The 53,947-nt window shown below is 64.2% G+C and carries 62 protein-coding genes and 1 riboswitch (2 of these 63 cut by a window edge); of the genes, 20 read left to right on the top strand and 42 right to left on the bottom strand.

All coding sequences use genetic code 11. The features are described from left to right. The 6 genes from FHG09_RS12400 to FHG09_RS12375 form a co-directional block, all read right to left on the bottom strand. Positions 1-44, bottom strand: partial view of a diacylglycerol/lipid kinase family protein gene (locus FHG09_RS12400; RefSeq protein ID WP_152347958.1) — the beginning only. 961 nt of this gene lie to the left of the window's left edge; only the first 44 of its 1,005 coding nucleotides appear in the window; it begins with the start codon at positions 42-44; its stop codon lies off the left edge, out of view. Between the two features lie 19 nt (positions 45-63). Then, on the bottom strand, positions 64-1,173 hold the full coding sequence (locus FHG09_RS12395; protein ID WP_152347957.1) for a winged helix DNA-binding domain-containing protein: 1,110 nt from the start codon (positions 1,171-1,173) through the stop codon (positions 64-66). A 77-nt stretch (positions 1,174-1,250) separates the two neighbouring features. After that, complete coding sequence (locus FHG09_RS12390) at positions 1,251-2,552, bottom strand: carboxylesterase family protein (protein WP_152347956.1); 1,302 nt, start codon at positions 2,550-2,552, stop codon at positions 1,251-1,253. A 9-nt stretch (positions 2,553-2,561) separates the two neighbouring features. Further along, positions 2,562-3,065, bottom strand: coding sequence for a phosphoribosyltransferase (locus FHG09_RS12385; RefSeq protein ID WP_152347955.1), 504 nt, complete (start codon positions 3,063-3,065; stop codon positions 2,562-2,564). 59 nt (positions 3,066-3,124) lie between these two features. Beyond that, positions 3,125-3,604 carry a DUF2087 domain-containing protein gene (locus FHG09_RS12380; protein ID WP_152347954.1) on the bottom strand — a complete coding sequence of 160 codons (480 nt, stop codon included), beginning with the start codon at positions 3,602-3,604 and terminating at the stop codon, positions 3,125-3,127. Between the two features lie 198 nt (positions 3,605-3,802). After that, positions 3,803-4,186 (bottom strand): YchJ family protein, encoded by a 384-nt coding sequence (locus FHG09_RS12375; protein WP_227492740.1) that lies wholly within the window; start codon positions 4,184-4,186, stop codon positions 3,803-3,805. 51 nt (positions 4,187-4,237) lie between these two features. Between FHG09_RS12375 and FHG09_RS12370 the strand changes: the two genes are divergently transcribed. The 4 genes from FHG09_RS12370 (at position 4,238) to FHG09_RS12355 (ending at position 7,809) form a co-directional block, all read left to right on the top strand. After that, a complete protein-coding gene (locus tag FHG09_RS12370; RefSeq protein ID WP_152347953.1) occupies positions 4,238-4,825 on the top strand; it encodes an HhH-GPD-type base excision DNA repair protein in 588 nt (195 codons plus the stop codon). A gap of 159 nt (positions 4,826-4,984) precedes the next feature. Beyond that, positions 4,985-5,623 carry a hypothetical protein gene (locus FHG09_RS12365; RefSeq protein ID WP_152347952.1) on the top strand — a complete coding sequence of 213 codons (639 nt, stop codon included), beginning with the start codon at positions 4,985-4,987 and terminating at the stop codon, positions 5,621-5,623. A gap of 305 nt (positions 5,624-5,928) precedes the next feature. Further along, the gene (locus FHG09_RS12360) at positions 5,929-6,483 is read left to right on the top strand and encodes a hypothetical protein (protein WP_193627383.1); all 555 of its coding nucleotides are present in this window, start codon (positions 5,929-5,931) and stop codon (positions 6,481-6,483) included. A 90-nt stretch (positions 6,484-6,573) separates the two neighbouring features. Next, positions 6,574-7,809 carry an NAD(P)-binding domain-containing protein gene (locus tag FHG09_RS12355; protein ID WP_152347950.1) on the top strand — a complete coding sequence of 412 codons (1,236 nt, stop codon included), beginning with the start codon at positions 6,574-6,576 and terminating at the stop codon, positions 7,807-7,809. Here FHG09_RS12355 and FHG09_RS12350 read toward each other — a convergent pair. Beyond that, the gene (locus tag FHG09_RS12350; RefSeq protein ID WP_193627376.1) at positions 7,779-8,444 is read right to left on the bottom strand and encodes a hypothetical protein; all 666 of its coding nucleotides are present in this window, start codon (positions 8,442-8,444) and stop codon (positions 7,779-7,781) included. The genes FHG09_RS12355 and FHG09_RS12350 overlap by 31 nt on opposite strands. A 101-nt stretch (positions 8,445-8,545) precedes the next feature. On the opposite strand from FHG09_RS12350, the gene FHG09_RS12345 reads away from it, so the two are divergent. After that, positions 8,546-9,262, top strand: coding sequence for a PIG-L deacetylase family protein (locus FHG09_RS12345; protein WP_152347948.1), 717 nt, complete (start codon positions 8,546-8,548; stop codon positions 9,260-9,262). A gap of 145 nt (positions 9,263-9,407) precedes the next feature. Here FHG09_RS12345 and tpx read toward each other — a convergent pair whose 3' ends face one another. The 7 genes from tpx to FHG09_RS12310 form a co-directional block, all read right to left on the bottom strand. Continuing rightward, on the bottom strand, positions 9,408-9,908 hold the full coding sequence (gene tpx, locus FHG09_RS12340) for a thiol peroxidase (protein ID WP_152347947.1): 501 nt from the start codon (positions 9,906-9,908) through the stop codon (positions 9,408-9,410). 140 nt (positions 9,909-10,048) lie between these two features. Further along, positions 10,049-12,205, bottom strand: coding sequence for a bifunctional metallophosphatase/5'-nucleotidase (locus FHG09_RS12335; protein ID WP_152347946.1), 2,157 nt, complete (start codon positions 12,203-12,205; stop codon positions 10,049-10,051). A 115-nt stretch (positions 12,206-12,320) separates the two neighbouring features. Beyond that, positions 12,321-13,328 carry a DUF368 domain-containing protein gene (locus FHG09_RS12330; RefSeq protein ID WP_152347945.1) on the bottom strand — a complete coding sequence of 336 codons (1,008 nt, stop codon included), beginning with the start codon at positions 13,326-13,328 and terminating at the stop codon, positions 12,321-12,323. Between the two features lie 44 nt (positions 13,329-13,372). Beyond that, positions 13,373-13,891, bottom strand: a complete 519-nt coding sequence (locus FHG09_RS12325) for a DinB family protein (RefSeq protein WP_152347944.1) — start codon at positions 13,889-13,891, stop codon at positions 13,373-13,375. Positions 13,892-13,946: 55 nt separating this feature from the next. Continuing rightward, on the bottom strand, positions 13,947-14,315 hold the full coding sequence (locus FHG09_RS12320) for a VOC family protein (RefSeq protein WP_227492739.1): 369 nt from the start codon (positions 14,313-14,315) through the stop codon (positions 13,947-13,949). Positions 14,316-14,425: 110 nt separating this feature from the next. Continuing rightward, a complete protein-coding gene (locus FHG09_RS12315; RefSeq protein WP_152347942.1) occupies positions 14,426-15,244 on the bottom strand; it encodes a thioesterase family protein in 819 nt (272 codons plus the stop codon). A gap of 42 nt (positions 15,245-15,286) precedes the next feature. Next, positions 15,287-15,502, bottom strand: coding sequence for a hypothetical protein (locus FHG09_RS12310; protein WP_152347941.1), 216 nt, complete (start codon positions 15,500-15,502; stop codon positions 15,287-15,289). A gap of 84 nt (positions 15,503-15,586) precedes the next feature. On the opposite strand from FHG09_RS12310, the gene FHG09_RS12305 reads away from it, so the two are divergent. Together FHG09_RS12305 and FHG09_RS12300 are read left to right on the top strand one after the other, a co-directional pair. Further along, positions 15,587-16,057, top strand: a complete 471-nt coding sequence (locus tag FHG09_RS12305; protein WP_227492738.1) for a GNAT family N-acetyltransferase — start codon at positions 15,587-15,589, stop codon at positions 16,055-16,057. A 137-nt stretch (positions 16,058-16,194) separates the two neighbouring features. After that, a complete protein-coding gene (locus tag FHG09_RS12300; protein ID WP_152348055.1) occupies positions 16,195-16,518 on the top strand; it encodes a GNAT family N-acetyltransferase in 324 nt (107 codons plus the stop codon). A gap of 120 nt (positions 16,519-16,638) precedes the next feature. Here FHG09_RS12300 and FHG09_RS20040 read toward each other — a convergent pair whose 3' ends face one another. Beyond that, positions 16,639-19,062 carry an LPXTG cell wall anchor domain-containing protein gene (locus tag FHG09_RS20040; protein ID WP_227492737.1) on the bottom strand — a complete coding sequence of 808 codons (2,424 nt, stop codon included), beginning with the start codon at positions 19,060-19,062 and terminating at the stop codon, positions 16,639-16,641. A gap of 264 nt (positions 19,063-19,326) precedes the next feature. Continuing rightward, entirely contained in the window at positions 19,327-21,297 is a 1,971-nt protein-coding gene (locus FHG09_RS12290) for a S1 family peptidase (protein ID WP_152347940.1), read from the bottom strand. Between the two features lie 246 nt (positions 21,298-21,543). On the opposite strand from FHG09_RS12290, the gene FHG09_RS12285 reads away from it, so the two are divergent. From FHG09_RS12285 to FHG09_RS12275, 3 genes are read left to right on the top strand one after another with little or no spacing between them, the layout of a single operon-like run. Then, a complete protein-coding gene (locus FHG09_RS12285) occupies positions 21,544-22,023 on the top strand; it encodes an META domain-containing protein (protein WP_152347939.1) in 480 nt (159 codons plus the stop codon). After that, a complete protein-coding gene (locus FHG09_RS12280; RefSeq protein WP_152347938.1) occupies positions 22,020-22,340 on the top strand; it encodes an META domain-containing protein in 321 nt (106 codons plus the stop codon). The genes FHG09_RS12285 and FHG09_RS12280 overlap by 4 nt, the downstream gene beginning before the upstream one ends. Further along, a complete protein-coding gene (locus FHG09_RS12275; RefSeq protein ID WP_152347937.1) occupies positions 22,341-23,351 on the top strand; it encodes a DUF808 domain-containing protein in 1,011 nt (336 codons plus the stop codon). A gap of 19 nt (positions 23,352-23,370) precedes the next feature. Here FHG09_RS12275 and FHG09_RS12270 read toward each other — a convergent pair whose 3' ends face one another. The 6 genes from FHG09_RS12270 to FHG09_RS12245 form a co-directional block, all read right to left on the bottom strand. Further along, positions 23,371-24,198: an ABC transporter ATP-binding protein gene (locus FHG09_RS12270; RefSeq protein WP_152347936.1), complete on the bottom strand. Its 828-nt coding sequence runs from the start codon at positions 24,196-24,198 to the stop codon at positions 23,371-23,373. After that, a complete protein-coding gene (locus tag FHG09_RS12265) occupies positions 24,195-25,208 on the bottom strand; it encodes an iron chelate uptake ABC transporter family permease subunit (RefSeq protein ID WP_152348053.1) in 1,014 nt (337 codons plus the stop codon). Before FHG09_RS12265 ends, FHG09_RS12270 begins: the two co-directional genes overlap by 4 nt. Before the next feature lie 86 nt (positions 25,209-25,294). Beyond that, the gene (locus FHG09_RS12260; protein WP_152347935.1) at positions 25,295-26,362 is read right to left on the bottom strand and encodes an iron chelate uptake ABC transporter family permease subunit; all 1,068 of its coding nucleotides are present in this window, start codon (positions 26,360-26,362) and stop codon (positions 25,295-25,297) included. 96 nt (positions 26,363-26,458) lie between these two features. Further along, positions 26,459-26,944, bottom strand: coding sequence for a SufE family protein (locus FHG09_RS12255; RefSeq protein WP_152347934.1), 486 nt, complete (start codon positions 26,942-26,944; stop codon positions 26,459-26,461). Further along, positions 26,944-27,852 carry a sulfurtransferase gene (locus FHG09_RS12250; RefSeq protein ID WP_152347933.1) on the bottom strand — a complete coding sequence of 303 codons (909 nt, stop codon included), beginning with the start codon at positions 27,850-27,852 and terminating at the stop codon, positions 26,944-26,946. Before FHG09_RS12250 ends, FHG09_RS12255 begins: the two co-directional genes overlap by 1 nt. A 72-nt stretch (positions 27,853-27,924) precedes the next feature. Continuing rightward, positions 27,925-28,713 carry an alpha/beta fold hydrolase gene (locus tag FHG09_RS12245; RefSeq protein WP_152347932.1) on the bottom strand — a complete coding sequence of 263 codons (789 nt, stop codon included), beginning with the start codon at positions 28,711-28,713 and terminating at the stop codon, positions 27,925-27,927. Between the two features lie 91 nt (positions 28,714-28,804). Between FHG09_RS12245 and FHG09_RS12240 the strand changes: the two genes are divergently transcribed. Continuing rightward, a complete protein-coding gene (locus tag FHG09_RS12240; RefSeq protein ID WP_152347931.1) occupies positions 28,805-29,263 on the top strand; it encodes an NUDIX hydrolase in 459 nt (152 codons plus the stop codon). 36 nt (positions 29,264-29,299) lie between these two features. Here FHG09_RS12240 and FHG09_RS12235 read toward each other — a convergent pair whose 3' ends face one another. The 3 genes from FHG09_RS12235 to FHG09_RS12225 all read right to left on the bottom strand — a co-directional run bounded on the left by FHG09_RS12235 (position 29,300) and on the right by FHG09_RS12225 (position 33,246). Next, positions 29,300-30,256, bottom strand: a complete 957-nt coding sequence (locus FHG09_RS12235; protein ID WP_152347930.1) for an ABC transporter substrate-binding protein — start codon at positions 30,254-30,256, stop codon at positions 29,300-29,302. A 100-nt stretch (positions 30,257-30,356) separates the two neighbouring features. Further along, a complete protein-coding gene (locus FHG09_RS12230) occupies positions 30,357-31,835 on the bottom strand; it encodes an amino acid permease (protein WP_319803260.1) in 1,479 nt (492 codons plus the stop codon). Positions 31,836-31,941: 106 nt separating this feature from the next. Continuing rightward, entirely contained in the window at positions 31,942-33,246 is a 1,305-nt protein-coding gene (locus tag FHG09_RS12225) for an FAD-dependent oxidoreductase (RefSeq protein ID WP_152347929.1), read from the bottom strand. Between the two features lie 124 nt (positions 33,247-33,370). Between FHG09_RS12225 and FHG09_RS12220 the strand changes: the two genes are divergently transcribed. After that, on the top strand, positions 33,371-33,979 hold the full coding sequence (locus tag FHG09_RS12220) for a TetR/AcrR family transcriptional regulator (RefSeq protein ID WP_152347928.1): 609 nt from the start codon (positions 33,371-33,373) through the stop codon (positions 33,977-33,979). A 7-nt stretch (positions 33,980-33,986) separates the two neighbouring features. Here the strand turns inward: FHG09_RS12220 and FHG09_RS12215 are convergent, their stop codons facing one another. The 3 genes from FHG09_RS12215 to FHG09_RS12205 all read right to left on the bottom strand — a co-directional run bounded on the left by FHG09_RS12215 (position 33,987) and on the right by FHG09_RS12205 (position 37,290). Beyond that, positions 33,987-35,240 (bottom strand): alpha-hydroxy acid oxidase, encoded by a 1,254-nt coding sequence (locus FHG09_RS12215; protein WP_152347927.1) that lies wholly within the window; start codon positions 35,238-35,240, stop codon positions 33,987-33,989. A gap of 197 nt (positions 35,241-35,437) precedes the next feature. Beyond that, the gene (locus tag FHG09_RS12210) at positions 35,438-36,085 is read right to left on the bottom strand and encodes a response regulator (RefSeq protein WP_152348051.1); all 648 of its coding nucleotides are present in this window, start codon (positions 36,083-36,085) and stop codon (positions 35,438-35,440) included. Between the two features lie 26 nt (positions 36,086-36,111). Continuing rightward, complete coding sequence (locus FHG09_RS12205) at positions 36,112-37,290, bottom strand: sensor histidine kinase (protein WP_152347926.1); 1,179 nt, start codon at positions 37,288-37,290, stop codon at positions 36,112-36,114. Between the two features lie 152 nt (positions 37,291-37,442). Here FHG09_RS12205 and FHG09_RS12200 point away from each other — a divergent pair, with 152 nt between their 5' ends. Further along, positions 37,443-38,669: a DedA family protein gene (locus FHG09_RS12200; protein WP_193627375.1), complete on the top strand. Its 1,227-nt coding sequence runs from the start codon at positions 37,443-37,445 to the stop codon at positions 38,667-38,669. Here FHG09_RS12200 and FHG09_RS12195 read toward each other — a convergent pair. Together FHG09_RS12195 and thiE are read right to left on the bottom strand one after the other, a co-directional pair. Then, positions 38,620-39,588, bottom strand: coding sequence for a ketopantoate reductase family protein (locus FHG09_RS12195; RefSeq protein ID WP_193627374.1), 969 nt, complete (start codon positions 39,586-39,588; stop codon positions 38,620-38,622). The two genes, FHG09_RS12200 and FHG09_RS12195, sit on opposite strands and share 50 nt — an antisense overlap. Beyond that, complete coding sequence (gene thiE / locus FHG09_RS12190; RefSeq protein WP_227492735.1) at positions 39,585-40,268, bottom strand: thiamine phosphate synthase; 684 nt, start codon at positions 40,266-40,268, stop codon at positions 39,585-39,587. The genes FHG09_RS12195 and thiE overlap by 4 nt, the downstream gene beginning before the upstream one ends. A gap of 11 nt (positions 40,269-40,279) precedes the next feature. After that, positions 40,280-40,383: riboswitch (TPP riboswitch) on the top strand. Between thiE and thiO the strand changes: the two genes are divergently transcribed. From thiO to FHG09_RS12170, 4 genes are all read left to right on the top strand, one after another. Next, a complete protein-coding gene (thiO, locus tag FHG09_RS12185) occupies positions 40,373-41,530 on the top strand; it encodes a glycine oxidase ThiO (RefSeq protein ID WP_152347924.1) in 1,158 nt (385 codons plus the stop codon). (Overlaps the previous riboswitch by 11 nt.) Next, complete coding sequence (thiS, locus tag FHG09_RS12180; RefSeq protein WP_152347923.1) at positions 41,527-41,784, top strand: sulfur carrier protein ThiS; 258 nt, start codon at positions 41,527-41,529, stop codon at positions 41,782-41,784. The genes thiO and thiS overlap by 4 nt, the downstream gene beginning before the upstream one ends. A gap of 1 nt (position 41,785) precedes the next feature. Continuing rightward, positions 41,786-42,547: a thiazole synthase gene (locus FHG09_RS12175; protein WP_152347922.1), complete on the top strand. Its 762-nt coding sequence runs from the start codon at positions 41,786-41,788 to the stop codon at positions 42,545-42,547. Beyond that, positions 42,544-43,773 (top strand): ThiF family adenylyltransferase, encoded by a 1,230-nt coding sequence (locus FHG09_RS12170; RefSeq protein WP_152347921.1) that lies wholly within the window; start codon positions 42,544-42,546, stop codon positions 43,771-43,773. Before FHG09_RS12175 ends, FHG09_RS12170 begins: the two co-directional genes overlap by 4 nt. A gap of 12 nt (positions 43,774-43,785) precedes the next feature. On the opposite strand, the gene FHG09_RS12165 is transcribed toward FHG09_RS12170, so the two are convergent. Beyond that, the gene (locus FHG09_RS12165) at positions 43,786-44,298 is read right to left on the bottom strand and encodes an SRPBCC family protein (RefSeq protein ID WP_152347920.1); all 513 of its coding nucleotides are present in this window, start codon (positions 44,296-44,298) and stop codon (positions 43,786-43,788) included. 23 nt (positions 44,299-44,321) lie between these two features. Between FHG09_RS12165 and FHG09_RS12160 the strand changes: the two genes are divergently transcribed. After that, a complete protein-coding gene (locus FHG09_RS12160; RefSeq protein WP_152347919.1) occupies positions 44,322-44,966 on the top strand; it encodes a mismatch-specific DNA-glycosylase in 645 nt (214 codons plus the stop codon). Here the strand turns inward: FHG09_RS12160 and FHG09_RS12155 are convergent. The 5 genes from FHG09_RS12155 to FHG09_RS12135 all read right to left on the bottom strand — a co-directional run bounded on the left by FHG09_RS12155 (position 44,963) and on the right by FHG09_RS12135 (position 47,730). After that, positions 44,963-45,592, bottom strand: a complete 630-nt coding sequence (locus FHG09_RS12155) for a thymidine kinase (protein WP_152347918.1) — start codon at positions 45,590-45,592, stop codon at positions 44,963-44,965. The two genes, FHG09_RS12160 and FHG09_RS12155, sit on opposite strands and share 4 nt — an antisense overlap. Further along, positions 45,585-46,259: a PepSY domain-containing protein gene (locus tag FHG09_RS12150; RefSeq protein ID WP_152347917.1), complete on the bottom strand. Its 675-nt coding sequence runs from the start codon at positions 46,257-46,259 to the stop codon at positions 45,585-45,587. The genes FHG09_RS12155 and FHG09_RS12150 overlap by 8 nt, the downstream gene beginning before the upstream one ends. A gap of 81 nt (positions 46,260-46,340) precedes the next feature. Then, entirely contained in the window at positions 46,341-46,802 is a 462-nt protein-coding gene (locus FHG09_RS12145) for a VOC family protein (RefSeq protein WP_152347916.1), read from the bottom strand. 13 nt (positions 46,803-46,815) lie between these two features. Next, positions 46,816-47,028, bottom strand: a complete 213-nt coding sequence (locus FHG09_RS12140; RefSeq protein WP_227492733.1) for a DUF664 domain-containing protein — start codon at positions 47,026-47,028, stop codon at positions 46,816-46,818. A 60-nt stretch (positions 47,029-47,088) separates the two neighbouring features. After that, positions 47,089-47,730, bottom strand: coding sequence for a hypothetical protein (locus tag FHG09_RS12135; protein WP_152347914.1), 642 nt, complete (start codon positions 47,728-47,730; stop codon positions 47,089-47,091). Between the two features lie 141 nt (positions 47,731-47,871). Here FHG09_RS12135 and FHG09_RS12130 point away from each other — a divergent pair, with 141 nt between their 5' ends. Then, a complete protein-coding gene (locus tag FHG09_RS12130; protein WP_152347913.1) occupies positions 47,872-48,159 on the top strand; it encodes a YrhK family protein in 288 nt (95 codons plus the stop codon). Here FHG09_RS12130 and FHG09_RS12125 read toward each other — a convergent pair. The 6 genes from FHG09_RS12125 to FHG09_RS12100 are packed head-to-tail and all read right to left on the bottom strand — an operon-like array spanning position 48,092 to position 53,424. Beyond that, the gene (locus tag FHG09_RS12125) at positions 48,092-48,631 is read right to left on the bottom strand and encodes an HXXEE domain-containing protein (RefSeq protein ID WP_152347912.1); all 540 of its coding nucleotides are present in this window, start codon (positions 48,629-48,631) and stop codon (positions 48,092-48,094) included. The two genes, FHG09_RS12130 and FHG09_RS12125, sit on opposite strands and share 68 nt — an antisense overlap. A 41-nt stretch (positions 48,632-48,672) precedes the next feature. Next, entirely contained in the window at positions 48,673-50,079 is a 1,407-nt protein-coding gene (locus FHG09_RS12120) for an ATP-binding cassette domain-containing protein (RefSeq protein WP_152347911.1), read from the bottom strand. A gap of 1 nt (position 50,080) precedes the next feature. Beyond that, entirely contained in the window at positions 50,081-50,920 is an 840-nt protein-coding gene (locus FHG09_RS12115; RefSeq protein WP_152347910.1) for an energy-coupling factor transporter transmembrane component T family protein, read from the bottom strand. Then, positions 50,917-51,792, bottom strand: a complete 876-nt coding sequence (locus tag FHG09_RS12110; protein WP_152347909.1) for a histidine kinase — start codon at positions 51,790-51,792, stop codon at positions 50,917-50,919. Before FHG09_RS12110 ends, FHG09_RS12115 begins: the two co-directional genes overlap by 4 nt. Beyond that, positions 51,789-52,922, bottom strand: coding sequence for a nucleoside hydrolase (locus FHG09_RS12105; RefSeq protein WP_152347908.1), 1,134 nt, complete (start codon positions 52,920-52,922; stop codon positions 51,789-51,791). The genes FHG09_RS12110 and FHG09_RS12105 overlap by 4 nt, the downstream gene beginning before the upstream one ends. A gap of 28 nt (positions 52,923-52,950) precedes the next feature. After that, entirely contained in the window at positions 52,951-53,424 is a 474-nt protein-coding gene (locus FHG09_RS12100; RefSeq protein WP_152347907.1) for a DUF2695 domain-containing protein, read from the bottom strand. Between the two features lie 119 nt (positions 53,425-53,543). Here FHG09_RS12100 and FHG09_RS12095 point away from each other — a divergent pair, with 119 nt between their 5' ends. Further along, a protein-coding gene (locus FHG09_RS12095) for a carbohydrate kinase family protein (RefSeq protein WP_152347906.1) crosses the window boundary here: on the top strand, positions 53,544-53,947 show its 5' portion. 502 nt of this gene lie beyond the right edge of the window; only the first 404 of its 906 coding nucleotides appear in the window; it begins with the start codon at positions 53,544-53,546; the stop codon falls past the right edge of the window.

Below are 53,947 nucleotides of genomic sequence, written 5' to 3'. Positions count from 1 at the left end.
ACCGTCCCGCCCGCCGGTGTGCGTGTCCTCTGTGGTTCGTCCATTGTCGGTCGTGCCTGGGCCTCAGACGAAGGCCGGGTGGGTTTCGCTCACCGATTCGACAGCCTCACAGTCGACCGTTTCGCCGGGGAATGCTTCGACCAGGACTCGCGGACCGGTCTTCCGCGGTGACCGCTTCCATGTGGCGCGTGCACGGGTGCCGGTCACCACCGTGTTCTTGAACATTCCGTTGCCGCCGGGCACAACGAGTCTTTCGTTCGCGGGATCGAGCGTGGCGCTGCGGTCCTTGTATCCGAGGATGATCTCGTCGAATCCCGGCAGGAGCATGGTCTCCTGTGCCGCGGTCTCCCATTCGGACAATCGGTCCTCGAGGTCCGGGGCGTGCACATAGTCGGTGCCGTCGATATCCGCGCTCACGATCTCACCGGCCTCGATTCCGGCTTGGATGGCTTTTCTCATCCTCGTCTTCGGCAGTCCCGTCCACCGGGTCACGTCGTCGACCGTCACCGGTCCGTGGCTGGTGACGAAGCGTCTCACCCATTCGTGTTCGGCCGCCTCGGCGTCCAATTCTGTGGGAGCGGGCACCCAATCAGCGGTGAGCACATATCTCATGTCGTCCTTGCCCTCGATCATGGGAGCTTGGACGATGATGTTCTGCAGTGCCAGGGAGGTGATGAGGTATCGGGCGTGACCGTATTCGTCACCGGCGTCGATGGGTGCAAACGCGTCGAGCAGCTCTTCACGGGTCAGCGGTCCGCGGTCTCTCATGGCGGTCGCAGCCAGCCGAGCAGCGGTGTCGATCATCGCGTCGGTGATGCCGAAGTGCTTGCGCCGGTTGGCGGTGGATTTCATCGTCCGCGCCCCCGTCAGGCCGAGGATCCACCCAATGTCCTTGGCCGTGGTCAGATGGATGGTGCCGCGTTGCGTCCAGGACCGCACGATCTCTCCGGCATCGATGGCGGCGCGGACTGCGGCCACGCCTTCGCTGAGATCGCGGCCCGATCGCAGTGCCAGCGAGACCAATGCTCCGCCGAGGGCCTGCGCCTGGACGCAGCCGAGGTGCTCGACGACGGCACCGGCAGGTGAGAGGTCGGTGCCTGTCGGCGACGACGGCGGAGGTCCGACGAGGCCCTGAGCGATCAGACGGGCGGCCGAGATCTGATGTGCGTCCATGATCCAACGGTAGTGCACGCCGGTGACACGGCAATTGTGAAATACCGACAGCAGTCGGCACCACACAGTCGAATCGTTCAGCCCATGATGTCGATGAGGCCGGGCACACGCACTCGCGGCAGAGTGCCCGAGGTGGCGAAGGTGCCCCAGATCCGACGCAGTTCGGGACCGGCGATATCGGTGGTCGCGCCGTAGTCGAGAAAGGATCTGTGCCAGATCTCGCCGGGAAAGATCAGCGGCAGGTCTCCGGAGTGTGCTGCGTCGAAGAAGCTGCCGTCCCCGCGAGAGACGATGAGCAGACGGGCCCCTTGCCCGCCCGACATTCGGTGCCGGTCGTAGAATTCGCGTCCGGCCCGGGTGTACACCGCCGAGGTGATACCTGAGATGAGCGATTCGAGCATGGGCGAGGTCAGGCGCCGGTCGTGGAGGCGACGGAAGGTGGGCACGAATCCGGCGAAGAAGGCGATCTCGCGTTCTGTGCGGGTCATGAGCACTTCGTATTTCGGCGCGACTTCGGCCCAAGCGGTGGCCGCATCCGAACGTGATGGCAGCGGGTAGCGGCCGTAGCGGACTCCGAAGCACATTCCGGCATGCAGACCCCCGACGAGGGCGGCTCTGTGCACTTCCTCCTGGGCCCGGAGGATGTCGTCGACACTGGCCGCCGGGTCGATCTTCTGCGCGACCTTCCCCATCGCCCAGTTCATCGTGTCCGTCCCACCGGCCAGGCCCAAGGGGGCCGAGGCCATGAGCACCCGGTGGAAGAGCCCTTCGGTGCCTTCGGCGATCATGAGGTGTGCGCAGGCATCGGCTCCGGCGCTTTGGCCCGCGATCGTGACGTTGTCCGGATTGCCGCCGAAGGCAGAGATGTTGGACCGCACCCAGCGCAGGGCGGAGATCTGGTCGAGCACTCCGAGGTTGAGGTGGTCGTCTCGACCGGTTCCGAGGTAGCCGAGGACACCGAGGCGGTAGGTCACGGAGACGACGATGATGTTCTGCTCGGCGGCCAGGGCGTGCGGATCGTAGATCTCCGCATCCCCGGCCCCGGCGACATAGGCTCCGCCGTGGATCCAGACGAGGACGGGCAGCGCCGCCTCGGTGGTGGTGTCCTTCGGCATCGTCACGCTCACGCGCAGACAGTCTTCGCTGATGGGAAGCCCACCGAGCTGGTCGAAGGTCATTCCGGCGTTCGGGTCTCGGCGCAGCTGCGGGCTCGCCGGGCCGGGCTGAGCACCGTCGATGAATTCGACCGGGGGTTCGTCGACGGGAGGGAGGAAACGTCCTGCGCGGGCGTAGCGGATGCCGCGTGCGCGGATCACGTCGTCGGCGACATAGGCGCGGACGCGTCCGCACGGGGCGGCGATGTCCCGTGTCTCCTCCATATGGTCAGCTTACTTGCTGGGTTCGACCGGCGGTTCGGCCGACCAGGGGAAGACGATCCACTGATCGGTGCGCTTCCACACAAAGTTCGGGTCGATGATCGACGCGGACTTCGCGTAGATGACGGCAGACTGGGCTTCGGCACCGTGCTTGCGCAGCAGCTCGAGCACGAGGGCCAGAGTGCGACCGGAGTCGGCGACGTCGTCGACGACGAGCAGCTTCTTGCCCTTGATCGCTTCGATGTCGAGCATCGGGGCGAGCAGGATGGGGTCGGGCAGGGTCTCGTGGACGTCGGTGTAGAACTCGACGTTGATGGCGTCGGAGAGCTTGAGCCCGAGGGCGTAGGCCAGTGCTCCGGCGGGCAGCAGTCCACCGCGGGCCACGGCGATGACGATCTCGGGATCGTAGTCGGAATCCGCAATGGTCTGCGCCATCTCACGCGCCGATCGGCCGAACTTGTCCCAGCTGAGAATCTCTTTGTCGTCGAGATCGGTCGAATCGGCGTGGTAGGCCATGGATGCTCCTCGTGTCTGCCCGGTTGTGGTTCGAGCTTCAAGGATACGCCGTCGCCGGTTCAGCGCAGAAACACCTCGAGCCCGGCCATCTCCTGCGCCTGTGAGCCGGTGTGGATCGGCGGATTCGGGTTCACCCAGTACTCCCCCGTGTGGGCATTGCGTTCGAGCAGTCGGTAGTCGATGAGTTCGCGACGCAGCAGGGCGAAGTCCGGGTGGAATTCGCCGAGGATGCCGTTGAGCTGCTTCTCGTCGTAGACCCGGTCCGGGTCGAGGGAGGCGAGGACCTCGATGAGGATGAGGACGAGGGCGCGACGTTTCGTCGGAATGGCCGTGATGCGACCATTCGGCATGAACGTTCTCAGTGTCTTCGCCCGAAACCGATCGATCTGCGGGTCGATGGTGGATTCGCTGGTGGCTTCCGCACTCTGGCTCGCGTTCTGATTCGCGGCGAGCAGTGCGGTGCGCGCAGTGGTGAAGTTCTCACCGGTTTCGGTCATCCGCGTGCGAACGAGCCTCTTGAAATCCTTGTCCTTGGTCATGGTGTCTCTTCCTCAAGCGACCAAGTCTCCCCCAGCACGAAACCTGGTCAGGAAATCACCGTGCCGGTTTCGTCCGAGGATTCTCTCCCCTTCGCCATGCGGTCGGTGTGCTGGGATCACGACCTCGGCTGGGCGTTGGATGCGCCAGCCAACAGTATAGACGTCATCGTCATAGCTTCTCGAAGTCGGTCCTGGAAGTCAGTTCTCCAGAGCTTCGAGGTACATCCACCGTCCGGCTCTGCGGACGAAGGAGGAGTTCTCTTCGAGGATATGATCGCCGAGGTGGTCCCGGAATCTCGCCCGGAAGTGCACCGTTCCGGTGGCATCGTCTGGTCCCCCGTCGGTGGTGGACAGGATCTCGAGGCCGAGCCAGGTGGTGGCGTCATCGACTCCGACGTCGTCGGGGCGGGTCCTGGCATGCCACGTGCGGAAGAGGTGGTCTTCGTCGCCGCGGACGAAGGCGGTGTAGCGGGAGCGCATGAGCGCCTCGGCGGTGGTGGGCCAGGTTTCACCGTCGAGGGCAGGTCGGCAGCAGTCGTCGAAGTCGGTGCCTGGGGGCATTCCGGAGCAGGGGCAGATCATTCCCCGATGATATCGGGGCAGGAACTGCAGGCGGCATGCGAAGATAGAGCCATGACTTCACTGTTCCTGTCTGGAGATCCGAAGGCCGATGCACTGTTGGCCGAAGACCGCTTCGCTCTGCTCGTCGGGATGCTGCTCGATCAGCAGGTGACCATGGAGAGTGCCTTCGCGGGGCCCGCCAAGTTGGCCGAACGACTGGGCAAGCTCGATGTCGACGAGATCGCAGAGATGAATCCGGATGATTTCCTCGACACATTCGCCCAATCTCCTGCAGTTCACCGGTTCCCGAAGTCGATGGCCGGACGGGTGCAGAAGCTGGCGGCGGCCGTCGTCGACGAATACGACGGGAAAGTTGAAGCGATCTGGACTGATGGTGACCCCAGCGGTGCTGAGGTCCTCAAACGGCTCAAGAAGCTGCCCGGATTCGGTGATCAGAAGGCCAAGATCTTCCTGGCGCTGCTCGGTAAGCAGTTCGGACTTCAGGCCGAAGGCTGGCAGGAGGCCGCCGGTGACTATGGTGACGAGGACGCCCGCCGTTCGATCGCCGATGTCGTCGACGACGCCACTCTGCAAGAGGTGCGCGCCTTCAAGAAACAGCAGAAGGCTGCGGCCAAGGCGGCAAAGGCAGCGAACAACTAGAGACAATCGCCGAGGCAAATTTGCGTCCGCGCACTCGGGCGTGAGTTATCCACAGATTCGACTTCGCCTGTTCTAAAAAGCGTTCCTGTCGAATAATGTAGGGAATCCGGGTGTCGGCCGACGGGGCCGCGCCGCAGTTGCAGACCACAGAGGCGTGGAATGAGAACTGGATCGTCCCGACCGTATCGTCGACCCGCCCAAATATTCGTTGCCGTTTTCGCCGCACTGAGTTTGGTCTCGGTCGTCGGCTGTGCCGACAATTCACCAGTAGCTGCGCCGACGTCGACCATTCCCGAAGGACAGCCCGACGATGGTTCCACAGATGATTCCGCCGAGGTGGCCATCCCCGATTACGAAACCGACCTTGACCTCGGTCAAGAGGAAAAGGAGGCCGTCGAGGGAGCGCTGGTGGCTTTCGATGATTTCATCCAAACCATCAATGAAGCATATTCAGGGAAGACCAAAGCAGCGAGCGATTTCCCCCAGTTCGCGTCTGGCGATGCACTTAAGTCGATTCAGACAGAAGCCAAATCTATAGCTTCCGACGAAGCGACGTTTGAAGGCCAAATCCAACCGTTAAAGGTCGAAGTTTTTGATGTCACGAAGCAGGAGGACTCAGCAGAACCCGCATCGGTCCTAGTGAATTTCTGTGTTGACACTACAGAGTGGACGATGACCCCGGCGGGGCAATCGCCGACTTTGAACCCTGATGGAAAAGTTACTATGCAACACACGATTCAGCAGGATGACGGTAGCTGGAAAGTTGACCAGCAAACTCTCTGGGAACGACGTTGCTAGCCAAAAGGGCTTCCCACACCATTCTTTCTTTCGCGATTGTCGCCATTTGCTTGTTCGTGGCTCCGATACCGGCATCGGCAGCACCGGGTTGCACCATCGGCGACACAAGCGGGTGCGAAGCAGTGAAGCCTCCGGCACCCAAGCCTCCTCCTGGCGGGGGCGGCTCTGGAGGGGGTGGTGGCACCGGAGGCGGCGGCTCTGGCGGCGGAAACGACGGCGGAGGTTCCGGTGGCGGAGGCGGCGCCGGCGGTGGGGGCGGTGGCGGACTTCCCGACTGCCCAACGGAGGACGTCGGCCATCTGTGCGTGAGCGAGCCCGGACCGGGTGGTGGAGGCGGCGGAGGCGGCGGGGCTCCGGCCCGACCGGATCCTCCGACGCGCATCCCGGAATCGCAGTTCCAGAACTTCGACATTCCAGCTCCCACAATCTACGCCTGGCCTAAAGATTGGGCTGTCGTCGGCAAGCCGGCAGCCTTCTGGACCGACACCGACGTCAGCTATATCGACATGACCTTGCTGACCTACGCAGTCAAAGTCAAAGTCACGCCGGAGCGTTTCAACTGGGACTTCGGAGACGGCTCGGGCACAACAACCACTGCGAAAGGCGCGAAACCACTGCCCGGCGGCACCCCGCAGATCGGACATGAATACCAAGCATCAGGCAATGTGTCGGCATCGATGACAGCGACATTCAGCGGAGAATTCTCCGTCGATGGCGGCCCCTGGCTTCCTATCGACGGCTTCGCCCACGTCGCCAGCAACAATATCGGCATCGACGTCTACCGCTATCACCGCTACCTCGTCGACGACGATTGCTACGCCAATCCCCGCGGACCCGACTGCGCCCAATCCGCCCGATGACAGCTTGCATCTATCTGCCAGAACGTGACAGCATAACGCCTCGGCGCAGACACTAGGACCTTGATTTCAGAAACCTGAAACAATGTCACCATGGTGTGCCGAATCAACGAGCTCCTGATCGATTCTCACTGGCCTATCGTCATCATCGGCGCAGGCCAAGCCGGACTGTCCGCAGCACACTACCTGTGGCGCGACGGACTCGCACCGGGTAAGGATTTCATTATCCTCGATGCCGGAGACGGACCTGGTGGAGCCTGGCGAGAACGGTGGGACTCCTTGACCCTGGGTTCCACGAACCATATCTCCGACTTGCCCGGATTCCCCCTTGGCCGTCCCGACCCGACCGTGCCCGCCTCGCAGATCGTCTCCGACTACTACTCCCGGTTCGAACGCGAGCTCGAACTCTGCGTCATCCGCCCGGCTGAAGTGAGCACCGTCCGCTCCGAAGAACCCGGACGTGGTCGCTTCACCATCACCGCCACAATCGACGGTGAACATGTGTCGCTCTCCAGTGACTTCCTCATCAATGCAACCGGCACCTGGACTCAGCCCTACGTCCCTTTCATCCCCGGCATCGCCGAGTTCGAAGGCCACCAGCTGCATACCGTGAACTTCCGTGACGTCGAGGACTTCCGCGGACTGCGCACGCTCGTCGTCGGCGGCGGAATCTCCGCCACGCAGTTTCTCCTCGAACTCGCCGAGGTGACCGACACGCTGTGGTCCACACGCCGTCCCCCGAATTTCACGTCCAGAGAATTCGACGGCCAATGGGGCCTCGAAGTCGAGCGAGCCGTCCGCGAACGAACTCTGTCCGGGCTGGCCCCGGCCAGCGTCGTGCGAACCACGGGACTGCCGATCCGTCGAGAATTCCGCGAAGGGATCGATTCCGGAGTTCTGGTCTCCCGAGGCATGTTCGACCGCATCCTTCCCCACGCGGTCCACTTCCCCGGGCTCGGCGACACCCAACAGCCGACCACCTCGGAGGGCCTGGGGCCATCAGCCAGCGACCACCTGGCAGTGCCCGAGTCATGGGCACCGTTCGACGAATCCCGTGTCGAAGAGGTCGACGTGATCTTCTGGAACACCGGGTTCCGGGCGGCGCTCAAACACCTTGCGCCTCTGCACCTGCGCACACCGGACGGTGGGATCGCTATGGAAACTGAGGTCGCCGTCAAAGACGACCCCCGGCTCTTCCTCGTCGGCTACGGATCGGCCAGTTCCACCGTCGGTGCCACCAGGGCGGGAAGGATTGCAGCCAGGGAACTGCTCAAACGCATGTCAGGGGACCGACAGCCTCAGCGCAGGTCTGGGGCCTTGAGCACCTGATCGCCGAAGCGAACCGTCGGCAGCATCTGACGGAACTGGACCTGAGCCTCGGTGTCATCGGCTTGAGCGAGCATGTCGACGCTGACCTTGAACAGTCGGCCGTCGACGGACACACCAGCAACGGCGCCGAAGATCACGGAATCTTCCTGATCGACTGCGCGCATATCGTCGGGGGCCAGCGAGCCGTGGAAGACCCAGTACTCTCCCCCGGTGACTGGTCCCGTGGTTTCACTGCCCAACGACGACCCCGAGGTGCTGAACATTCTCTCCCGCGCCTTCTCCACCAAGTCCTGAGGTGAAGAGTCATCGTCTTGGAAGCAGTTGACAGTGATGATCGCCCCGGACTCGGCGGTATAGAGCCGGTATCCGTCGTATCCGGACCCATCGGCAAAGTCCGCGCTCAGTGCCAGGCTGACCTCGACGGGACATTCTCCGCCCAGGTCAACGGTTGTCTCACTCATGCCGTGGGGAATCGTCGGACCGGTTGCTGTCGGCGAAGGTGACTGCCCGTCACCGATGCCCACGTTTGCCGGCTTCGAGCCGGCCTCATCGGAGCTGCTGACCCGGAACGCCGAACATCCGCTGAGGGTCAGCCCCAGAGCCAGCGTCACCGCTACGAGTGATCTCTTCATCATTGTCTGCCTTCACTCGATCGGTAGGTCATCCATATCGTACCCAAGGCCGGATTCGTCCCCGCTCTCTGGCGCAACTGAAGACCGCCGCCTAGCCTGGAGTCATGACTGAGATCCCGCTTTTCGATGACTCTGATATCAACCGTGTGCTCTGCGTGGTCGCCCATCCCGACGATATGGAATACGGAGGGTCGGCCGCAGTGTCGAAGTGGACCGATGAGGGCAAGGAGGTCGCGTATCTCCTGCTCACCCGGGGGGAGGCAGGGATCCGTGACTTGAGCCCGGAGGAAGTGGCACCGTTGCGCGCCGAGGAGCAGCGTCGGGCATGCAATATCGTCGGCGTCGACGATCTGGAGATCCTCGACTTCCCGGATGGTCTGCTGGAACCCACTCTCGAGCTGCGTCGGGCGATTGCGCGGAAGATCCGCGAGTTCCGTCCGAATGCGGTTGTGGTGACGGCCTTCGATCTTCAGGTGCAGTGGGGGCTCAATCATGTCGATCATCGCCATGCTGGAGTCGCCACGGTCGATGCCATCCGCGATGCGGACAATCCCTGGGTCTTCACCGACCTCAAGGACGAAGGGCTCGAAGCATGGAAAGCCGATCGGCTGCTCGTCAACGGTGCCCAGCCCACACATGCCGTGGCCCTCACCGCCGAGCACGTCGACCGTGGTGTGCGATCGCTCGAGGCGCACAAGGTCTATTTGGACGCACTCAGTGACCATCCGGCACCGAAGGACGTGATCCCCGGCATCACCACAAGCGGTGGAGAACTCGCCGGCATCGACTATGCTCTGCCGATCACCGTCGTCGATATGTGAGAGCTTCGCTACGAGCTGTTTATCGGCTGCCGTTGTGCCTGTCGCAATCGCCACTCATTCTCGACAGAGAGAACCGGGTGGGACGCACACGCGTCCCACCCGGTTCGTTCTTCGCGGATCGAGGCTTCGGCCCGCGGAGAGGAGATCAGGCTCCCACAGCTGCGATCGCTGAGTCGTAGTCTGGTTCGGTGGTGATCTCGTCGACGAGCTGAGTGTAGGTCACGGTGCCCTTCTCATCGAGGACGACGACGGACCGTGCGAGGAGACCGGCGAGCGGACCATCGACCATGGTCACACCGAAGTCCTTGCCGAACGAGCTGCGGAATCCCGAGGCCGTTACGACGTTCTCGATGCCTTCGGCACCGCAGAAGCGGGCCTGGGCGAACGGAAGGTCGTTGGACACACAGAGAACGGTGGTGTTCTCCAGGCCGGCGGCGAGTTCGTTGAACTTGCGCACCGAGGCGGCGCACACACCCGTGTCGAGGCTGGGGAAGATGTTGAGTACGACGCGCTTGCCCGAGTAGTCCTGTGAGTTCACATCACCGAGGTCGCCACCGACGAGGCTGAAGGCCGGAGCCTGCTCGCCCTTGGCGGGCAGTTCGCCGACGGTCTTGACCGGAGATCCCTGAAATGCTGTGTTGGCCATGCTTGACTCTCTCCTTCTTCAGAGCTGACTGCTGTCTCTCTCACTCTACGTGAGTCGGCGCCGAGGGATACCTGTTGCACGCAGACCGGTCATCTGGTCGACCTTCAAGTCGCTGCGTCCCGCGGGTTGCCGACAGTCACTCAGCTGCGACGGCGACGTGTGAAGAGCACCAATGCCGTACCGAGTGCGATGATCGCGGCAGCGATGCCGATGCTTGTGGCGAGTTCGGTACCGGTCCGCGGCAGATCGGCCCTGCCGCCAGCGCCGGTTGACGCATCGTCGGCGTCACCGCTGGCGCCGGTTGCCGAGTCGTCGGCTTCACCGCCGTCAGCGTTGCCATCCGATGCATCACTGTCAGAGGCGCCATTCGTCGAACCGTCGTCCTCGGCTGTGGCTTCGCCGGCGTTGTCGTCCGCGTCCGAACTTCCGGCGCTTCCGGAGCCCGAGGCATCCGAGGACCCACTGGCATCGGACTCGTCGTCATCGCCTCCGCCCGGTGCGCGACTGCTCGTGACGACTTGCCAGTTCGCGTCGAAGAAATCGGCGGGGTCGACGATCTGTTTCTCCTCAGCCCAGTCGATGAGGGCCTGGCGCACCTCGACCTGTTCGTTGTAGACCTCATTGAGTCCGTTGACCGGGTAGCCGCCTCCACCGGACTGGCGGTAGTTGTTGATGGCGAGAATGAACCGGTCACCGTCTCCGATTTCGCTGCCGTCGGCCTGTTTGAGGTTCTCGATCCTCTCACCGGTCGGTTTGGAGACGTTGATGTCATAGTCGATTCCGGCCAGAGCGTCATAGTTGTAGTCCGGGATCGGGGCGTCAGAGGCGTCATCGATCGCGTTGGTGCCGTCGACCGGGTCGAACTCAGCACCTTCCTCAGTCTGTTTGAAATAGCGTGCCGAGTATTCGAGGTAGTCACGAAGTTGGGCACCGTTGATCTCGACTCCGGCCAAAGTGTTGTCGTAGACGTAGAGGCCTGCGACGTCGCGGATCGTGATGTCACCGGCCGGGAATTCTGCAGTGCGGCTGAAGGGCGAGGCCTGAGAGATCACGGGGAGATCGTCATAGTCTGTTCCCTCCAGTCCCTCTTGCACCGTCTCCGTCTGAACGTGGGAGATGAAGTCGAGGATCGCGGTGTCCTCGTAATAGGAGGTCTTCGCCGACAGGGTTTCGGTCACCGATCCGATCTTCGTATTCACGTAGTCGATCGTGGTCCGGTGCTGCTCATCGACGAGGTCCTTGATCTCCTGGTCCTCCGCGATGTCGCCCTGGGTGGCCAGCGCCTCCGCGTGCGGCTCGGTCTCGCCCCAGTCGACGTGGTGGGTGTCGAGATTGATCGGCAGCCCCACCTCGGAGACCGAACGGGCCCAGTAGTTCGGCTGGGTGATGAGCACTTGGCTGCCGTCGTCGCGGGACACGACCTGGCTGGGCTCGTTCTGGTGGGTATGCCCGGCGACGAGGACATCGACACCGGGAACCTTCGCTACGGAGGTGCTGACGTTCTCCTGCAGTTCGTCCGGATCCCAGCTCTGCCCCTTCGGATCCTTACCCGAGTGGGAGAGCACGACGACGACGTCAGCTCCCTTCTGCCTCATCTCGGGAACATACTTCTGAGCAGTTTCGACGGGATCGTCGAAGTGCACCTTCCCTGACAGGTTGTTATTGTCCCAGATTCGGCTGCCGGGGGTGGTTACGCCGAGGACACCGACGGTGATCGTCTGACCATCGACCTGTTTGTCGACCATCGCGTACGGGTCCAAATGCGTCTGGCCGTCTGCGTCGTCGATGACATTGGCGCCGAGCAGCGGGAAGTCGACCTGATCGTCGTATGTGGAGAGCAGATCGAGGCCATAGTTGAATTCGTGGTTGCCGACGACCTGTGCGTCGTATCCCAGATGGTTGTAGGTCTTGGCCAGTGGGTGCGTTTGGCCGCCTGTCGTGATCGGCTTCTGTTTGGCGAAGTAGTAGGCCAAGGGGTTGCCCTGGATGGTGTCGCCGTTGTCGACGAGGAGCACGGATTCTGCGCCTTTGTCCTCCCGTACTCCCTTGATGAGCGTCGAGGCTCGGGACATGCCCAATTCTTCCCCTTCCGGGTAGGGCTTGTTCGCGAAGTAGTCCCAGTTGAGTACGTTGCCGTGGACGTCGGTCGTCGCCAGCAGGGTCAGCTCCCCGGTCTTCGCCGCATTGGCATCGACGGGAGCCTCGGCGGCACCGAGGCCGGTCGCCGAGGCCGCTGCGGGCCCGGTTACGATAAGAGCAAGGGCGAGTGTGGACGAAGTCAGGGTGTGCAGACGCATGTGTCTCCAGAAATCCGGTCAGAGATGATGAAAGTGATTCAGCTCTCTCACCCTAGTGTGCGCTGACCGTTTTCTGAATGGATCTTGAGAGAAATTTGCACAAACTCTGTTGCGCTCACGCCACGGTGGAGTCGGCTCCATCAGTCTTATCCTTCGAGGACGCGAACCTCGCTTCGACGACGATGAGGATGACGACTACGGCCGCGCCGAGGACTGCGAGAAGGATGGGGCCGAGCACCGGGTCGACGGGAGCCAGCAGGCCACCTGCTCCGTGTTCTTCGCCGTCAGCTCCCACCTCGGCGGCCGACTGCCAGGGCCAGAGTGCGCGCAGAGACCCGAACATCAGTCCTGCCATGACGATGAGTGTCCACCACCGATGGTTGTGCAGGAAGTATTTGAGGATGTTGACGAAGACGGCCAGGCCGAGGATCGCGCCGAGCAGGAAGATGCCGAGATACCCGAAGTCGCGGGAGTCGACGGCGCGCAATGTGGTCGAGTACATGCCGACTGCCAAGAGGAAGAATGATCCGGACACTCCGGGAACGACGAGTGCGCAGATGGCGATCGAGGCGACGAAGAAGACGGCTATGAGCGGCGGGTTCTCCACATCGGCCCCGCCGGCCAGACTCGTCATCCAGAATGCGAGAGCGGCTGCGGCGATGAAAGCCAGCACACCGAGGAGGGCAGGCTGACGCGTGGTTCGTGTCGGCAGCATCCGCAGCGGCACGGCGATGCTGGCGGCGACGAGGCCGAAGAACAGTCCGCGGGAGAGTTCGGGGTTGCCGGTGACGAAAGATTCCATGACACCGGCGATGGTGAACACCGCGGCGGCCATTCCCAGCAGAACGGGGATGACGAGGAACCAGTCAGTGCGCCGCAGTTCAGCAATCGCACCTGCCACCCGGTTCGGTCCTGCCACCAGGGTCTTTGCTGCCGAGACGACGTGGGCGGCGGAGTCGATGAGTTGGTCGTAGACTCCGGTGACCAGGGCGATGGTTCCGCCGGAGACTCCGGGGACGAGTTCGGCGCTGCCGATGAGGAAACCGCGGATCAGGTCGAGGGGGATGAGCGCTTTGGGTCGCTTCGGCGCAGTTTCGGTGCCGGTCGGCGGAGTGTTCGTCATACCTCCCAGCCTATTTGATCGAGCTGCTGTTGCAGGCCCGCGACTCAGTCGCCGATCTCACCATCGATGTCTTCGCGGAGAAGGTCGGCGTGGCCCGCATGCCGGGCATACTCTTCGATGAGGTGGATGAGGACCCACCGGACGTTGAACTTCTCTTCGTCGCTGTCACCCCGTTCGGTGAGCGTGTCCAGATCGGCCACCTCGGCGAGGATTCCACGGGAGACCTCACATGACTGCTCGTGGGCGGCTAGGAGTTCTTCCGCAGTCATCCCAGCGGCGGACTCGAAATCCCAATCGCGATCGGTGTTCCAATCGACGCTCGACCACGGTTCGCCCAGCTCTTTGCCCTGCAGCACTTCGACGAACCAGCTCTCTTCGACAAGTGTGAGATGTCGGAGGATGCCGCCGATCGTCAGTGATGATGAGGCCACGGTGTGGTTCAGCTGGTCAGGCGTGAGCCCATCGGCCTTGCGTCTGACCACCTGTCGAAAGTAGTCGAGGAACTCTTCCAGTCCATGGCGTTCGCTCGGAGCGTTGCTCGGGTCGGTCAATGGCAGGGTCATACTGAGCCTCTCTGATCAAGCAGACGGCCTGTTGGTCAGACCACGTGCGTGAGGTTCAGTCTAGTTTTCGCCGGCCGATGTCGAAGAGGTTTCCTTCGGGATCTTTCAAGGTCGTCCATTCGATCCCGTATTCATCGAAGGACGCGAGCTTCTGCGCACCCAAGGAGACGGCACGGTCGACATCTGCGGGATAGTGCGGGTCGTCGAGGTCGATATGCAGTGGGTTCTTTCCCTCCGCCCGTTCGTCGACCTTGAGGAAGAGCATCCCCGGGGTCACTGATTCTGCGTTGTGGACTCCCCCGATGCTTGCGACGAATTCGTTGGCGCCGGGATCGATTTCGGCGCCGAGAAGTTCCGCCCAGAAGATCGATTGTGCTTCCACATCGAGGCAGTCGAAGGTGATGCTCAGAGAAGACAGAGACATTATGAGCGTGGTCCTTTCACAGACGGACAGGTATTGCTCTGACTCTAGAGCAGCCCGCTGACATGACGCTCAATGGGCGTCATCGTCGGTTATCCGCCGTCATCGTCGCTTCAGCCGCGAGGCTGGCGCGCCAACTGACGTGACTGAGCCACGAGGCGACCGTCCGAGTCCCACAGTTCGCAGTCCTCTTCGAACATTCCGCCGGCGATGTTCCGCGTGGACAGTCGTGCGCCGATCCAACCGGGCGCGGGCAGGGCGCGAACATGCGCTGTCAGTTCCATCGTCGGTGCCCAATTGAAACGACCGAGGTCGAACATCACCGGCGGGAAGGAATCCAGGAACGTCAACAGGGACAGCGGATCCGGGTCCGTCCCGTCGATGAACCGAATCCAGCCCTGCAGCACTCCGCGCCCGCTGGGTTTGCCGACAGCGAAGCCTGCGGTGGCCGGATCCAGGCGCATATCGAAACGTTCGATCAGCGGTGCCGCCTTCTTGAAGTCCTCGCTGGCTTCGGCGACGCTGACGCATTCCTCCGGTGGTGGCAGCTGGGGCTGAGTAGCTGTGGTGCCGACATCATCAGGAAGCTCGCCGAGGTTGCCCATCGTGGCCATCGCCGAGATCGTCGGTGCCCCGTTCTGGAAGAGTTCGATGCCGTAGCTCGCCGTTGATCGACCTTCGCGCAGTGTACGCGTGGTGATGTCCACGGGTCCTTCGGTGCTGGGTCCGAGATAGAAGGTGGAGACCACGAGCGGATCCGGAGTATTCGGGTTGACGGCACGAAGAGCCTGACCGGCCACTCCGAGGAGGTAGCCACCGTTGACGGCGCCGGCGACTTTCCAGCCGGCGTCGAGCTCGGCGGTGAAACTGTGGTCGCTTTGTCGGGTGACTGCGGTGGCGCGGGAGAATTCACTGGCGGTCGTTTGACTCATATCACATACATTACCAACAACTGAACGAACGTCCAGCCAGCTTCAGTGCTGTCCGGACCGCCGTTCGTTGCCGTGCCGGTAGTTTCCCGTTGCCCGGGCCAATAGTTGCTGATCGGTGTCGTCATTGCGACCGAGTTTGGGGATGAGCGCGGCAGCCTTCTTCCCGCCGAGTTCCATGATGGTACGGCCGCCTCGGCGGATGAGGAGGACCCCAGATTTGGTGATCTGGTAGTCAAACGGATCATCTTCAAGGCTCACGGTTGGACTCCTTCGTCGGGCATGCCATGGTCATCGCGTATCTGCTCTGAATCGCGGTGAGCGCACTCCGATTAGTCTAAGCGCATGAGTATGAAACTGACTCGAGTCGATCCAGAGGGCCTCGATATTGATGAGCTCATTGAGTTCTACCCTACGGAAGAGTTTCCTTTTCACGCAGCGACATCCGGCTGGTCAGAAGAATCGGTCCGCGAACGAATTGCGACCGGGTACTTCCTCGACGAGACGAACGAGACCTTCTGGCTCGATCACGGTGAGCATGGGCGGATCGGTATCGTCCGGCTGGAGGATCTTCGCGACGAGACTCCGATGTTCGACCTCCGATTGGCCGCACGGTTCCGGGGCCTGGGGCTCGGTGCTGTGGCATTGAACGCCATTTCCGATCACATATTCTCCAATACGCGAGCGATACGAGTGGAAGGCCAGACCCGGGCTGACAACTACGCCATGAGGTCGGTCTTCGAACGAGCGGGCTGGACGAAGGAAGCTCACTACCGACGAGCGTGGCCCGTTGCCGGTGGTGACCCTCTGGATTAATCGCCTACGCGATCCTGCGCCAGGAATGGGAGACAGGGATCCGTGAAGGGCTTCATTGGCACGATCGTCGACATTTCCCAGAGCGGACTCGAGACGGGATCACGTATTCGTCGAACACTCCACCTTGGCCCAGTGAGATGCTAGCGCTCTACGACTCCGTCGGGTGGTCGGCGTATACAAACGATCCGGAGCGGCTGGTCCGCAGTGTGCTCAACTCTGCGCACATCGTCTGTTCTCGCCAGGCAGAAACGCTCGTGGGATTGGCCCGGGTGGTCAGTGATTTCGGGACACTTGTCTACCTTCAGGACGTCCTTGTCGATCCCAGAATGCAGCGGTGCGGCACCGGGGCCGAACTCGTCGCCCGCGTTCTCGAGCCTTTTGCCGATGTCCGGCAGACCGTTGTGCTCACCGATGCCGATCCCGGACTTGCTGCGTTCTACACGTCGCTCGGCTTCAGCTAGGCCGCCCCGTCTGCAGGGGCGACGGTGTGTGCTTTCGTCCGATAATGTGAAAGTGCCCCTGGCCTTCGGGCCAGGGGCACTTTCGTTCAGTCGGTCAGCATCTGACCGTCAGAGGTGTTTTCAGTTGTTCTTCTTGCGGCGCATGGTCAGAACAACAGCGGCTCCACCGACGAGGAGCAGTCCGGCTCCGGCGGCCAGGCCGGTCAGCTCGGCACCGGTGCGAGGCAGATCAGATCCGCCGCCGTCACCGTTTCCATCATCGTTGCCGTTGTCGTCACCATCGTCGCCGCCACCGTTGCCGTCTTCGTCGGCAACGACCTCGAAGGAGCCGGTGAGGGCCTCTTCGTCTTCGGTGTCATTGGCTCCGGTGACCTCGAGGTCGTACTTACCGAGGTAAGCCTCGGGGCTCGAAGCGCTGGTGCCGTAGATCGAGAATCCGACGACTCCGTCAGCGTTGGCGGTCTCCTCGAGAGTGATGCCCTCGACGTTGTCCGGACCGGCAACGACTTCGAGGGAGACCTGCTCGCCCTCTTCGAAGCCTTCAGCGGTGATCTGCACGCCCTTGTCTTCCTTCACGAAGTCCGAAGCGGAGATTTCCTTCGGGTCGACCGTCAGGCTGCGCTCGACAGGGGCTTCCTCAGCCTCGACGGTCACGACGAACTGGGTTGCAGCAGAAGTCTGACCATTCGCATTGACGACTGCGGTGTAGTTGTAGTCGCCGGCTTCGGCAGGAGCCTCAGCGGAGAAGTTGCCGTCAGCGTCGGTCTCGACAGTCACGGTGCCCTCGGCCGGTGCGGCCTGAGCAGAACCGGCGTTGGCGCCGGCGGGCTTCCAGGTCAGCTTCACTTCAGCGTTCGGAGCAGCCTTGCCGGTGATCTTTCCACCTTCAACGACCGTCTGATCTCCGACCTTGGGAGCTTCGGGCTTCTCGTCACCGTCAGCGTCGGAATCGGCTTCGTCATCCTTGCCGTCTGCTGCAGCCGAAGCGTCGGCGTCGTCACCATCGGCCTTCGATGTGCCATCATTACCGTCGTTACCGTCTGCCCGTGCACCACCGTCGTTACCGTCAGCCTCCGTGCTGCCGTCAGCGCCATCAGCCTGTGAGCCCCCGTCGGAATCATCTGCAGCCTTGACTGTCACCTTGAAGGAGGCAGCTTCCGAGGACTGTCCGTCAACAGTCGCCACGGCCTTGGCGTCGTAATCCCCCTCAGTACCGGGCCCTTCGAGGGTGAAGTTTCCGCTGTCATCTGCCTTAGCAGTGGCTTCGCCGCCTGCAGCGCCGGTCCAGGTGACCTTCACATCTGCGCCGGCAACGGCCTTGCCAGTGATCTCACCCTTAGGTTCGATGGTCTGGTCTGAGACAGTCGGAGCGGCGGGTGCTTCCGGCTCTTCGTTAGGATCCTCAAACGTAATGTCTACATTAGCTTGCGTCAGCGAGTGATCGAGATCAGCCACCCAGCCCAACGCAAAGGGATCGCCAACCGGATTGCCGTCCTCGTCAACAAAAGTGGTGCTTGGAACTCCACCCGAGATAACCCCAACTGCGGTATCCCCCTGGAACACACCACCGCCGGAATCGCCCGGCTCAGAGAACGGATCGGCGACCGGAGACTTAACTGCAAATCCATGAACCCAACGCCCGCTCACAGTCATGTACTCGAGGTTGGCCTGTGCCTTCGGAATAACTTCGCCGTCAGTTAGACCCGTCGTCCGGCCCGATTTCTGGATTGCGCCCTCGGTGTGAGATCCGACCGATGTGACCGGCTTAACTGAGGCGGAAAGATCGTCGTCTGAGGCAGTGGTCCAGTCAGTGGCACCCGGCTTCACATCGTACTTCGATGAATCCAGGCTCACCACGGACAGGTCAATGTCACCCGCTGCGCCTTCTGTCTCACCAGGCTCAGCGAGTGTGCCGAACTTCTTATACTTCCAGTCGCCAAGAGAACCAATACCCTGGTCCTTGAAACCCTGTCCTTCTCCGCCGGCACCAGGTGCTGTGGACGGAGTCTCTGCGTCACGAATAGAAGTCCAGCCAAGGTGTTTGCCAGTATCCGGGTGATCCGCGTCATCTTCATCCTGGAAGATCTCTTCGGCACAATGACCTGCGCTCAGGACGATGGGTTCCTTAGTGGCCTTGTCCCAGCCCGCAAAACCGGTCGAACATGCGCCCGCGAGTGCGCCTTCTTCGTTGTTGACCAGGTAGCCCATGCCACCAACCGCTTTGTGTCCAGCATAAGCCTGAACCTCGGGAACTCCCGCCGTCACTTCGACGGCGTCGGCACCATACTTCGCCTTCAGCTCTTCAATCTGCTTTGCATCAACGTCCTTCCCGGACTCCACGCCAAGGCTGAGTGTCTTCGTCGACTCGTCAAAGCCGAATGCATTGACGACATCGATCTTCTTAGCTGCCTGAGTGGCCGCTTGCGCGTTCATCTCCGGCTTGATCTGATCGGCAGCCGCCGGGCCCGCGACGAATGCGCTCCCCAGGCCGAGTGCTGTCGCTGCTGCCAGCGCCAGCGAACTCTGCACGAGTTTCTTCTGCATAAGTTGTTGTCTCTCTTTTCGGAGGGATCTATGTCACAAGTAGATGACCTAAGTCACGATAAGGTTACGGGCCGCACTCAGGTACTACCAAAAAAGTACGTCGAAAACTGTGAACTTAATGTACGAAACTTCACCAGATGTACAAAGACCCTTGCTGCTATCCCACGTCACCGTCGTCACGAATTGACGAAGCCCCCGGCCAGAGGACCGGGGGCTTCGTCAGTAGGCGTTCAGCAGACCGTCAGACGGTCAACATCACTGCACTCAGTTGCTGTTCTTGCGACGCATAGTCAGAACGACTGCGGTTCCGCCCACGAGGAGCAGTCCGGCTCCGGCAGCCAGGCCGGTCAGCTCGGCACCGGTGCGAGGCAGGTCAGACCCACCGTCACCGTTGCCGTCATCGTCATTTCCGTCGCCGGCTCCGCCATCGGCATTGCCGTCGTCGTTGTTGCCGTCATCGTCGCCGCCGGTTCCGCCACCGGAGCCGTCTTCGTCAGCGACAACCTCGAACGAACCGGTCAGTGCCGACTCATCCTCGGTGTCGTTGGCGCCCGCGACCTCGACTTCGTACTTACCGAGGTAGGCCTCGGCGTTCTCGGCACTGGTGCCGTAGATCGCGAAGGCGGCAGCACCGTTCTCATTCGCGGTCTCTTCCAGCTCGATGCCTTCGACGCCCTCAGGTCCGTTGGCGACTTCGAGGGTCACCTTCTCACCCTCGTCGAAGCCCTTGACCGTGATCGTCACGCCCTTGTCTTCCTTCACGAAGTCAGAAGCCGCGATCTCCTTGGGGTCGACGCTGATCTCACGCTCGGCGGGAGCGGGGGTCTCGGACTCGTCCTTCTCAACCGTCACGTCGAACTCGGCCGGCTCGGACTCCTGCCCATCGACGGTCGCAGTCGCAGTGAAGTTGTAGTCGCCCTCTTCCTTGGGCCCTTCGACGGAGAAGTTTCCGTCCTCGTCGGCCTTGACCGTCTCGGATCCGTCTTCAGCAGCCTGTGCTTCGGACTGGGTGCCCTTTTCGCCGTCAGCAGCGGAAGCGGCTTCCCACTTCACCTCGACCTCGGCGCCGGCCTCAGCCTTGCCCTTGATCTTGCCTTCGGGCTCGATGGTCTGGTCTTCGGCCTTCGGAGCCGCAGGAGCCTCAGGGGTCTCCTCGCCCGGCTTCTCGAGGTTGAAGTCCGTGCCGGACTCCTCGAGCGAGTGATCGAGGTCGGCAACCCAGGTGAACGACGTGTTCGCGTCGAGGTCGCCGCCGCCGGAGATGACACCGACAGCGGTGCTGCCCTGGTACACGCCGCCGCCGGAGTCTCCCGGCTGCGAGAAGGGCTTGTCGATCGGAGTAGTCACACCGAATCCGTGAACCCAGCGACCGCCGACGTTCTGGTAGTCGAAGTCGTATTCCGAGCGCGGCAGAACCTCGCCCTCGGTCTTACCGGTGGTACGACCGGACTTGCTGATCGCGCCTTCCTTGTGTTCACCGACGTCGGTGATCTCGGTGGTCGACTTGGCCAGGTCGTCCTCATCGGCGGTGGACCAGTCGGTGATGCCGTTCTTGACGTTGTACTTCGACTCGTCGACATTGATCACTGCGAAGTCGATGTCGGACTCGCTGGGCTCAGGCCACTTGTTCTGGTCGGCACCTTCGAGCAGGTCGCCGCCGAAGTTGTGGAAGCCCCACTTGCCGATGACGCCGTCGCCGGAGGCCTGGAAGCCTTCTCCGCCGTTGGCCTCGGAGGTCGAAGGCTTTTCGGTCTGGTCGACGGTGGTGTCACCGTCGAAGTCATTGGTCTGTTCGTTGATGATCTTCGAGCAGTGTCCGGCGGTGAGGACGACGGGCTTGCCGTCTCCGTCCCAGCCGGAGAAACCGGTCGAGCAGGCTCCGCCGCTCTCGCCGGCCTTGACGAGGTAGCCGGCACCGCCGACGAGGTCGTTCTTCGCGTAGGGCTTCAGTTCCTTGACGCCCTCGGTGACCTTGATGTTCTGGTACTGCTTTTCGAGCTTCTTGATGTCGTCGGTCTTCTTGGCAACGCCGATGCTGAGCTCGCCGCCTTCGGTGCCGTAGGCGTTGACGCCTTCGATACCGGACAGTGCCTTCTGGACGTGAGCTTCACTCTGGAGGTCCAGCTTCTGCGGAGCGTTGTCGGCCATCGCCGGTGAGGCGACGAGCGCGCCGCTCAGGCCCAGCGCCGCTGCGGCACTGATTGCCAGCGAACTCTGCACGAGTTTCTTCTGCATAAGGTTGATTCCCTTGATCGTTGTCGATGCTTCGATTGCCCGACCCCTGCAACACGCTTCGCCGCAACGGGACGGTCCATGTCTTCGGTGTCAGTTTTCCAACCGTGTGAAAGATTACGGTTTGGTCACGACGCATTGCAAGAACCATCAGAGTCGCAGGTGAACACAACTTACAGAAGTCGAGGCTCACAAGCCGTCCTGTGTTCTTCCAGGGGCCTTGGAAATGGTGCCGTTATGATCAGGGACATGCCGAACCACACAACGCTTCGCACCCTGGCCGCAGCGAGACCTGCCTCGAGACTCGCGCTCGGACTCGCCGCCCTCGCACTCACGCTGCCGTTGGCGGCCTGCGACACCGGCGTCGACCCACGGAACCCCAGTTCCCCCGCTCCCACCGAATCCACCGAAACTGCGTCCCCCAGCGAAGACGCCTCCGAGCCGGACCCCACCGGCAGATGGACCTCGCCGGAAAAGGGCGACCCGTTCCTGGAATTCGCTGACGACGGCTCCCTCGAAGGTTCTGACGGCTGCAATGCGATCGTCACCAGCTGGAAAGCCGAAGGCGATGAGATCGTCATCGATTCATTCATGTCGACGCAGAAGGCCTGTGCAGGTGTCGACACTTGGCTGAGCAAGGCGTCGACAGCCACCATCGACGGCGATGTCATGAAGGTCAAGGACAGCAATGGGAAAGTCATCGGCGGACTGGAGAAGGAAGACAAATGACACAGGAACTCATCGGCCGCTGGGTGGCCGAGACGAACGAACGAGCCTTCCTCGAATTCTCCGAGGACGGCTCACTGCGCGGCAGCGACGGCGCCAACAACCTCGTGACCTCATGGTCGACCGAGCCCGAGGGCGTGATGATCAGATCCTCGCTCATGACGCTCAAAGCCGCCCCCGGAATGCTCACCTGGGTTCCCAAGGCCAGGCGAGTCGAAGCCGACGGCGACCGTCTGCATCTCTTCGACGCAGGCGAGAACCACCTCGGCGATCTTCATCGTCAGCCGCCGGGCACCACCCACAAGCTCGGCGGTCGGTAGATGGCCGGGGGTCTGATCGCACTCCTTGACGACGTCGCCGCGATCGTCAAACTCTCAGCTGCCAGCCTCGACGATGTCGCCGCCGGTGCCTCACGCGCCGGCGCCAAGGCTGCGGGCGTCGTCATCGACGATGCGGCAGTGACGCCGAAGTTCGTCGAAGGAGTCAACCCGAAACGCGAGCTGCCGATCATCCAGCGCATCGCGTTGGGCTCGCTCTTCAACAAGCTCGTCATCATCCTGCCGGTCATCCTGCTGCTCAGCCAGTTCCTGCCCTGGCTCCTCACACCCCTGCTCATGATCGGCGGCACCTATCTGTGTTTCGAGGGTGCAGAGAAGGTCGGTGAGAAGCTCGGGTGGATCGCTCACCACGAGAAGGAGACCCCCGCCGCTGAGAAGACGACCGATGGCGCAGCAGCGGAGAAGAAGGTCGTCCGGTCGGCCATCACCACCGACTTCGTCCTCAGCTGCGAGATCATGGTCATCGCCCTCAACGAGGTGGCCGGTGAGTCACTGACGAGCCGTGCCGTCATCCTCGCCGTCGTCGGCATTGCGATCACCGTCGGCGTCTACGGTGTCGTCGCGCTCATCGTGAAGATGGATGACATCGGTCTGCACATGGCGAAGAAGGACTCCCCCGGACAGCAGAAGTTCGGTCGGTTCCTCGTCGGAGCCATGCCGAAGCTGCTCGCGCTGCTCTCCGTCGTCGGCACCTTCGCCATGCTGTGGGTCGGCGGCCACATCATCCTCGTCGGCACCGATGAACTCGGCTTCCACGCACTCTACGGCTTCGTCCACCACCTCGAAGGACCCGTCGCCGCTATCGCGGCCATCGGCGGATTCCTCGGTTGGCTGGTCAATACGTTCTTCTCCCTCATCCTCGGCGCGATCTGGGGAGGGACCGTCGTCGCCGTCGTCATCGGAGCCAGAGCACTGTTCACCGGCCATAAGACCTCGGGCGAGTCGAACGCCGTCGCCGAGGCGGCACCGCATCCGGATCAGACTCAGTCGTAGTCGTCCGGTCCTCTTCGGCTCACCGCTGGGCGAAGGTCTTCTTCGGTGCTCCTGCCACGATCATCGGAGCATCCGTGACCGGGTCGTCGATGACCGTGCATTCGATGCCGAACACCTCTTGGACGAGTTCCGAGGTGATGATCGTCTCCGGCGGTCCCTGAGCGACGATTGCGCCGTTCTTCATCGCAATGATCTCATCGGCGTACCGGCATGCTTGGTTGAGGTCGTGGAGGACGGCGACGAGCGTGTGCCCGTATTCGTGGTTGAGCTGCGAGAACAGGTCGAGCAGCTCGATCTGGTAAGCGACGTCGAGGAAGGTCGTCGGTTCGTCGAGCAGCAGGAGTGAGGTCTCCTGGGCGAGCACCATGGCTACCCAGACGCGTTGGCGCTGACCACCGGAGAGCTCATCGACGAGTCGCGAGGACAGCTCTTCGGTGTTCGTCGCCCGCAGCGCCGACAGCACCGCGGTTTCATCAGCGTCGGTCCACTGGCGCAGGAACGACTGGTGGGGATGGCGCCCGCGGGAGACGAGCTCGGCGACCGTGATCCCTTCCGGGGCGATGGACGACTGCGGGAGAAGGCCCAGCCGTTGGGCGATCTTCTTAGTCTTCATCTTCGCGATGTTGTTTCCGTCGAGCAGCACTGTGCCCTTCGCCGGCGGCAGCAGCCGGGCGAGGGCTCGCAGAAGGGTCGACTTGCCGCAGGCATTGGGACCGACGATGATGGAGAACTTTCCGTCCGGAATGCTCACATCGAGATCGTTGACGATCTGGCGCTGGTCATAGGCCAGATCGAGGTTCTCGGCGATCAGCGGTGAGGATGCGCCGGCGGTGGTGGGAGTGCTCATGATGCCTTCCGAGCTTCTTGGATGAGGAGCCAGATGAGGTAGATGCCGCCGATGCTCACGGTGATCACGCCCACGGGCAGCTGGATGTCACCGAAAGCATGCTGGGCGATGAGATCAGCGCCGACGAGGAGCAGCGCTCCGACCGCCGCAGAGGTCAGCAGGCTGGTGCCCTGCGCCCGGGCGATCCGCCGTCCGATCTGCGGGGCGGCCAGGGCGACGAAGGCGATCGGCCCTGCGGCGGCTGTGACCACGGCGACGAGAGCGACGGCGATGACGATGAGCACGGCTCGGATGGGTTCATTGCGTACGCCCAGGGCCTTCGCCGTGTCATCGCCGAGTTCTAAGGTTCCCAGGTCTCTGGCGAAGAGACCGCAGGCGAGGCCGAGGACGATCGTGGCCACAGCTGCCGGGGCGATGGTCGACCAGCCCATTCCATTGAGGGTGCCGGCGCCCCAGGTGGCAGCCGCCATCGCGAGCTCAAGGTCGGCGCGCATGATCAGCCAGGTGTTGAAGGCATTGAGCATGGCCGTCAGAGCGATTCCCACGATGATGAGCCGGAACCCCTGGACACCGCCCTTCCACGTGAGCAGGTAGACGACCACTGCCGTGAGGAGCCCGCCGATGATCGCTCCTGCCGCAGTGGAGACGAAGCTCGTGCCGAAGACGATGATCGTGACGATGCCGCCGGTGTAGGCACCGGTGGAGAAACCGATGATGTCGGGAGAGCCGAGAGGGTTGCGCGTCAGCGATTGGAACACGGCTCCGGAGACTCCGAGTCCGGCCCCGAGGACGATTCCGGCGATGATGCGCGGTGCCCGCCACTCCCCGACTACGGTGTTGACGATGCGCTTCTCCGCGGCACCGAACAGTCCCTGGAAGACTTCGGTGGGAGTCAGCGAGAACTTGCCGAGCATAAGACCGGCGAACCCGCAGGCCAATGCCAGAAGAGTGATGATTCCTGCGGTGATGACGACCCGCATGTCGATGCGGAATCCGAAGACGCGCACCATGGGACGGCCGAAGTCGACCTTCTCCCCCGGCAGGGCGCGCGGATGCGCGGTGAGGGCGCGGTCGGGGACCGCGAGATTGGTGGTTTTCACAGACCGCTCGCCTTCTTCCGGCGGACAAGGGCGATGAGCACCGGAGCGCCGACGAACGCGGTGACGACTCCGACCTGGAGTTCGCCGGGCTTCATCACGACTCTGCCGATGACGTCCGAAGCCAGGAGCAGAATGGGTGACAGGACGAGTGAGTAGCCGAGAATCCAACGCTGGTCGGGGCCGACGATCCACCGAGCGATATGCGGAATCATCAGACCGATGAATCCGATCGGCCCGGCTGCGGCCGTGGCCGCTCCGGCCAGAAGGGTCACGGCGAGGATGGAGAGCACTCGGGTGCGGTTGACCGAGGTGCCGAGGCTGGCGGCCAGGTCATCGCCGAGGGCGACTGCGTTGAGTGAGTGCGACAGTGCCAGTGCGAGCACCGTGCCGATGATCATGAACGGCAGGATTGCGGTGATCGTATCGAAGTCACGGCCGGCGATCGCGCCGACGTCCCAGGACCGGAAGGCGTCGAAGGCACGTTCGTTGGTCAGCAGGATCGCTTTGGTCAGCCCGGTGAGCACCGCGGCGACGGCGACTCCGGCCAGAGTCAGGCGGATCGGGTCGACGGTGCGGTTGCGGCCCGCGGACCCGATGACGTAGACACCGACGGTGGTGACGAGGGCGCCGCAGAAGGCGAACCAGATGTAACCGGTGATCGAGGAGATTCCGAAGAATGCGACCCCGATCGTAATCGCCAGGGAGGCTCCGGCGTTGACGCCGAGGATGCCCGGGTCGGCCAAGGGATTGCGAGTCAGAGCTTGGATGAGCCCGCCGGCCAGACCCAGTCCCATGCCGACGAGGATGCCGAGCACGGTCCGCGGCAGGCGCAGTTCGAGGACGACGAGCTGATCGTCGCTGCCGGTGGGAGCGAAGAAGGCTCCGAGGACTTCCGAGATCGGCATATCCCTCGCGCCGATGGCCAAGGACGCTGCGACCACGACGATGAGCGTGACGATCGCCGCGACCAGTCCCAGCACTCGTCTGATCCGCAGGCTCCCACCGGTCGAATGACTGGTGTCGGGATGCGGTTTCGCCTCAGCAGAGGTGGCGGAACCGGTCATCGAGGTGGTCCTTTGAGTGAAGTGGCGATCAGTTGACTAAGGGCAGGCTAACCACACTGTAACTCACTGGACCACCTCAGCCAAGCGAGAGGAGTCTCACTCGGCTGTGATCCTGCCGATCCTCTCGGACACCTGACGCTGGATCCGGGAGAGCATTCCGCTCATTCCGCGCAGCCTCAGTGGGCTGACTGCCTCCGACATCGACAGGCGCAGCGGCAGGTCGGCGGGCACCGACAGAATCTCCTCGGCGCTGCCTCCGTCGAGTCCTTCGTGGAGGATCCCGGCGAATCCGCGGGTCGTCGGTGCCTCTGGGGGTGCGGAGAAGTGCAGGCGCACTTCTGCCTGCTCCCCCGCCTCGGGGTCGGCCACTTCGGTGACGAGGAAGATCGGCGACTGGCATTCGGGGACGGGCTCGAGCAGTTCGGGGTGATCCGTGTACTTCTCGGGCAGGTCCGGAAGGTCCATCGCGAATTCCAGCAGCACCTGCAGACGGTCATCGGCCGGGGTCTCAGCGAAATCTGTGACGATCTCTGCCAGCGCCTCCGGCAGGTCATCGGTCTTGGGCGTCGTGGTCTCGGTCATCAGCGTCCGGGTGCCTCTCCGGGCTCGGCTCCGGTGACGATCGGCACGCCGACGACGTTGCCCCATTCGGTCCAGGAGCCGTCGTAGTTGCGCACATTGTCATATCCGAGCAGGTGCTTGAGGACGAACCAGGTGTGGCTGGAGCGTTCGCCGATGCGGCAGTAGGCGATCACCTCGTCGCTCTGACCCAGTCCGGCCTGTTCGGTGTAGAGCTCCTTGAGTTCGGCAGCGGACTTGAAGGTGCCGTCCTCGTTGGCTGCCTTGCCCCAGGGCATCGACTTCGCGCCGGGGATATGGCCGCCGCGCAGTGCGCCTTCCTCCGGGTAGGCGGGCATGTGGGTGCGTTCACCGGTGTACTCCTCGGGGCTGCGCACATCGATGAGGGGCAGTTCGCCGAGGCTGTCCCTGACCTCGGGCAGGAAGGCGCGGATGACCGAATCGTCGCGTTCGACGACGGGGTATTCGGTGGGTTCGGGCGTCGGCTTCTCGGTGGTCATCTCGCGGCCTTCGGCCTGCCATTTCGCGCGACCGCCGTCCATGAGGCGGACGTCGTCGTGGCCGAAGAGGGTGAAGACCCACAGGGCGTAGGCGGCCCACCAGTTGGACTTGTCGCCGTAGACGACGATGGTGTCATCGCGGGAGATGCCCTTGGCGGACATGAGTGCGGCGAATCCTTCGCCGTCGACGTAGTCACGAGTCACGGGGTCGTTGAGTTCGGTGTGCCAATCGACCTTGACTGCTCCGGGAACGTGCCCGGTCTCGTAGAGCAGCACGTCTTCGTCGCTTTCGACGATGACGAGTCCGGGATCGCCTGCATGATCAGCCACCCATTCGGTGCTGACCAGTCGGGTTCCGTCCGCGTATTCGGCGAACTTCGGTGCGGGATCGGCCGGGATCGAAGTGCTCACGCATTCCTCCTCATGATTGGTGACTGGGTGTGCTCGCTGTGGCAACGTCGAGCGCGTTCAGCATATTCCTTTTCAGGGACGACTGAGGAATGCCGTCAGCGCTGAGACGAACGCCTGCGGTTTCTCCGAATGCACCCAGTGGCCCGAGCCCTTGACCGTGAGAAGTGTCGTGCGCGGGAACAGGCCACGCATCTGCGGCAGGTCGTCACGGTCGACGTAGTCCGATTTCTCGCCGGCGACCCACAGCACGGGGTGATCGAAGACGGCATCTCCCATGTCCGGGAAATCCCCGATGATGTCGAGGCTCGAATGCAGGAGAGCGAGGTTGGGCTGCCAGGAATACCCCGCCGAGGTGGGGCGCAGGTTCTGCAGCAGGAATCCCCTGATCGCGGCCTCGGGGATCGGCTCCTGAAGAGCCGCATCGGCCTCGGTGCGCGAGGTGATCTGGTCGAGGTCGAGGGCGGCCAGACTCGAGAGCAGATGGTCGAAGACACCGGTCGAGCCGCCGGCGGTGGGGCCGATGTCGACGACGACGAGGCGGTCGATGAGTTCCGGGTGGCGCAGGGCGAGCACCATGGCGACCTTTCCTCCCAGGGAATGTCCCACCAGATGCACGGGCTGTTCACCAGGGTCGACCGCCTCGGCGATATGGGCCGCGACGGCATCGGCGAGCTCGACGTAGTCGAAGGTCTCGGTCCATTCGGACTCGCCGTGGTTGGGCAGGTCGACGAGGAGGCTGGAGAAGTCGGGCTCGATGTCCTTGGCGATGCGGGTGAAGTTCTTGCCCCGGCCGAACAGTCCGTGCAGGAAGACGACCAGGCGCCCGGAATCGCCGATGCGAGTGCTGTTGATGGTGGTCACGTCTCCAGCCTATCCGGTCGGCCTCCTCTCGAGTCGGCTTCCCCGGCAGACCGCCGCACCCGACGGATCCCGCACGGGTAGGGTGAGGGGCATGCACTTCTCCGAATATGACACCCGACTTGCCGGTTACGCGGTCATCGTCAATGACGACGACGAGATCCTCCTCAGCTGGTTCAACGGCGGGAAGGACCGCCTGCACGCGATCTGGACGCTGCCCGGCGGCGGGATCGAATTCGACGAGAGCATCGAAGCGGGGACAATCCGGGAGATCAAAGAGGAGACCGGCTACGACGCTGAGCTGGTCCGCCCCCTGACCACGCATTCCTTCACGGAATCACGTCGCAATCCGGCGTTCGGCGACTCGACGGCGCGCCCCTTCAAAGGTGCGCGTGTCGTCTATGAGGCTCGCGTCACCGGCGGCACGCTGGGCACCCTCGAAGTCGATGGGACGACGGATCGGGCGGAATGGCTGCCGATCGCTTCGCTGCCGGATGTGCGCCACGCCCGCATCATCGACATCGGCCTCGATGCGTGGCGTGCCGCTGTGTGAGCTCTGCGCAACGGCGCAGAAGCGCACGGTCGCCGGTCACTTAACCTTGTCGGCGATGAGATCCGGGAGCTTCTCCGCTGTGTATTGTGCCGAGAGGATCGAGTTGAGTGAGAATGCCTTGCGGATGTCGTCATTGTCCGTGGTCAGAACGAAGTCGTGCCCGTCTTTGACGGCCGGGATGCGCTGATAGGCAGCATCGTCGGTGACATCGGTGTCCTCGATGTAGATCGGGAACGTCAGCAGCAGGTCCGCGTCGAGCTGATCGAGGTTCTCCTCGGAGATCGCCACGGAGAAGCCCTCGGCCTTCATTCCGGCGATCGTCTCGGACTGCTTGAAGCCGAGCTGCTCCATGACCTGCACGCGACCTGATTCCTCGACGTAGGCGCCCCATCCGTCGGCGGTCTTCGCTGCCACGGTCACGGACTTGTCCTCGAACTCGGGATGAGCTTCGCGCGCATCGGCGTAGGTCTTGTCGAGGTCGTCGAGCAGCTTCTTCCCGTCGTCGTCCTTGCCGAGCGCTTGGGAGACGAGTTCGACCTGCTGGTCCATGGTCGTCAGGTAGTTGTCGCCGCCCTCGGGAACTCCGACCGTCGGAGCGATCTCGGAGAGGCGGTCGTAGCGCTCCTTCTCTCCGGAGCTGTTCGTATCGAGGATGACGTCGGGCTCCAGTGCCGCGATGGCCTCATAGTCGGGTTCCATCGTCGCGATGATCTCCGGGGCCTGGTCATAGAGGTCCTCGGCCCAGGACCCGACGCCCTTGCCGCCGAATTCCACCCAGTCGGAGGCGCCGACGGGTTGGACTCCGAGCGCCAGGGCGGTCTCGGCATCGCCCCACCCCAGGGCCACGACCTTCTGCGGATCGGCGGGCACCTCGACGGCGCCGAATTTCGTTTCGACGGTGGGACCCGACGCTTCGTCGGCTGAGTCCGCTCCTCCGCCGCAGCCGGCGAGGACGAGGACGGAGGCAATCACTGGGGCGAGAATACGGCGCATGGAATCCTTCTTGAGTAGTTAGGCGAGCCTAGCTTAACCCATTTTTGCGATGTCGCGATGCCCACCGCGCGGCCGCCTCGGCGAGGGATCGATTATCGGATCAGGGCGTCCTGATCTCCAGACCGTCGACGTCCATGCCGTCGAGGGCGACCATGCGTGAGCGTCGGCCGGTGATGATGCGGTGGATGACCCACACCAGTAGGAACGCGGGCAGCCCGGCATAGGCGCTGGCGACCTGGAGGAGCTGGCCGTTGACGATGGCCTGCACGTTCTGTCCGATGATGACGATGATGAGCATGATCAGCGCAATGATCGGGCCGATCGGGAACAGCGGCGCCCGGTACGGCAGATCTGCGACATCATGGCCCTGCCGCACATAGGCACGGCGGAACCGGAAGTGACACCAGGCGATCCCGACCCAGACGATGAAGCCGGAGAGGCCGGAGACGTTGATCAGCCAGGTATAGGCCCCGCCGTCGCCCATGATCTCGGTGAGGAATCCGAACAGACCGATCGCGGCGGTGGCCAGCAGCGCCATGACGGGGACTCCGCGTTCGTTGAGGCGGGCGAACAGCTTCGGGGCTGTTCCCTCTTCGGCCATGGCATAGAGCATGCGAGTGGAGGCGTAGAGACCGGAGTTGCCGGCTGAGAGGATGGCGGTGAGGATGACTGCGTTCATCATCCCGGCGGCCACGGCGATTCCGGCGCGTTCGAAGACGAGCGTGAACGGTGAGGCGGTGATGTCCTCATTGTTCGCCGAGGCCAGCAGGGACGGGTCGGTGTAGGGCAGGAGGAAGCCGATGACGGCGATGGCTCCGATGTAGAAGAGCATGATGCGCCAGAACACGGTGCGGATGGCTCGGGGCATGTCCCTGCGCGGGTTCTCCGACTCCCCTGCGGTGACGCCGACGAGTTCGGTGCCTTGGAACGAGAATCCGGCGATCATGAACACGCTGATGACCGACATCCACCCGCCGACGAACGGGGCCTCGCCTGCCGTCCAGTTGCTCAGTCCGGGTGGGGTTCCGCCGAGGATGCCTGCGATCATGAGCACGCCGAGGACGAGGAACGCCAACACCGCCGTGACCTTGATGGCGGCGAACCAGAACTCGCCTTCGCCGAAGGCCTTCGCGGACAGGAAGTTCAGCCCGGCGAGGAGGATGAGGAAGACCGCCGCCCAGATCCACGACGGGAGGTCGGGGAACCAGAAGGACATGATGACACCGGCGGCGACGAGTTCGGCGGCCAAGGTGATCGCCCAGTTGAACCAGTAGTTCCAGCCCATGGCGAAGCCGAATGAGGGGCTGACGTATTTCGTGCCGTAGGTGTGGAACGATCCGGCCACGGGCAGGTGAGTCGACATCTCACCCAGGGACTGCATGACGAAGAGGACCATGATGCCGATCGCCGCGTAGGCCAGCAGAGCACCGCCGGGGCCCGCCTGGGAGATCGTGCCGCCGGAGCCGAGGAAGAGCCCGGTGCCGATGGCACCCCCGATGGCGATCATCTGCAGGTGACGAGACTTCAGTCCTCGTCGGAGTCGGCGTTCTTCGCTCGCCGAGGCAGGTGGCATTCCCATGGTCATCCTCGTTCGTGGTTCGGCAGGTCCGCGCACGAGGACCCTGGCCATTCCTACCACACACGGGTCCATCCGCGGCCGATGGGAACGGCGGGTGGGAGCAGGGTCACATCCTCCTAGGCGGCGATTCGAGCAGCCGGAGTATCGGCTTGAGTGCGGACCGGATGCTGATGACGCGGAACGCCTGGTCACGGGCGAACGCGAAGAGGCGAGACCGATCGAACATCAGCCGGGCCAAGGCGCGGGAGTTGTCGTGAGCGGCTTCGACTCGTGGTCGCTGGCGGGCCTCGAACCTCTCGAGCACTGCCTCAGGTGCGTCGGCTGTCGCTGGTCCGCCCGGACTCGAGGGGGTCCCAGGCCCAGCGACCAGGGCAGAGAGCTCTTCGGCAAGAACCCCGGCCGATTCCATCGCCATTCCGGCACCGATCCCGGCCGTGGGGAGGAAGCCTGCCGCCGCATCACCGAGCAGAACGGTGCGACCACGGCTCCAGCGCTGTGCCCGAGAATCTCGCAGCGGCCAGAAGAAGGGGTCGTGTGTCTCTGCGACTGCGGTCAGGCAGGCCGCGATCCGTGACGTCAGATCCGTGAGGCGGCCGCGGACCTCCGCCGCGAATCGCCGCGGGCCGAGCGGCTGCCGGGAATCCGGACAGCCGAGAAAGACTCCGACGGCGCCCTTGACCGGGTAGATGCCGAGGAAGAACCCGTCGCCCCAGATCTCATTGACGGCGTCGTCATCGGCATCCGCCTCGGCCCAGCAGACCCATCCGCCCCAGGTCGTATCCACGGCGTCCCCCACCCAGGACTCGGCGGAGTCGGCCTCGGTGGTGCTGCCGCTCACGAGCCGGCGGGTTCGGGAATTCATTCCGTCAGCGATGACGACGATGTCGAAGGCGAGGTCTGACGACGGGCTCCGGCTTCGGCCGCCGGGGTCCGCACCGGCCACGGTCACGGTGGTGCCGTCATCAGCCAGCCCGGTCACTGTTGTGTCAAAGGCGATCGGGCAGTCATCGCCGGTGAGCACGTCGAGCAGGGCCGCGCGTGAGAGTCCGCGGTAGTCGCCGTAGTCGGCCAGCAGATCGCCGAGGTGGTCCTGCCTGAGAACTCTGCCGGTATGCGCATGTGCGATGTAGCGGTTGATGCCGACGCTGGCATTGAGGTAGGCCTGCCGGGAATCGAGCTCGTCGATGATGGGATCGACCATGGGCATGAGAGCAAGCATGTATCCGGCCCGGTTGTCACCGGTCATCCGCCCGGCATCGGCGGAGCGGTCGATGAGGATCGGGTGCATGCCGCGGGCGCGGAGCAGCTGAGCCAGGGTGACCCCGGCGATTCCGGCTCCGACGATGAGGATGCGCGGCTCTTCTGAACTCACGTTCTTCAGCTGCTCGTCGACTGTGGCCGCGGTGATCATGCGTGGGCTCCTCCGGGGACCGATTCGCTGCGCCGCCCCGTGTTTGGACCGGCTGGTCCAAACACGGTATCACTGGGTGGACCACCTGGTCCAGAAGTGTGTCGGACATTGCTAGACTGACTTCGTGTCCGAGACTGCGCTGGCGCGCATGCGCCCCGAGAAGCGAGCCGCGCTCATTGATGCCGCGGCGCGAGAATTCGCCTCGCGGACCTTCGAGGAGGCGTCGCTCAATCGGATCATCTCCAGCTGCGGGATGAGCAAGAGCTCTTTCTACCATGTCGTCGGCTCGAAGGACGGTCTCTTCTCCCTCGTCGTCGCTGATCTCGCTGCGGCAGCCCGTCGATTCTGGACACCGCCTGCTCCGGGCAGCTTCGCGGACAACTTCTGGGACAGTGCGCGCTCGGTCTGGGACGACGTTGTGCGAACGTGGCCCGATAGCCGTGAGCTCACGCTGCTGTGGCACATCGTCTATGCGAACTCGGATGATCCCGCTGTCCGCGAGCTCGCCGGTCGTGTCGAAGAATGGGTGCGTGCGGTGCTCATTGCCGGACGTGAGACTGAGGCGATCGATGCCGAGTGTCCGCTCGAACTCCAAACCCTGTCGGTGTTCTCACTCTTACGCACCTTCGACGAATGGGCTCTGAAACTCGCGGAGAATGACAGCTCAGCCGTCGACACGGAAACGGCCGCAGTCCATCAGTTCCGTCTGCTCGCACGACTGCTGCGTGCCTGACTGTCTCTCACACAGACTCGGCCGGGCTCTCACGGCCTGAGGTCGCTACCTGCGGCAGTCCGCGGGCGAGTTCGGGACCGAGGTCAGAGATGCTGCGGGCACCCATGAGGCCCATGGCGGTGAGGATCTCCTGCCGGAGGAGGGCGATCGCCCTCTCGACGCCTCGCTGTCCGCCGGCCATGAGCCCGTACAGGTAGGCTCGGCCGATGAGCACGAAGTCCGCACCGGCGCACAGTGCGGCGACGACATCGGTGCCGGACATGACTCCGGAGTCGAAGATGAGTTCCATCTCCGGTCCGACTTCGGCACGGACTTCAGCCAGAGAGGTCAGCGAGTCCGGTGCCCGATCGAGCTGACGGCCTCCGTGGTTGGAGACGACGAGGCCGTCGGCACCGACAGATCGGGCGCGCCGGGCGTCGTCGGCGGTGAGGATGCCCTTGACGAACAGCTGTCCCGTCCACTGCTCGCGGATCCACCGCAGGTCATCGAGGTCGAGGGTCGGGTCGAACATCGTCTGTGTCATCTCGGCCAGGGACTGGGAGGTGTTCGACAGTGACGCGTACTTCGGCGGTTCGGTAGTGAGGAAGTTGAACCACCAGCCGGGACGATAGGAGGCGTCGAGGATGGTTCCCAGATTCAGTCGGGGTGGAATCGTCAGACCGTTGCGCTGATCACGCAGACGCTGACCGGTGATCGGGGTGTCGACGGTGACGAGAAGAGTCTCGTATCCGCTGGCGGCGGCTCGCTGGATCAGGTCGAGACTGCGCTGCCGGTCCTTCCAGAGGTAGAGCTGAAACCACCGGGTGGAATCCGGCGCCGCCTGGGCGACGTCTTCGACCGAGGTCGTGCCCATCGTCGACAGCGAAAACGGGATTCCGGCCTTCGTCGCCGCGCGCACTCCGGCGACCTCGCCTTCGGAGTGCATCATGCGCGTGTAGCCGGTCGGGGCGATGCCGAAGGGCAGTCGGGCTCGGGCGCCGGCGATCGTCGTCGCTGTGTCGGGGGCGTCGACTCCGTGGAGGATTCGGGGAAGCAGCTCCACGTTCCCCAGTGCGTCACGGTTCTTCTTCAGGGTCCGCTCGTCCAGAGCGGCACCGTCGACATAGTCGAACGGAGCCGTCGGAGTCACTCGCTTGGCGATGCGGCGGAGGTCCCAGATGTCCGCGGCCGACTCCAACCTGGCAGCGACACGATCGAGGCGGGGCAGGTCGAACTGCAGCAAGGGGGCGAGCTCTTTGAGATCAGGCAGTCGACGTTTCATCTCTCTCCTTGTTCAGGGTCCGGCTGGCATCCGCGTCCCGGAGGTTCCACGGTGGGGTAGTTCGCGGTCCGCAGAATGGAGTCTAATGAGGCGAGCGCCGCACCCGCTGAGGCGACCGTCATCCGAACGCCTGTCCACCCGAATCGAGCTACTCGACTCGCCCTACGCGAGTCGCTGAAACCCCGCAGGTCGAATGCTCAGTTCCGGTCGAGGTAGGCGAGCACTGCCGCCACGCGTCGGCTCGTCGTCTCCCCCGCCTGGAGGCCGAGTTTGTCGAAGATCGCGCTGATGGCCTTCTCGACGGAGCTGACGGACACGTAGAGGCGTTCGCCTATTCCCCGGTTCGACAGTCCCTCGGCCATCGCTTCGAGCACTCCATTCTCTCGCGGTTTCAGGGTCGACAGCGTGTTCTGCCGGTCCGAGGTGGTGAGCAGCTGTCGGACGACGTCGGGATCGATGACCGTTCCGCCTTCGGCGATCCGATGGACCGATTCGAGGAACCGGTCGATGTCGGTCACCCGGTTCTTCAGCAGGTAGCCGACGCCGACGGATTCAGTGCTCAGCAGCTCTGTCGCATACTCGCGCAGCACGTACTGGCTGAGGACGAGCACGCCGATGTCCGGGAAGCGTCGTTTGATCGCCAACGCCGCTTCAAGGCCTTCCGTCGTATTGGTCGGCGGCATTCGCACGTCGACGATCGCAAGGTTCGGTCGCAGCTCGGCGACCGCCCGCAGCAGCTCGCCTCCGTCTCCGACGGATGCGACGACGCTGATCCCTTCGTCTTCGAGCAGACTGCGCACACCTTCACGCAGCAGCACCGCGTCATCTGCGAGGACGGCGCGCATCTGATTCTCCTGCTTCTCTGTCATGGTCACCTCTCGGTCGTACCGACTTCTTCTGCGATCCCGTGCGGAATCCGAGCGCTCACGGTGGTGCCTGCACCCTCAGGGGAGTCGACGGTGAGACTGCCGTCGAGCGCACCGACCCGCCGTGCGAGACCTTGGAGTCCTCCTCCATCCGGATCGGCTCCGCCGATACCGTCATCGGCGATGGTGACGGTCAGCGTCCGTGCCTCGTCGACGATGCCCACCGTGGTGCTTCCCGCCTCGGCGTGTTTGACGATGTTCGTCACCGCCTCTCGGACGACGAAGTAGGTGGCGGATTCCACTGCCGGCGGAAACCTGCCCTCCGGCACGGTCGTGAGGGTCAGCGGCACAGGGCTGCGGTCGGCGATCCTCTCGAGCACGGGACGGAGTCCGTGGTCGTCCAATGCTGTGGGGTAGACCCGCCAGGCGACTTCCCGCATCTCGTCGATGAGGTCCTGGGACTGGACGAGGGCATCGTCGAGCAGGCGTTGGGCTTTCACCGGGTCAGAGGCACGCTGGGCACGAGCGATGAGCACGGACAGGGAGACGACGTTCTGCTGCACGCCATCGTGCAGGTCGCGTTCGATCCGGCGTCGTTCCTCGTCGATGGCGAGGACGACTCCGCGACGGGTCGTCAGCAGCTCGCTGATGCGGGTGTGGACGGCGAAGGGACGCTCCACCTCCGCGAAACGCGCATCGATGCGCCCGTGCGCCCAGTTCGCCGCTTCGGCCACCGCCGCGGCTCCGATGAGGTTCGCCGCTCCATAGAGGACACCGACGAACAGCGTGGGCTGGGAGATCGTCCACATATCGAATCCGATGTCGATCGCTCCGCCGATGAAGAATCCTTGTACGAGCGAACCGAGAGTGACGAAGAGGAACCCGCTGAGGAGGTTCGCGGTGGGCACTATGGCGATCCCTGCGACGAGGCCGTGGCAGAGAAGGAATCGGCGGTGGGTCGGCGCCGTGGCGAGGACGAGTCCGAATCCGCGGGAGTGTCGGGAAAGCTCCCAGCTTCTCACCCTCCCGGCAATACGAGACGACGGCGGGAATGCGGAGGCGATGAGCAGCGGCAGACACAGCAGACCGCCCCACAGGACCGCCAGGACGGACCGCGCCCATCGCGCGGCGAACATCCGTGATTCGGGAGGGATCCGGGTGGACAGCGCGCTCGGCCAGGGCATGGCTCGATCGTAGCAACGCAGAACGCCGCCACACAGGGGTTCGGCCGCAGTCTCGGGTTCCGGTTTTCCGCAGCGATGCCGCCGGTCGACCGCGCTGACTGTGTGTCTGACCGCGTACCGCCTGGGCCATCTGCTCTTTAGCGTGGATGAGTATGGATCTCACACTCGAGCTGCTCACCGCCACTCTCACATCACCGTGGGTCTATCTGCTCATCGCTGTGGCCGCGGCGCTCGACTCGCTCGTGCCCATCGTTCCGTCGGAGACCCTGCTCATCACGGCAGCGACGTTCGCCGCGGCAGGGCTGCCTCATCCAGCGGGTCTCGTCCTCGCCGCCGCCGGCGGGGCTCTCCTCGGTGATCTGGCAGCACACCTCGTCGGCCGATTCGCCGGCTCTGGTGTCGGCAGATGGCGGCGGTGGACACGGGCGGCGGAGCTCATCGATTCCACCCGCACCGTCTTCTCCCGCCGAGGCGGCGCCACCCTCATCGCCGGTCGATTCGTTCCCGGCTGGCGCAGCGTGGCGACCATCGGCTCCGGCTTGCTCGGCTTCCCCCTCCGCCGCTTCCTCCTCTGGGACGGCATCGGGTCTTTGGCCTGGGCACTCTATTCGACGGGAATCGGATTGGTGGGAGGCTCGATCTTCGCGGACCGCCCGCTTCTGGGAGTGGCCGTCGGCATCGGCATCGCCGTGGCCGTCACCGGCACAGCCGAACTCGTCCGCAGGCTTCGGCGACACCGTCGCGGACGCATCGGGGCCCGATTCGACAGTCTCCGGGGCCGAGGTGGCACCATGGAAGGGATGTCTCAAACACATGTGTGGTACGTCAGCTACGGTTCGAACATGGCCCGCGATCGGCTCGCCTGCTATCTGCAAGGCGGGCGGCCGCCCGGAGCGATGGTGACCTATCCGGGGGCCAGAGACGGGACGCTCCCCCAGGCCGAGGCCGGGATCGAACTGCCCGGCACCATCTACTTCGCCGGCGAGTCGAAGGTCTGGGGCGGTGGAATGGCCTTCTACGACCATTCCCTGCCCGGACCGACCCCGGCCAAGGCCTACCTCATCACCGCCGCGCAGTTCGCCGATGTGGCGGCTCAGGAGATGAACCGCCCACCCGAACCCGACAGTCCGTTGGAACAGCTCGTCTTCGACCTGCCCGCCGGCAGCTCCCATTCGGTGGGTCCGGGCGGGTACGAGACCCTGCTCGTCCTCGACGATGCCGACGGTGTCCCGATGGTCACATTCACGGCCGCCCACGGTTCAGCCGATGCCGAACACACCCAGCCGCAGGAGCCGTATCTGGCGATGCTGCGCACGGGCACAGCCGAAGTCAGGGCCGCTTCTGCTGGGCAGCACCTGCCCGCAGCTGCACAAGTGTGAGATCGAGCAGCGGAGTCGCTGCTCCCAGTTCGTCTGCTGTGCGCGCCAGATCGCCGAGGATGTGCTCCGTCTCGCTCGGCAGACCGGCCGTCACGTCCCGGTAGAGGGATGAGGTGAAGGCAGACCCGTCCTCGGTGAGCATCTTCAGCGTCATCGCGTGGGCCTGCTCTGACACCGAATGTCCGGCGGCTGCCGCCACAGCTTCGAGTTCATCGACGATGGCATGCACATGCGGCCTGCCGCCGGCGTCCATGATCGCTCCGACCGGCGCACGGAACAGACAGGTGACGACTCCGGCTGCGGCGATGAAGATCCACTTCTCCCACAGTCCGTCGATGATTCCGTCGATGACCTGGAGTCTGAACCCGGGCACGTCCAGTGCTTCGATGATCCGGGCCGACGCTTCTGCGCCGTCGATGCCGCCGATGGTCATCACGGCCAGATCGGTGAGTTGAACGACGGCACCGTCTCTGATGGTGCCGACGATCTTGACGAGTCCGCCGAGCACCTGTCCGGGATAGCGGTTCTGCAGCTTCTCGATCTGGGCCATGCCGTTGAGGAACGGGACGATCGTCGTCTGCTCTCCCACAGCCGGTCCGATGTCTTCGATGACCGAGTCGAGGCCGCCTGCTTTGACCGCGACGATGACGAGGTCATAGGTCTGCGGTGCGGCGCTGAGTTCCTCTGCGGTGACCACCTCGACCTGATTCGTCCGGTCATCATCGGGAGCAGTGAAGCGCAGCCCTTCCGAGCGAACGGCTTCCGCCCGAGTCTGCCTGAGCAGGAACGTGACATTGCGACCGGCCTCGTGCAGGTAGGTGCCGAACGCTCCGCCGGTGGCGCCTGCCCCGGCGATGAGGATCGACAGGTCGGCGCCTCCACCGGTTGCCGTGGTTGCGCTGACAGCTGCTTCGGTCATCTCAGATCCTCCTTGAGCTCCCGAGCGGCCGCAGCGGGATCCTCTGCCGAGGTTATCGCACGGACGACGACGGCACGGTTCGCGCCCGCCTGCCGGATCGCATCCAACCTCTCCCCAGCTGAGATCCCGCCGATGGCGAACCACGGTGTGGCCGCCACGGCGGCGGTGGCGGTCAGCAGTTCCGTCCCCACGGAGGTACGGCCGGGTTTCGTCGGGGTCTCCCATACCGGGCCGACACAGAAATAGTCGGTCTCGGGGTCGGCATCGGCGGCGAGCGCCTGGTCGAGGGAATGTGTGGAGCGGCCGAGGACGACGTCGGGGCCGAGCACGGCTCTGGCTTGAGCACTGGTGAGGTCCCCCTGTCCGACGTGGAAGACATCGGCGTCGGTGAGGAGCGCGACATCGGCACGGTCATTGACGGAGAAGAGCTTGCCGTGCCGGGCAGCGGCGTCCTTGAGGATCTCCAGTGCTGTGATCTCGGCGCGGGCCTCGAGGCTCTTGTCCCTCAGTTGGATGATGTCGACTCCCCCGGAATAGGCGGCGTCGAGGAACTCGGCGAGGTCGCCTTGCACGGTCCTGGCATCGGTGCACAGGTAGAGCGACGATTCGGCCAATCGGGCCTCCCGCCAGGCTCTCTTCGAATGTCGCGCTGCGGTGCGCGGTGGCATCTGTGTGGTCATGGTCATAGAGTAGAGGAGTTCGCGGGAGCCTCCCAACGAGGCTGAGAGGGCGTAAGAGCCGACCGTCAGACCTGATGCGGATCATGCCGCCGGAGGGAGAAGCTGTGAGAGTCATCGTCGTCGGCGCCGGGATCATCGGCCTGTCCACGGCCTGGTATCTGCGCCGTCTGGGCGCCGAAGCCACCATCATCGACCCCGCCCCTGCCCAGGGGGCGAGCCATGCTGCCGCGGGGATGCTCGCTCCCGCCGCCGAGGTGGTGTGGGGGCAGAGTCCCCTGTATCCGCTGATGCGGGCCTCGGCGGAGATGTACCCGGATTTCGCCGCCGAGGTGGCGAGCGCCGCCGGAGCCGATCTCGGCTTCACGGATGCCGGAACCCTGGTGTGCGCCGGTGACCGAGCCGATCTGCAGGCGCTGAGGGAGCTGCGCGACGCACAATCGCGGTCCGGTTTCGCCACCGAACTGATCACCGGCAGCGCTGCTCGCCGGATCGAGCCGTCGCTGGCGCCTGCCGTGGCCGGTGCCGTGCACATTCCCGGTGATTGGTCGATCGACCCCCGTCGGGTCTCCGCCGCTCTGCTGTCTGCCCTGTCGGCCGACGCGGTGTCGCTCGTTCGGCAGCGGGTGACCGAGCTGCTCAAGGACGGCGATGCGACCGCGGGTGTCCGACTGGCCGATGGCCGCCGGATGGAGGCCGATCAGGTGATCGTCTGCGCTGGCAATGCCGTGACTGAGATCGCGGGTGCACCAAAACTGCCGATCCGAGAGGTCTGGGGTGATGTTCTGAGGCTGCGTGCCCCTGCCGAGGTGACTCCCCTGCTGACGCGCGTCATCCGCGGTCTGGTCAACGGTCGCTCCGTCTACCTGGTGCCTCGCCCCGACGGAGAGATCGTGCTCGGCGCCAGTTCCCGTGAAGACGGGCTCTCCGGCACCCCTGCCGGAGCCATCCACCGACTGCTCGCTGACGGACAGCGACTGGTCCCCGGCATCCTCGATGCGGAGATCACCGACATCACCACGCGCGCCCGGCCCGGATCCCCTGATGACCTGCCGATGATCGGGCGCATCGATTCCGGCTGTGTCGTGAGCACCGGGTATTTCCGACACGGCATCCTCTTGGCCCCGCTCGGCGGCAGGCTCGGTGCCGAACTCGCCGTGGGTGCCGCTTCCGACTGGCCACCTGACGGGACGCTCCAGTCCGTGTGCCCACAGCGCTTCACCACAGAAGACACCACCACTCACTCAGCGAGGAGCTTTTCATGACCGACCGCGAACACTCACCGACCATCGTCCTCAACGGCGAACACCATGAGCTGTCGAGCGCCACCTCGGCGCTCGACCTCATCGCCGACGTCACCGGACGGGAGCTGAACCCCGATGGGACACCTGCCGACGGCGGACGTCTGGGCATCGCCCTGGCCGTCGACGGTGACGTCATCCGACGCGGAGCCTGGTCCGGTTTCACCCTGGCCGACGGGCACACCGTCGACATCGTCACCGCAGTGCAGGGAGGCTGAGATGACCTGGACGATCGATGACGTGGAGCTGTCGTCCCGCCTCGTGATGGGCACGGGTGGGGCGAGTTCCCTGAGCATTCTCGAAGACGCCCTGCTGGCTTCGGGGACCGAGCTGACCACGGTGGCGATGCGCCGTTTCGACGCCGAGTCCCGAGACTCGGTATTCAGCATGCTGCAGCGCTTGGGGATTCGGGTCCTGCCGAACACAGCCGGCTGCTACACGGCCCGGGACGCCGTGCTCACAGCCCGCCTGGCCCGGGAGGCACTGGAGACGAATTGGGTGAAACTCGAGGTCATCGCCGATGAGGACACCCTGCTGCCGGATCCCATCGAACTCTTCGCCGCCGCCGAGGAGCTCGTCCTCGACGGGTTCACGGTCTTCGCCTACACAAACGACGATCCGGCTCTGGCCAAACGCCTGGAGGACGCCGGGGTGGCTGTGGTGATGCCGGCCGGCGCTCCGATCGGCAGCGGACTGGGCATCCTCAACCCGCACAACATCGAAACCATCGTCTCCCGTGCACAGGTGCCGATCATCCTCGACGCCGGTGTCGGCACCGCCTCGGATGCGGCCCTGGCGATGGAACTCGGGTGCACCGCGGTGCTCCTGGCCTCTGCCGTCACCCGCGCCCACGATGCTCACGCCATGGCCCGGGCAATGGCCCTGGCCGTGGAAGCCGGACACCTGGGCAGCGGGAGGATTCCGAAGCGGCCGTTGGCATTGGCATCGTCGCCGTTCGACGGAATGGTCGCAGCACAATGACCGCCGTGTCCACGACGACTCCCGCTGCCCAGGTGTCGCTGCCTCCGCTCGTCGACCCGGTGGAGGCCCTGTCCCGGGAGGAGCTGGAACGCTACTCCCGGCATCTGAGTCTGCCGGGATTCGGACTCGAGGGTCAACGACGTCTGCTGGCCGCCTCGGCGCTGGTCATCGGAGCGGGCGGGCTCGGGGCCCCGGTGCTGGGCTATCTGGCGGCCGCCGGGATCGGGTCGATCACGATCATCGACGATGATGTGGTGGAGGCCTCGAATCTGCAGCGCCAGATCATCCACCGGGATGCCGATGTGGGCCGGGCGAAGGCCGAATCCGCGGCCGCGGCACTGAAACGGCTCGATCCTGGTCTCGCTGTCCGCCCGATCGTGGGCCGGTTGAGCCCGGAGAACGCGCTCGACCTCTTCGCCGCCCACGATGTCGTCCTCGACGGTGCGGACAACTTCGCGACCAGGTACCTGTCCAATGATGCCGCAGAACTCACCGGCACCCCCTTGGTGTGGGGCACGATCTTCCGGTTCGCCGGTCAGGTGAGCACCTTCGTCCCCGCTCACGGACCGATGCTTCGCGACCTGTTCCCGGACATCCCGGAACCCGATTCGGTGCCCAACTGTGCCGAGGGAGGTGTGCTCGGGGTGCTGTGCGGAACCGTGGGGTCGGCGATGGCGACCGAGGCGATCAAGCTCATCTGCGGAATCGGTGCACCCTTCATCGGTCGACTGCTGCGCTATGAGGCGCTGTCCGGGGAGTATTCGACACTGCGGTTCTCCCCCGATCCCGAACGTCCCGCGGTCACCGATCTCACCGAGGTGGCTGCCGCCTGTGCCGCGGATCCGGACGGTGGTGAGGCGACCCGCTCCTCGGTGAACGAGATCGACGTGGCCGAATTTCGGTCCTGTCGAACCGATGTGGTCGTCGTCGATGTGCGGGAGGACTGGGAACGGGAACTGGCGGCGATCCCCGGTTCGGTGCATCTGCCTCTGGACGGTATCCGAGACGGTGGTTGGGAGGCGCTCACAGCGGCGCTCAGGGATAGTGCCGTGCGTCCGGAGTCGGCGGTCGATATCGTCATCCACTGCAAGTCCGGGGCTCGGTCAGCCGAAGCCGTCGGGATCCTGTCAGGTTCGGTGCCTAACGGCGTCCGCCTGCGCTCGCTCGCCGGCGGCATCGATGCGTGGTCGGCCGCCGACCGACTGCAGTCAGCTCGAACGGACTAGGGACCGGTGAGGTCAGGAGCCCGACCGGTCTGCCAGCATGGTTCTGAGCCCCCGTTCGCCGGCTCTCATCACGGCACCGTGCATGAGTCGGGACAGGGGTCGCATCGCCCTGACGATCATTCTGGTCGTCGTCACGCACCACAGTGAATCGATTTCCGTCGTACCTCGGACGTCGGTCAGGGTCCACAGGCCCTCGCCGCGCAGATCACCATCCGAACGGAACCGGATGAGGCGGGGAGCATCGGCCTCATCGACCTCGATGGCGAAACGCAGAGACCACCCGATCGGGGCATGGACCAGGAGATGGGCCCGACTGCCGGGAGTCACTGTGGTTGCGCCGGCCGGGTCAGCCCGCGCGGAGCCCGCCTCTTCGCCCGCTGTCAGGCCCGGCCACCACTGCGACCACTCGTCGACCCGTTCCAGGACTGCCCACACCGATTCGACTCCGGCGTCGACGATCCACCGATCGTCGAAATGGAACGGTGCGGACTCTCCGGCCTGTGGGGTCACATGCGCGTGGCTCATGATACGACGGTAGTGTGAAGGATGTGAGTGAGGACAATTTCGTCAGCAACCGCCGCCCTTCCCCCTTGGGCGGCCGCAAACCGACCAGGGACGACCTTGCGGCGTTCGCCACGGACGATCCGAATGCGATCGACGATATCCTGCCGACCGACTCCTCCGGACTGAAGATGCTCATCGTCGGCATCAACCCGGGGCTGTGGACGGCCGCGGTCAATGCCCCGTTTGCGCGTCCCGGCAATCGTTTCTGGGCGTCGCTGCACCAGGCGGGTCTCACCGATCATCAGGTCGATGCCTCGCGCGGACTCGAACCTGCCGATGAACAGCAGCTGCTCAACCGTGGAATCGGCTTGACCAACCTCATCGGGCGAGCCACTGTCCGCGCCGACGAACTCTCCCGGCAGGAGCTGCATGACGGTGCGGCACACCTCATCGAGCGTCTTGCCGACATTCGACCGCGTGCGGTGGCGATCGCCGGGATCACAGCCTTCCGCACCGGCTACCGGCTGCCGAAAGCTCAACTCGGTCGGCAGGACACATCGCTGATCGACGGCTGGCCCGCCGCTGTGGCTCTGCATGTGGTGCCGCAGCCGAGCGGACTCAACGCCCATTATCAGATCCCGGATCTCGCGCGGATCTGGCGTGAGGTCTGGGACAGCATCGACGACTAGGCACGTGGCCCGCCTCCGGTGAAGTGCTGCCGACAGCGAGCGACATAGGTATCCAGCCCACCGACATGACTGGCGTCGATCACGGTCGCGGCGAGGGTCGACGCGGGGGCCGGAGCTCTCTTCGCCGCTTCTGATCCGAGTGGGCTCTCCGTCTGCTCCAGGCGTTGGTGGAACACGGCGTCCCTCCCGCACACGGTGCACACTGCGGTGAGTCTGAGCACGTCTTCGGCTACGGCCATGAGACTCGGCAGCGGCTCGAAGGGCTGCCCGTCGAAGGTCACGCACAGGCCTTCGACGATGACATCGAGTCCCCGCCCGAGGAGTTCCTCGACTTCGGGGACGAGTTCCGGGCCGAAGAACTGGGCCTCATCGATGGCGATGAGGTCATAGTCCTTCTGCCGGGCCGCCTCGGCGAGGGACGCGACGTCTCCGAGCGGCACTGCAGGGATATTCACCCCGGTGTGCGAGGTGATCGTGGAGATGTCCGAACGGGTGTCGAGGGAGTGGGACACGACGAGGACATCGACTCCGGCGATCGTGGCTCGCCGGACCCGACGCATGAGCTCTTCGGATTTCCCGGAGAACATGGGGCCGGCGATGACCACGAGGCGTCCGGAGTCAGTCATCGACGCTGACTCGCTTGGAGTCGGTGTCGACGGTGACTTCCGTCTCTTCGCCGTCCTTGTCGAAATCGAACTGGAATTCCTTCACAGTGTCGTCGTATTCGAGCTTCCAGCCGATGAGCTTTCCGTCGGCTTTCTCCTGGGCCAGTTTGAGAGCTTCGTCGAAGGACATCGGGTCGTTGAGATCGATGGCCTTCTCCTCGTCATCGGTCGAGTCCTGCTCGTGTTCGACGATCTTTCCGGTCTCGGCGTCGATCTCGACGTCATGATCGGTGTTTCCCTCAAGGATGGACACCTCGTACTGCCAGGCCTGGTCCCTGTCGTCCCAGTCGAGCTCGATGCCGTGAACGATTCCGTTCCCGACTTCCTCTTCGGCCGTCTTGATCGCGTCTTCGGCACTGATGGTCGGCGATTCCTTGCTCAGATCGGCTTCGGCGGACAGTCCCTCCCCCGATGAATCCTGAGTCGATTCCTTCGCCTCGTCCTCGCCGGGGTCCTCGCTCTGATCGTCGCCTTCGGCAGTGCCGGCCGGTGCCGATTCGCTTGCTGCGGGCGAATTCTGAGCCTCATCGGCTCCGTTTCCGGAATCACTTCCGCCACACCCTGCCAAGCCGAGTGTGAGGGCCGCAAGTCCTGCCACTGTGCTCATTGCCATACGTTTCGTCTTCATGATTCACACGCTAGCAAGCAAACGCATCTCGCCCAGGGTTTCTGAGAACAATCTCATCTGGCACGCGTCCGCAGCCGGTACTCAGTCGAGGCAGAATTCGTTGCCTTCGGGGTCTGTCATCACAATGAATCCGTGTTCCAAAGGCGGATCCGGGTCGACGCGGCGAAGGCGGCTTCCGCCGAGTTCCGTCAGCCGGGTGCATTCGGTCTCCAATGCGTCCATCCGCTCATCGCCGTCGAGCCCGGGCGCGGCACGGACGTCGAGGTGCATGCGGTTCTTCACCGTCTTGGCCTCGGGCACCGTCTGGAAGAAGACGCGGGGACCGACCTCTTCGGGGTCGTCGATGGCAGCACGCATGTTTTCAGGGCCCAGTTCGATTCCGAGGTCGGCGATGAATTCCTTCCAGGCGGTGATCGGGTCCTCGTCTTCGCCGAGTCGTACCCCCGGCGGGCCGGGAATGATGTAGCCGAGTGCTTCGGCCCAGAAGCGGGCGAGCCTTTCGGGATCGTGGCAGTCGATGGTGATTTGGACTGTTCGGCTCATGTTCGGTTGCTCCCTATCGTTCGGTTCTGCCCTCGATGCATTCGCGCAGCGGATCAGCATGGCCACTGTGGCGGGCATATCCTTCGATGCGGTGGACAAGGAAATCGCGCACCGCACTGTCTTCTCGGCCGAAGTGTGCGCCGAGGACGTCGTGTCTGCTGACTTCAGTGCCAGCGGCTGCCTGTTCCTGTTCGAGCAGCGACATCGTCGACGGTGGAACGGACATGGTGGTCATTCTGCTCCGGTGAGTGCCTGTGCGCCAGGGTCATGGCCCGGTTGTCAGGGTTCAGACAGCCAGGCTGTCGTCGAGTTCGAACAGGCTCGGGAGCTCCTCTCGGATCGTGGTTCCGAAGTCGAGAGCTCCACCGAAGACGTCTTCGATGGTCTCGACTGTCTGCAGCACCCGGTCCCGGGAGAACTCGGGAATGAGCTCTCCGTGTTTGAGGTAGCCCCTGAGCACCCCAGTTGTGGCGGCCCTCAGCCCGAGTCGTCCGGCGATGAGCCAGGTGATGCATTCGGTTTCGAAACGCACCTGCGCGAGTTCGGCCGTCGTTTCGGCTGCCGCCACTCCGAGGTCGGGCCTCTTCCCTCTGTGTCCGGTGAAGATGAGGGCGAGCTCGGTGAGGAGTCGGGTGAGCATGACGGAGGCGCTGCGTGTCTGCGGCAGATGCGTCGGCAGCAGGTTCTTCCTGCGCAGCGTGCTGAGCACTGTATGCAGCCCGTCCCAGGTGGGCGTGCCCGCGTTGCGAAAAGGACTGAGCACGCCTGAAGTGGCGTCTGGCCGCTGCTGCGCGATGAGGGCCGCATCGATGGCGGACAGCTGTGGGGCCCGGCGGATGACGGCGAGCAGCTGGTCCCATGGCATCAGCGGACGATGGCCATGCTCCCCGGCGCCGAGAGCATCGAATGAGTTCGAGTTCTGATCCATATCCTCACGGTAGGCGCAGCCACTGACGCGAGATTCGATGCCGCTCGGCCTCCTTGCCTCGGCCTCCTTCCCCCGGCTTCCTTGCCCCGGCTGCAGCAGTAGGCTCGCGGTGAGAAGAGTTCAGTGGGAGAGGACAGAGCAGTGACGGAGAGCAAACGGGACATTCATCTGCGGATCGGACGGGAGGAACTTGTCATCCGGCAGCGCTACCAAGTCATCAGCATCGCCAATGATGTGCTCATCGGTCTGTGGTTCCTCATCGGCAGCTTCATGTTCTTCTCCGAGTCGCTGACCTATTCGGGAACGTGGCTGTTCGTCATCGGAAGCGTCGAGATGCTCATTCGTCCGGTCATCCGGCTCATCAGGCACCTGCATCTGCAGCGGCTGCGCAGCCCCTCAGCGGCCGACGACGACTCCTACGACTACTGAATACAATCGTCCAGTCGATTCGCACCGCAAGCTGGGCAGCCGCGGCCGCTGCTCCCATCAGGGCGCTGCCGCGACGCCAGTCGGCAGCGGCCAGAGGCCGCCCCAGCTCGGCGAGCTCTCGCCGCGCGAGTGCCGCCCCTGGCCACATGATCGGCACGGCAGTGATCACTCCCGCGGTATAGCGTCGCAGCACTGCCGACGCCAGCAGGTGGGTGAACACGTGGGTTTCGAGCCCGGCGACCGCGTATCGGTAGAACGCGGACTCCCCTCGAGTCTGCATCCCGCGGATCCCCGCCGCAGCCACAACGGCACCGACCAGGCCGATCGCGGCCAGGCTCTGACGTGTGCTCATCGTCAGCGCCTCGATGCCGGAGAGACCGGCCAGGTGGTCGGCCGTGGCAGGAAAGGTCAGGGCTTCCTCGGCATCATGCAGTGCCCAGGCTGCGAACATGGTCACGGGTCCGCGCATCATGGTGCATCCTTTCCGCTGTCGAGCAGCTGCTCACCATTCCATCATGATCGGGCCCGCCCGTCGGCCAGGCGCAGTCTGTGATGCGCCGACTCATTCGCCCATCGCTGGTCGTGCGTGGTCGCCAGAACGGCGCCTCCGCGGCGTAGGAATCGCTCGATGATCGCGTCCAGCCGGGTCATTGCGGCCAGGTCGCGTCCGATCGTCGGTTCGTCGAGCAGCAGGACTGTTGCCTCGGTCATCAGTGCCGAGGCGATGACGACGTCTTTGCGCCGGGGCACGTCGAGGTCGTAGGGGTGCTCGTCAGCGAACTCTGTCAGATCGGCCGCGGTGAGGACGGTATCCACGTCTGCCCTGCGTTGAGCTTGCACTCGCGCCCGATCTCGCCGCCGATGCGGCGGCAGAGGTGAGGCGTGAAGCAGTTCGCGTGCCACTGTTGCCGCGGAGAGCTGCAGTCCGGGATCCTGCCCCACCCACCCGAGGTGGGCGCTGCGTGCGTGGGCAGGCTGCGCCTCCACCCGAGTCATCTCGCCGAGGCGGCCGACCGTGATCGTGCCCGTCACCGTCGCGGACCGGTCGAGAAGCCCGAGGAGAGCTCGCAGCAGCGTTGACTTGCCGACTCCGTTAGCTCCTGTGACGGCGGTGAGTTCGCCGGACCGCAGATCGAGGTCGACACCGTCGAGGATGCGTCTGGTTCCCCGGTCCACGTTGAGGTCGCGGACAGTGAGCACTGCATCTGCCTGATGGGTGGTCTCAGTCGGAACGGTCGCGGCGGCGTCGGTGCGGCTGTCCCAGATGTCGCCGGATCGAGTCGACCGAGTCGACGGCTGCAGCCGTCCTGCGTCGAGGAGGTGGGTCGGCGCGCAGATCCGGGTGAGTTCGTCGATCTGATGACCGGTCATGAGCACTGCCCCTCCCTGGGCACAGAATTCCTGCAGCACTGTCGCCAGGCGGGATCGCATCTGGGGATCCAGGGATTGTGCGGGTTGGTCGAGGATGAGCAGATCGGGCCCCGGCGCGAGGATCCGCGTCAAAGCGACCAGCTGCCTCTGCCCGCCGGAGAGTGTGGCCAGCCGTCGGTTCCACAGTTCTCCGATCCCGAGCAGTTCGACCATGTTCCGGGCTCGGTCGTGGGCTTCGGTCGGGTCGTATCCGTGCAGTCGGCATGCCAGCTGCGTCTCATCGCCGACGTGGCTGGTCATTCCGCTCAGCTGCGCTTCCGGGTCGTCGCCGAGCAGGGCGACCGTGCCCCCGAGGTCGATGGTGCCGGTCATGGTTCCGCGTGAGGTCAGCTGTCCCGTCAGGAGTCGGCACAGAGTCGACGTTCCCGATCCGAGCGGTCCGAGCACCGCGGTCATGTCTCCACCGGTGATTTCGAGGCTGATGCCGGTCAGTGCGGGATTGCGTTCTCCGTGATAGGTGAAGCCGCCGTCCGTGATCGCCGCGATCATCTCAGGCACCGCCGATCAGGTCTGCTGCACCCGGCAGAGGCAGGACTCCTGCCACTGAGGCGGCGATGAGTCCGAGGGCCGCGAACGGAGTCAGGATCCGGAGGAGTCTCTGTCCTGTCCCGTCCGTGTGATCCTGGAGTGCAACCGTGGTCGAGCTCGAATCGAGGCCGCTCGCTTCGAGCACGTCGTGACGCTGATCGACGGTCTGGAGGATCGCGGTGACGAGTCCGACGACGATTCCCGGCAGCAATCGGATCCGCACTCTCCAGGAGTCGGTGGCCCAGCCTCGGGCCCGTCTCGCCTCAAGGATGTGTCGGGTGCGTGCGCCGATGAGCGGGATGAGTCCGCTGGCAGAGGCACACACATAGGCGACGCCCGAGGGCAGACGGAGTCGGCGCAGCCCGTCGAAGAGGCGGGCGGAATCGACACCGAGTCCGAACAGCGCGCACATTCCGATCAAGCTGCTCACACGCAGCCAGATCTGGACGGCGATGCTCAGTCCTTCGACACTGAGACGGGCCGGTCCGGCCTGCCAGAGCACGTGCACCTCGGCGCCGGGGTAGAACAGTCCCTGCACGACGGTGAGTACGGCCAGAGTGGGCAGGCAGAGGAGTCCCACGGTCATCGACCATGTCCGCAGCCGGACGACAGGTGATGACGCCACGGTCACGATCGTGCCGACAAGGATGATGACCGGCACGATCGGAGAGGGGATTCCGAAGACGAGCAGCAGGCTGCAGGCGAGGATGACCAGCTCGGTGGCCGGATGCAGACGACGCCTCGGGCGGAGTGCCCCAGCGGTGTCGGCGGCAGTGTGCCTGACGGGTGTGGCGGGGCTCATTCCGTCGGCTGTGCCGATTCGACCGGTTGCACGGGCCCGGAGTCGCGAGTCGTCGAACGCGGCCGACTGTGAGCGGCGAATTCATAGCGACCGATGATGCGTTTGGGCAGCGAGCGGATGACGACGTAGGCCAGGGCGAAGATGAGCGCCTTGTCGACGATGTCGGAGACCATGCTCTGGGCGAACGTGGCGTTGAACATCTCGAGGCCGGCGGCTTGGAGGATCGCAACGACTCCCCCGGTTCCGGCTCCCAGACCCCCGCCGAAGACGTAGGCGGCGACGGGCGCCCCGATGGCACCGGCTGGAACACCGGCGACGGCGCCGACGATGATCGCGGTCCAGGGTGTGCGGAAGACTCCGAGACGTGCGGCCCAGCCGGCGGCGGCTCCGATGAACGCCGCCCCGGAACTGAACGCGATGACGCTGGGGCTCAGGGTCACGCCCCAGATGAGATTCGAGATGATGCCGGTGAAGGCTCCTGCGGCGGGGCCTGCCAGGACGCCGATGAGCACGGTGCCGATGGAGTCGAGGTAGAGCGGGACGGGGGTGTAGTTGCCGATGACCTGCCCGATGACGATGTTGAGGGCGATGGCGACCGGGATGAGCGCGAGCACGCTGCGCGGAATGAGCGGGAGGGTGCCCGCTGCGAGCAGGATGCCTCCGCCCAGATAGCCGAGCATGACCCACAAGGTGGTGTGGCCGAGGTCGACGCCGAGGTTGGCCGGTTGGGTCAGCAGCACGGCGAGGTAGGTGCCGATGATGACGAGGGTGCCGAGCAGCGTGAGGGTGAGGGGAAGAGCGCGGTTGCGGTTTTGTCCGGGACCGACCGTGGTGGTCGGCCCCTGCCCAGACTGTCTGGAGTGTGTGGTCATGCGGGTGGTCCTTTCATCAGGGTGGCGCTGAGGTGGTCGAGGAATGCGGGGGCGTCGATGGTGCGGATGATCTCTGCGTTCACGGGTCTGCCCCACCGGCCCAACCAGTCGGCGACGGTTTCGCCTCGTGTGAGTGTACCCGTGAGTTCGACATCGACAGGCGCCCACAGCGTCCTCGCCCAGGGCAGCACACCTCCGGCGCCCCTCACCGGCACCGAGGCGGCCGCCGGCAGGGCATTCGTGTTCGGCCCCTCGGACTGTGCGCCGTTCGCGGGAATGGTGTTCTGTCGCGCCCAGGTCAGAGCACAGGCGAGAACGAAGGGATCGTGGATGTGGGCGAGATAGCCCAGCCCGTCGGATTCGTGGAATTCGAAATAGAACCGCAGCGCCTCGGACAGCTGAGCCGCCATCTCCTGCCACGTCTGACCGACGGCAGCGGCTCCGTCGCGGATGCGGGTGAGGCGATCGGGAGTCATCTCGACGGCTTCGGTGGCTTCGATCGGGGCGATGACCGGCAGGTGGGCGACCTGCCCTCGTTCATGGACCGCATTGAAGGCCGAGAGCACTCGGGCAGTCGACTCCGGATCGAAGGTGACGTTCCATTCCGTCGTCGGGTGGGTGTTGCCCCGGTAGTTGAACGCTCCGCCCATGATGAAGAGACGTTTGAACAGACGCGGCAGGTCCGGGTCGATATCGAGTGCCAGGGCGAGGTTGGTGGACGGACCGATGACGACGCCGAGGAGCTGTCCGGGATGGGTGTGCGCTGCATCGACCCACGCCTGTGCGGCCGACACCGAACTGATCGGGGCCGTCGGAGCCGGCAGCCGGGCATACCCTCGTCCGGTGTCGCCATGGGTGAGGTCGGCGTATTCCAGAGATTCGTCCGCTGCCGCCGGCTGAGTCTGTCGTGCCAGCGGAAGGCTGTGACCGGCATGGATGGGGATGTCGTTGCGCCCGGCCAGTGATAGCCATCCGCGGGTGTTCTCGACGACCTGTGCGGTGGCGACATTGCCCCCTGAGGCGGCGATGCCGACGACGTCGACGTCGTCCTGGCAGCACAGATAGGCGAGGGCGAGTGCGTCGTCGATCCCGGGATCGCAGTCGAGGAACAGCGGCAGAGTGGAAGACATGGTTCCTATTCTGCCGGACACAGGTGTCTCACCAACCTGGGACGCGTTCCCAGTTTCCGCAGGGCTGCGTCGATCCGCGTCTGACGATCTTGCAGCACAAGTACTTCGTCTCCGTGGTATCGATCAGCTCTCGGCCGCGTTCCTCATCGAGGTTCTGGAGCTCGTCTGCGGCGACCAACCTGATCGGGGTGCCGAGCGCTTCGGCGAAGGGGCCGGGTTCGATGATCCACGGGTTCAGCGAGAATCTGTATGCATTGCCGAGGATCTCTCCATCGCAGCAGCAGGCGCCCATGCTTCTGAGTCTGTCGAACAGAGCGGTTGCGCGTGGAGCCGTCTGGTCTCGGAATGTGCGTGCGAAACGGTGTGTGCCGTTGCAGCCGAATTCGCTGAGTTGGCGGAAGACGTAGCAGACCAGGCATTCGCCGGGGCGCGGGGTGAGGATACGAGCCGAAGCTCCATCGATGATCGTTCTGACGTCGTTGTCAATGGTGTTCTTGTCCATGACCGCACACTTCCATCCGGCACTGACACGAAATGGTGTCGATTCACCGAAGTCAACGATTTCCGTCCTATTACCGCAGGTCACGGCCGCAGATAGTCTTTCACCTTAGAATCGTGCCCATGAGCATTCTCGTCATCGGTGAGGCCCTCATCGATATCGTCAGCACGCCCGGCGCCCCTGACCGCTATGCGCCGGGTGGTGCCCCGGCCAATGTCGCCCTCGGCTTGGGCCGCCTCGGCGACCCTGTCGAGTTCCTCACCGATGTCGGCGATGACTTCCACGGCGGATTCCTCCTCGCCCATCTGCGGGAGTCCCGGGTCGCCGTGCACGCTTCACCGCGCGGTGCCACGTCCACGGCGCTGGCCCGCCTCGCCGAGGACGGATCCGCCGAGTACGAGTTCCGGCTGCGGTGGGATCCGGATTCGGCGCTGCTCGATGACAGCCCCCGTTCCGGTCTGCATTTCGGGTCGATTGCGGCGTTCCTCGAACCGGGTTCGGCCGTGCTCGATCGGCTCCTCGACGC

This window comes from Brevibacterium sp. CFH 10365, assembly GCF_009299785.1.
In the GTDB taxonomy this organism is placed as follows: Bacteria; Actinomycetota; Actinomycetes; order Actinomycetales; family Brevibacteriaceae; genus Brevibacterium; species Brevibacterium limosum.
Note: the sequence above shows the minus strand (reverse complement) of the source record. Positions and strands in the feature narration are given on the sequence as shown.

Bases quoted from the DNA above. Each gene is read 5' to 3' on its own strand.
- FHG09_RS12280 (WP_152347938.1), top strand. From the start codon at position 22,020: ATGACACAGGAACTCATCGGCCGCTGGGTGGCCGAGACGAACGAACGA.
- FHG09_RS12285 (WP_152347939.1), top strand. From the start codon at position 21,544: ATGCCGAACCACACAACGCTTCGCACCCTGGCCGCAGCGAGACCTGCC.
- FHG09_RS12390 (WP_152347956.1), bottom strand. From the start codon at position 2,552: ATGGAGGAGACACGGGACATCGCCGCCCCGTGCGGACGCGTCCGCGCC.
- FHG09_RS12300 (WP_152348055.1), top strand. From the start codon at position 16,195: ATGCTAGCGCTCTACGACTCCGTCGGGTGGTCGGCGTATACAAACGAT.
- thiS (WP_152347923.1), top strand. From the start codon at position 41,527: ATGACCGACCGCGAACACTCACCGACCATCGTCCTCAACGGCGAACAC.
- FHG09_RS12345 (WP_152347948.1), top strand. From the start codon at position 8,546: ATGACTGAGATCCCGCTTTTCGATGACTCTGATATCAACCGTGTGCTC.
- FHG09_RS12120 (WP_152347911.1), bottom strand. From the start codon at position 50,079: ATGATCGCGGCGATCACGGACGGCGGCTTCACCTATCACGGAGAACGC.
- FHG09_RS12395 (WP_152347957.1), bottom strand. From the start codon at position 1,173: ATGGACGCACATCAGATCTCGGCCGCCCGTCTGATCGCTCAGGGCCTC.
- FHG09_RS12150 (WP_152347917.1), bottom strand. From the start codon at position 46,259: ATGAAGACGAAACGTATGGCAATGAGCACAGTGGCAGGACTTGCGGCC.
- FHG09_RS12125 (WP_152347912.1), bottom strand. From the start codon at position 48,631: ATGATGCGCGGACCCGTGACCATGTTCGCAGCCTGGGCACTGCATGAT.
- FHG09_RS12350 (WP_193627376.1), bottom strand. From the start codon at position 8,444: ATGATGAAGAGATCACTCGTAGCGGTGACGCTGGCTCTGGGGCTGACC.
- FHG09_RS12170 (WP_152347921.1), top strand. From the start codon at position 42,544: ATGACCGCCGTGTCCACGACGACTCCCGCTGCCCAGGTGTCGCTGCCT.
- FHG09_RS12275 (WP_152347937.1), top strand. From the start codon at position 22,341: ATGGCCGGGGGTCTGATCGCACTCCTTGACGACGTCGCCGCGATCGTC.
- FHG09_RS12155 (WP_152347918.1), bottom strand. From the start codon at position 45,592: ATGACTGACTCCGGACGCCTCGTGGTCATCGCCGGCCCCATGTTCTCC.
- FHG09_RS12210 (WP_152348051.1), bottom strand. From the start codon at position 36,085: ATGCGCGCCGTCCTCGCAGATGACGCGGTGCTGCTGCGTGAAGGTGTG.
- FHG09_RS12365 (WP_152347952.1), top strand. From the start codon at position 4,985: ATGAGAACTGGATCGTCCCGACCGTATCGTCGACCCGCCCAAATATTC.
- FHG09_RS12265 (WP_152348053.1), bottom strand. From the start codon at position 25,208: ATGGTGCGCGTCTTCGGATTCCGCATCGACATGCGGGTCGTCATCACC.
- FHG09_RS12110 (WP_152347909.1), bottom strand. From the start codon at position 51,792: ATGACCACACACTCCAGACAGTCTGGGCAGGGGCCGACCACCACGGTC.
- FHG09_RS12330 (WP_152347945.1), bottom strand. From the start codon at position 13,328: ATGACGAACACTCCGCCGACCGGCACCGAAACTGCGCCGAAGCGACCC.
- FHG09_RS12115 (WP_152347910.1), bottom strand. From the start codon at position 50,920: ATGAGCCCCGCCACACCCGTCAGGCACACTGCCGCCGACACCGCTGGG.
- FHG09_RS12225 (WP_152347929.1), bottom strand. From the start codon at position 33,246: ATGATCACCGCGGCCACAGTCGACGAGCAGCTGAAGAACGTGAGTTCA.
- FHG09_RS12100 (WP_152347907.1), bottom strand. From the start codon at position 53,424: ATGGACAAGAACACCATTGACAACGACGTCAGAACGATCATCGATGGA.
- FHG09_RS12215 (WP_152347927.1), bottom strand. From the start codon at position 35,240: ATGAAACGTCGACTGCCTGATCTCAAAGAGCTCGCCCCCTTGCTGCAG.
- FHG09_RS12140 (WP_227492733.1), bottom strand. From the start codon at position 47,028: ATGTCCGTTCCACCGTCGACGATGTCGCTGCTCGAACAGGAACAGGCA.
- FHG09_RS12290 (WP_152347940.1), bottom strand. From the start codon at position 21,297: ATGCAGAAGAAACTCGTGCAGAGTTCGCTGGCAATCAGTGCCGCAGCG.
- FHG09_RS12135 (WP_152347914.1), bottom strand. From the start codon at position 47,730: ATGGATCAGAACTCGAACTCATTCGATGCTCTCGGCGCCGGGGAGCAT.
- FHG09_RS12270 (WP_152347936.1), bottom strand. From the start codon at position 24,198: ATGAGCACTCCCACCACCGCCGGCGCATCCTCACCGCTGATCGCCGAG.
- FHG09_RS12200 (WP_193627375.1), top strand. From the start codon at position 37,443: ATGGATCTCACACTCGAGCTGCTCACCGCCACTCTCACATCACCGTGG.
- FHG09_RS12325 (WP_152347944.1), bottom strand. From the start codon at position 13,891: ATGACCCTGCCATTGACCGACCCGAGCAACGCTCCGAGCGAACGCCAT.
- FHG09_RS12105 (WP_152347908.1), bottom strand. From the start codon at position 52,922: ATGTCTTCCACTCTGCCGCTGTTCCTCGACTGCGATCCCGGGATCGAC.
- FHG09_RS12240 (WP_152347931.1), top strand. From the start codon at position 28,805: ATGCACTTCTCCGAATATGACACCCGACTTGCCGGTTACGCGGTCATC.
- FHG09_RS20040 (WP_227492737.1), bottom strand. From the start codon at position 19,062: ATGCAGAAGAAACTCGTGCAGAGTTCGCTGGCGCTGGCAGCAGCGACA.
- FHG09_RS12255 (WP_152347934.1), bottom strand. From the start codon at position 26,944: ATGACCGAGACCACGACGCCCAAGACCGATGACCTGCCGGAGGCGCTG.
- FHG09_RS12380 (WP_152347954.1), bottom strand. From the start codon at position 3,604: ATGACCAAGGACAAGGATTTCAAGAGGCTCGTTCGCACGCGGATGACC.
- FHG09_RS12165 (WP_152347920.1), bottom strand. From the start codon at position 44,298: ATGAGCCACGCGCATGTGACCCCACAGGCCGGAGAGTCCGCACCGTTC.
- FHG09_RS12370 (WP_152347953.1), top strand. From the start codon at position 4,238: ATGACTTCACTGTTCCTGTCTGGAGATCCGAAGGCCGATGCACTGTTG.
- FHG09_RS12235 (WP_152347930.1), bottom strand. From the start codon at position 30,256: ATGCGCCGTATTCTCGCCCCAGTGATTGCCTCCGTCCTCGTCCTCGCC.
- FHG09_RS12355 (WP_152347950.1), top strand. From the start codon at position 6,574: ATGGTGTGCCGAATCAACGAGCTCCTGATCGATTCTCACTGGCCTATC.
- tpx (WP_152347947.1), bottom strand. From the start codon at position 9,908: ATGGCCAACACAGCATTTCAGGGATCTCCGGTCAAGACCGTCGGCGAA.
- FHG09_RS12175 (WP_152347922.1), top strand. From the start codon at position 41,786: ATGACCTGGACGATCGATGACGTGGAGCTGTCGTCCCGCCTCGTGATG.
- thiE (WP_227492735.1), bottom strand. From the start codon at position 40,268: ATGACCACACAGATGCCACCGCGCACCGCAGCGCGACATTCGAAGAGA.
- FHG09_RS12385 (WP_152347955.1), bottom strand. From the start codon at position 3,065: ATGGCCTACCACGCCGATTCGACCGATCTCGACGACAAAGAGATTCTC.
- FHG09_RS12315 (WP_152347942.1), bottom strand. From the start codon at position 15,244: ATGAGTCAAACGACCGCCAGTGAATTCTCCCGCGCCACCGCAGTCACC.
- FHG09_RS12305 (WP_227492738.1), top strand. From the start codon at position 15,587: ATGAGTATGAAACTGACTCGAGTCGATCCAGAGGGCCTCGATATTGAT.
- FHG09_RS12335 (WP_152347946.1), bottom strand. From the start codon at position 12,205: ATGCGTCTGCACACCCTGACTTCGTCCACACTCGCCCTTGCTCTTATC.
- FHG09_RS12230 (WP_319803260.1), bottom strand. From the start codon at position 31,835: ATGGGAATGCCACCTGCCTCGGCGAGCGAAGAACGCCGACTCCGACGA.
- FHG09_RS12205 (WP_152347926.1), bottom strand. From the start codon at position 37,290: ATGCCCTGGCCGAGCGCGCTGTCCACCCGGATCCCTCCCGAATCACGG.
- FHG09_RS12375 (WP_227492740.1), bottom strand. From the start codon at position 4,186: ATGATCTGCCCCTGCTCCGGAATGCCCCCAGGCACCGACTTCGACGAC.
- FHG09_RS12260 (WP_152347935.1), bottom strand. From the start codon at position 26,362: ATGACCGGTTCCGCCACCTCTGCTGAGGCGAAACCGCATCCCGACACC.
- FHG09_RS12195 (WP_193627374.1), bottom strand. From the start codon at position 39,588: ATGACCGAAGCAGCTGTCAGCGCAACCACGGCAACCGGTGGAGGCGCC.
- FHG09_RS12320 (WP_227492739.1), bottom strand. From the start codon at position 14,315: ATGTCTCTGTCTTCTCTGAGCATCACCTTCGACTGCCTCGATGTGGAA.
- FHG09_RS12145 (WP_152347916.1), bottom strand. From the start codon at position 46,802: ATGAGCCGAACAGTCCAAATCACCATCGACTGCCACGATCCCGAAAGG.